At 69.4% G+C, this 54,105-nt stretch carries 61 protein-coding genes and 2 tRNA genes (2 of these 63 cut by a window edge); 27 read left to right on the top strand and 36 right to left on the bottom strand.

Annotation, left to right across the window (positions count from 1 at the left end; genetic code table 11):
• Positions 1–1,675 carry the 5' portion of an N-6 DNA methylase gene (locus ACGFI1_RS39360; protein ID WP_392792788.1) on the bottom strand. Its footprint begins 389 nt before the window's first position, so the window shows 1,675 of its 2,064 coding nt (coding positions 1–1,675); it begins with the start codon at positions 1,673–1,675; its stop codon lies beyond the left edge, outside the window.
• A 130-nt stretch (positions 1,676–1,805) separates the two neighbouring features.
• Between ACGFI1_RS39360 and ACGFI1_RS39355 the strand changes: the two genes are divergently transcribed.
• The 8 genes from ACGFI1_RS39355 to ACGFI1_RS39320 all read left to right on the top strand — a co-directional run bounded on the left by ACGFI1_RS39355 (position 1,806) and on the right by ACGFI1_RS39320 (position 11,412).
• Positions 1,806–2,738, top strand: coding sequence for an exonuclease domain-containing protein (locus ACGFI1_RS39355; protein ID WP_392792787.1), 933 nt, complete (start codon positions 1,806–1,808; stop codon positions 2,736–2,738).
• A 160-nt stretch (positions 2,739–2,898) separates the two neighbouring features.
• Positions 2,899–3,378, top strand: coding sequence for a DUF4352 domain-containing protein (locus tag ACGFI1_RS39350; RefSeq protein WP_392792786.1), 480 nt, complete (start codon positions 2,899–2,901; stop codon positions 3,376–3,378).
• Between the two features lie 178 nt (positions 3,379–3,556).
• Positions 3,557–4,795 (top strand): metallophosphoesterase family protein, encoded by a 1,239-nt coding sequence (locus ACGFI1_RS39345; RefSeq protein WP_392792784.1) that lies wholly within the window; start codon positions 3,557–3,559, stop codon positions 4,793–4,795.
• Positions 4,796–4,800: 5 nt separating this feature from the next.
• The gene (locus ACGFI1_RS39340; protein ID WP_392792804.1) at positions 4,801–8,235 is read left to right on the top strand and encodes an AAA family ATPase; all 3,435 of its coding nucleotides are present in this window, start codon (positions 4,801–4,803) and stop codon (positions 8,233–8,235) included.
• A 90-nt stretch (positions 8,236–8,325) separates the two neighbouring features.
• Positions 8,326–9,435, top strand: a complete 1,110-nt coding sequence (locus tag ACGFI1_RS39335; RefSeq protein WP_392792783.1) for an EcsC family protein — start codon at positions 8,326–8,328, stop codon at positions 9,433–9,435.
• A gap of 239 nt (positions 9,436–9,674) precedes the next feature.
• Positions 9,675–10,343 (top strand): hypothetical protein, encoded by a 669-nt coding sequence (locus ACGFI1_RS39330; protein WP_392792782.1) that lies wholly within the window; start codon positions 9,675–9,677, stop codon positions 10,341–10,343.
• Positions 10,344–10,642: 299 nt separating this feature from the next.
• Positions 10,643–11,206: a hypothetical protein gene (locus ACGFI1_RS39325; protein WP_392792806.1), complete on the top strand. Its 564-nt coding sequence runs from the start codon at positions 10,643–10,645 to the stop codon at positions 11,204–11,206.
• The gene (locus tag ACGFI1_RS39320; protein WP_392792781.1) at positions 11,113–11,412 is read left to right on the top strand and encodes a tyrosine-type recombinase/integrase; all 300 of its coding nucleotides are present in this window, start codon (positions 11,113–11,115) and stop codon (positions 11,410–11,412) included. Before ACGFI1_RS39325 ends, ACGFI1_RS39320 begins: the two co-directional genes overlap by 94 nt.
• A 163-nt stretch (positions 11,413–11,575) precedes the next feature.
• On the opposite strand, the gene ACGFI1_RS39315 is transcribed toward ACGFI1_RS39320, so the two are convergent.
• Together ACGFI1_RS39315 and ACGFI1_RS39310 are read right to left on the bottom strand one after the other, a co-directional pair.
• Positions 11,576–11,667, bottom strand: a tRNA-Ser gene (locus tag ACGFI1_RS39315).
• Positions 11,668–11,809: 142 nt separating this feature from the next.
• Complete coding sequence (locus tag ACGFI1_RS39310) at positions 11,810–12,241, bottom strand: hypothetical protein (protein WP_392740844.1); 432 nt, start codon at positions 12,239–12,241, stop codon at positions 11,810–11,812.
• A gap of 190 nt (positions 12,242–12,431) precedes the next feature.
• On the opposite strand from ACGFI1_RS39310, the gene ACGFI1_RS39305 reads away from it, so the two are divergent.
• Positions 12,432–12,504 (top strand) — tRNA-Arg (locus ACGFI1_RS39305).
• Positions 12,505–12,601: 97 nt separating this feature from the next.
• Here the strand turns inward: ACGFI1_RS39305 and ACGFI1_RS39300 are convergent.
• The gene (locus ACGFI1_RS39300) at positions 12,602–13,789 is read right to left on the bottom strand and encodes a tyrosine-type recombinase/integrase (RefSeq protein ID WP_392792779.1); all 1,188 of its coding nucleotides are present in this window, start codon (positions 13,787–13,789) and stop codon (positions 12,602–12,604) included.
• Positions 13,790–14,353 (bottom strand): helix-turn-helix domain-containing protein, encoded by a 564-nt coding sequence (locus tag ACGFI1_RS39295; protein WP_392792777.1) that lies wholly within the window; start codon positions 14,351–14,353, stop codon positions 13,790–13,792.
• Positions 14,354–14,477: 124 nt separating this feature from the next.
• Here ACGFI1_RS39295 and ACGFI1_RS39290 point away from each other — a divergent pair, with 124 nt between their 5' ends.
• The 12 genes from ACGFI1_RS39290 to ACGFI1_RS39235 all read left to right on the top strand — a co-directional run bounded on the left by ACGFI1_RS39290 (position 14,478) and on the right by ACGFI1_RS39235 (position 22,723).
• Positions 14,478–14,672, top strand: a complete 195-nt coding sequence (locus ACGFI1_RS39290; RefSeq protein WP_392792775.1) for a helix-turn-helix domain-containing protein — start codon at positions 14,478–14,480, stop codon at positions 14,670–14,672.
• Complete coding sequence (locus tag ACGFI1_RS39285; RefSeq protein ID WP_392792774.1) at positions 14,669–14,947, top strand: hypothetical protein; 279 nt, start codon at positions 14,669–14,671, stop codon at positions 14,945–14,947. Before ACGFI1_RS39290 ends, ACGFI1_RS39285 begins: the two co-directional genes overlap by 4 nt.
• Positions 14,948–15,181: 234 nt before the next feature.
• Positions 15,182–15,496, top strand: coding sequence for a hypothetical protein (locus ACGFI1_RS39280; RefSeq protein ID WP_392792773.1), 315 nt, complete (start codon positions 15,182–15,184; stop codon positions 15,494–15,496).
• The gene (locus tag ACGFI1_RS39275) at positions 15,493–15,855 is read left to right on the top strand and encodes a hypothetical protein (protein WP_392792772.1); all 363 of its coding nucleotides are present in this window, start codon (positions 15,493–15,495) and stop codon (positions 15,853–15,855) included. The genes ACGFI1_RS39280 and ACGFI1_RS39275 overlap by 4 nt, the downstream gene beginning before the upstream one ends.
• A gap of 2 nt (positions 15,856–15,857) precedes the next feature.
• Positions 15,858–16,961, top strand: a complete 1,104-nt coding sequence (locus ACGFI1_RS39270; RefSeq protein ID WP_392792803.1) for an AAA family ATPase — start codon at positions 15,858–15,860, stop codon at positions 16,959–16,961.
• A gap of 307 nt (positions 16,962–17,268) precedes the next feature.
• On the top strand, positions 17,269–17,916 hold the full coding sequence (locus ACGFI1_RS39265; RefSeq protein ID WP_392792771.1) for a helix-turn-helix domain-containing protein: 648 nt from the start codon (positions 17,269–17,271) through the stop codon (positions 17,914–17,916).
• Positions 17,917–17,922: 6 nt separating this feature from the next.
• The gene (locus ACGFI1_RS39260) at positions 17,923–18,384 is read left to right on the top strand and encodes a helix-turn-helix domain-containing protein (protein ID WP_392792769.1); all 462 of its coding nucleotides are present in this window, start codon (positions 17,923–17,925) and stop codon (positions 18,382–18,384) included.
• 46 nt (positions 18,385–18,430) lie between these two features.
• Entirely contained in the window at positions 18,431–19,192 is a 762-nt protein-coding gene (locus tag ACGFI1_RS39255) for a hypothetical protein (RefSeq protein ID WP_392792767.1), read from the top strand.
• 31 nt (positions 19,193–19,223) lie between these two features.
• Complete coding sequence (locus tag ACGFI1_RS39250; RefSeq protein WP_392792766.1) at positions 19,224–19,409, top strand: hypothetical protein; 186 nt, start codon at positions 19,224–19,226, stop codon at positions 19,407–19,409.
• A 2-nt stretch (positions 19,410–19,411) separates the two neighbouring features.
• Positions 19,412–19,840, top strand: a complete 429-nt coding sequence (locus ACGFI1_RS39245; RefSeq protein ID WP_392792765.1) for a hypothetical protein — start codon at positions 19,412–19,414, stop codon at positions 19,838–19,840.
• Positions 19,830–22,073, top strand: a complete 2,244-nt coding sequence (locus ACGFI1_RS39240; RefSeq protein WP_392792764.1) for a hypothetical protein — start codon at positions 19,830–19,832, stop codon at positions 22,071–22,073. Before ACGFI1_RS39245 ends, ACGFI1_RS39240 begins: the two co-directional genes overlap by 11 nt.
• Positions 22,074–22,261: 188 nt before the next feature.
• Positions 22,262–22,723 (top strand): hypothetical protein, encoded by a 462-nt coding sequence (locus ACGFI1_RS39235; RefSeq protein WP_392792762.1) that lies wholly within the window; start codon positions 22,262–22,264, stop codon positions 22,721–22,723.
• 111 nt (positions 22,724–22,834) lie between these two features.
• On the opposite strand, the gene ACGFI1_RS39230 is transcribed toward ACGFI1_RS39235, so the two are convergent.
• The 3 genes from ACGFI1_RS39230 to ACGFI1_RS39220 are packed head-to-tail and all read right to left on the bottom strand — an operon-like array spanning position 22,835 to position 23,639.
• Complete coding sequence (locus tag ACGFI1_RS39230) at positions 22,835–23,083, bottom strand: hypothetical protein (protein WP_392792760.1); 249 nt, start codon at positions 23,081–23,083, stop codon at positions 22,835–22,837.
• Positions 23,080–23,370, bottom strand: a complete 291-nt coding sequence (locus tag ACGFI1_RS39225; RefSeq protein ID WP_392792759.1) for a hypothetical protein — start codon at positions 23,368–23,370, stop codon at positions 23,080–23,082. The genes ACGFI1_RS39230 and ACGFI1_RS39225 overlap by 4 nt, the downstream gene beginning before the upstream one ends.
• The gene (locus ACGFI1_RS39220) at positions 23,367–23,639 is read right to left on the bottom strand and encodes a hypothetical protein (RefSeq protein WP_392792757.1); all 273 of its coding nucleotides are present in this window, start codon (positions 23,637–23,639) and stop codon (positions 23,367–23,369) included. Before ACGFI1_RS39220 ends, ACGFI1_RS39225 begins: the two co-directional genes overlap by 4 nt.
• Before the next feature lie 83 nt (positions 23,640–23,722).
• Between ACGFI1_RS39220 and ACGFI1_RS39215 the strand changes: the two genes are divergently transcribed.
• On the top strand, positions 23,723–23,995 hold the full coding sequence (locus tag ACGFI1_RS39215) for a GntR family transcriptional regulator (protein WP_392792756.1): 273 nt from the start codon (positions 23,723–23,725) through the stop codon (positions 23,993–23,995).
• Between the two features lie 77 nt (positions 23,996–24,072).
• On the opposite strand, the gene ACGFI1_RS39210 is transcribed toward ACGFI1_RS39215, so the two are convergent.
• A complete protein-coding gene (locus ACGFI1_RS39210; protein WP_392792754.1) occupies positions 24,073–24,333 on the bottom strand; it encodes a hypothetical protein in 261 nt (86 codons plus the stop codon).
• A gap of 178 nt (positions 24,334–24,511) precedes the next feature.
• Between ACGFI1_RS39210 and ACGFI1_RS39205 the strand changes: the two genes are divergently transcribed.
• A complete protein-coding gene (locus ACGFI1_RS39205) occupies positions 24,512–24,754 on the top strand; it encodes a hypothetical protein (protein ID WP_392792753.1) in 243 nt (80 codons plus the stop codon).
• A gap of 65 nt (positions 24,755–24,819) precedes the next feature.
• Here ACGFI1_RS39205 and ACGFI1_RS39200 read toward each other — a convergent pair whose 3' ends face one another.
• The 11 genes from ACGFI1_RS39200 to ACGFI1_RS39150 form a co-directional block, all read right to left on the bottom strand.
• Positions 24,820–25,494, bottom strand: a complete 675-nt coding sequence (locus tag ACGFI1_RS39200) for a DUF2637 domain-containing protein (RefSeq protein WP_392792752.1) — start codon at positions 25,492–25,494, stop codon at positions 24,820–24,822.
• Positions 25,491–25,847 (bottom strand): hypothetical protein, encoded by a 357-nt coding sequence (locus ACGFI1_RS39195; protein WP_392792750.1) that lies wholly within the window; start codon positions 25,845–25,847, stop codon positions 25,491–25,493. The genes ACGFI1_RS39200 and ACGFI1_RS39195 overlap by 4 nt, the downstream gene beginning before the upstream one ends.
• 304 nt (positions 25,848–26,151) lie before the next feature.
• On the bottom strand, positions 26,152–27,429 hold the full coding sequence (locus tag ACGFI1_RS39190) for a tyrosine-type recombinase/integrase (RefSeq protein WP_392792749.1): 1,278 nt from the start codon (positions 27,427–27,429) through the stop codon (positions 26,152–26,154).
• Positions 27,429–27,608 carry a helix-turn-helix domain-containing protein gene (locus tag ACGFI1_RS39185; RefSeq protein WP_138633223.1) on the bottom strand — a complete coding sequence of 60 codons (180 nt, stop codon included), beginning with the start codon at positions 27,606–27,608 and terminating at the stop codon, positions 27,429–27,431. The genes ACGFI1_RS39190 and ACGFI1_RS39185 overlap by 1 nt, the downstream gene beginning before the upstream one ends.
• Entirely contained in the window at positions 27,590–29,011 is a 1,422-nt protein-coding gene (locus ACGFI1_RS39180) for a replication initiator (RefSeq protein ID WP_392792748.1), read from the bottom strand. Before ACGFI1_RS39180 ends, ACGFI1_RS39185 begins: the two co-directional genes overlap by 19 nt.
• A gap of 99 nt (positions 29,012–29,110) precedes the next feature.
• Complete coding sequence (locus tag ACGFI1_RS39175; protein ID WP_386876570.1) at positions 29,111–29,266, bottom strand: hypothetical protein; 156 nt, start codon at positions 29,264–29,266, stop codon at positions 29,111–29,113.
• A 17-nt stretch (positions 29,267–29,283) separates the two neighbouring features.
• Positions 29,284–29,496, bottom strand: coding sequence for a hypothetical protein (locus ACGFI1_RS39170; protein ID WP_392792746.1), 213 nt, complete (start codon positions 29,494–29,496; stop codon positions 29,284–29,286).
• 18 nt (positions 29,497–29,514) lie between these two features.
• Positions 29,515–30,366: a DUF2637 domain-containing protein gene (locus tag ACGFI1_RS39165; protein ID WP_392792745.1), complete on the bottom strand. Its 852-nt coding sequence runs from the start codon at positions 30,364–30,366 to the stop codon at positions 29,515–29,517.
• Positions 30,363–30,674: a hypothetical protein gene (locus tag ACGFI1_RS39160; RefSeq protein ID WP_392792743.1), complete on the bottom strand. Its 312-nt coding sequence runs from the start codon at positions 30,672–30,674 to the stop codon at positions 30,363–30,365. The genes ACGFI1_RS39165 and ACGFI1_RS39160 overlap by 4 nt, the downstream gene beginning before the upstream one ends.
• 106 nt (positions 30,675–30,780) lie before the next feature.
• Positions 30,781–32,121 (bottom strand): FtsK/SpoIIIE domain-containing protein, encoded by a 1,341-nt coding sequence (locus ACGFI1_RS39155; protein WP_392792741.1) that lies wholly within the window; start codon positions 32,119–32,121, stop codon positions 30,781–30,783.
• A 14-nt stretch (positions 32,122–32,135) separates the two neighbouring features.
• Entirely contained in the window at positions 32,136–32,531 is a 396-nt protein-coding gene (locus ACGFI1_RS39150) for an SCO3933 family regulatory protein (RefSeq protein ID WP_392792740.1), read from the bottom strand.
• 127 nt (positions 32,532–32,658) lie between these two features.
• On the opposite strand from ACGFI1_RS39150, the gene ACGFI1_RS39145 reads away from it, so the two are divergent.
• Entirely contained in the window at positions 32,659–33,039 is a 381-nt protein-coding gene (locus ACGFI1_RS39145) for a GntR family transcriptional regulator (RefSeq protein ID WP_387076600.1), read from the top strand.
• Positions 33,040–33,452: 413 nt separating this feature from the next.
• On the opposite strand, the gene ACGFI1_RS39140 is transcribed toward ACGFI1_RS39145, so the two are convergent.
• The 5 genes from ACGFI1_RS39140 to ACGFI1_RS39120 form a co-directional block, all read right to left on the bottom strand.
• Positions 33,453–33,791 carry a hypothetical protein gene (locus ACGFI1_RS39140; RefSeq protein WP_392792739.1) on the bottom strand — a complete coding sequence of 113 codons (339 nt, stop codon included), beginning with the start codon at positions 33,789–33,791 and terminating at the stop codon, positions 33,453–33,455.
• A gap of 89 nt (positions 33,792–33,880) precedes the next feature.
• Positions 33,881–34,123, bottom strand: coding sequence for a hypothetical protein (locus ACGFI1_RS39135; RefSeq protein ID WP_392792738.1), 243 nt, complete (start codon positions 34,121–34,123; stop codon positions 33,881–33,883).
• Positions 34,124–34,153: 30 nt separating this feature from the next.
• Complete coding sequence (locus ACGFI1_RS39130) at positions 34,154–34,381, bottom strand: hypothetical protein (protein ID WP_387076605.1); 228 nt, start codon at positions 34,379–34,381, stop codon at positions 34,154–34,156.
• Complete coding sequence (locus ACGFI1_RS39125; RefSeq protein WP_387076607.1) at positions 34,378–34,587, bottom strand: hypothetical protein; 210 nt, start codon at positions 34,585–34,587, stop codon at positions 34,378–34,380. The genes ACGFI1_RS39130 and ACGFI1_RS39125 overlap by 4 nt, the downstream gene beginning before the upstream one ends.
• Positions 34,584–34,862, bottom strand: a complete 279-nt coding sequence (locus ACGFI1_RS39120; protein WP_392792736.1) for a hypothetical protein — start codon at positions 34,860–34,862, stop codon at positions 34,584–34,586. Before ACGFI1_RS39120 ends, ACGFI1_RS39125 begins: the two co-directional genes overlap by 4 nt.
• A 127-nt stretch (positions 34,863–34,989) precedes the next feature.
• On the opposite strand from ACGFI1_RS39120, the gene ACGFI1_RS39115 reads away from it, so the two are divergent.
• Both ACGFI1_RS39115 and ACGFI1_RS39110 read left to right on the top strand, forming a co-directional pair.
• Complete coding sequence (locus ACGFI1_RS39115; RefSeq protein WP_138639419.1) at positions 34,990–36,087, top strand: hypothetical protein; 1,098 nt, start codon at positions 34,990–34,992, stop codon at positions 36,085–36,087.
• Positions 36,074–37,237, top strand: a complete 1,164-nt coding sequence (locus tag ACGFI1_RS39110; protein ID WP_392792735.1) for a hypothetical protein — start codon at positions 36,074–36,076, stop codon at positions 37,235–37,237. Before ACGFI1_RS39115 ends, ACGFI1_RS39110 begins: the two co-directional genes overlap by 14 nt.
• A 1,514-nt stretch (positions 37,238–38,751) precedes the next feature.
• On the opposite strand, the gene ACGFI1_RS39105 is transcribed toward ACGFI1_RS39110, so the two are convergent.
• From ACGFI1_RS39105 to ACGFI1_RS39060, 10 genes are all read right to left on the bottom strand, one after another.
• Positions 38,752–41,298, bottom strand: coding sequence for a DEAD/DEAH box helicase (locus ACGFI1_RS39105; protein WP_392792733.1), 2,547 nt, complete (start codon positions 41,296–41,298; stop codon positions 38,752–38,754).
• A complete protein-coding gene (locus tag ACGFI1_RS39100) occupies positions 41,295–43,310 on the bottom strand; it encodes a site-specific DNA-methyltransferase (RefSeq protein WP_392792731.1) in 2,016 nt (671 codons plus the stop codon). Before ACGFI1_RS39100 ends, ACGFI1_RS39105 begins: the two co-directional genes overlap by 4 nt.
• 897 nt (positions 43,311–44,207) lie before the next feature.
• Positions 44,208–45,845: an FAD-dependent oxidoreductase gene (locus ACGFI1_RS39095; RefSeq protein ID WP_392792730.1), complete on the bottom strand. Its 1,638-nt coding sequence runs from the start codon at positions 45,843–45,845 to the stop codon at positions 44,208–44,210.
• Positions 45,846–45,954: 109 nt separating this feature from the next.
• Entirely contained in the window at positions 45,955–46,590 is a 636-nt protein-coding gene (locus ACGFI1_RS39090; RefSeq protein ID WP_392740892.1) for an acetate uptake transporter, read from the bottom strand.
• 476 nt (positions 46,591–47,066) lie between these two features.
• Complete coding sequence (locus tag ACGFI1_RS39085) at positions 47,067–47,924, bottom strand: SDR family NAD(P)-dependent oxidoreductase (RefSeq protein ID WP_392792729.1); 858 nt, start codon at positions 47,922–47,924, stop codon at positions 47,067–47,069.
• A complete protein-coding gene (locus ACGFI1_RS39080; RefSeq protein ID WP_392792727.1) occupies positions 47,915–48,898 on the bottom strand; it encodes an alpha/beta hydrolase in 984 nt (327 codons plus the stop codon). Before ACGFI1_RS39080 ends, ACGFI1_RS39085 begins: the two co-directional genes overlap by 10 nt.
• 80 nt (positions 48,899–48,978) lie before the next feature.
• Entirely contained in the window at positions 48,979–50,331 is a 1,353-nt protein-coding gene (locus ACGFI1_RS39075) for a sensor histidine kinase (protein ID WP_392792726.1), read from the bottom strand.
• On the bottom strand, positions 50,328–51,017 hold the full coding sequence (locus ACGFI1_RS39070; RefSeq protein ID WP_386874317.1) for a response regulator transcription factor: 690 nt from the start codon (positions 51,015–51,017) through the stop codon (positions 50,328–50,330). Before ACGFI1_RS39070 ends, ACGFI1_RS39075 begins: the two co-directional genes overlap by 4 nt.
• A gap of 65 nt (positions 51,018–51,082) precedes the next feature.
• Positions 51,083–51,556, bottom strand: coding sequence for a DUF5666 domain-containing protein (locus tag ACGFI1_RS39065; protein WP_392792724.1), 474 nt, complete (start codon positions 51,554–51,556; stop codon positions 51,083–51,085).
• 64 nt (positions 51,557–51,620) lie between these two features.
• A complete protein-coding gene (locus ACGFI1_RS39060; protein ID WP_392792722.1) occupies positions 51,621–52,211 on the bottom strand; it encodes a TetR/AcrR family transcriptional regulator in 591 nt (196 codons plus the stop codon).
• Positions 52,212–52,268: 57 nt separating this feature from the next.
• On the opposite strand from ACGFI1_RS39060, the gene ACGFI1_RS39055 reads away from it, so the two are divergent.
• Positions 52,269–53,606, top strand: a complete 1,338-nt coding sequence (locus ACGFI1_RS39055; protein WP_392792720.1) for a flavin monoamine oxidase family protein — start codon at positions 52,269–52,271, stop codon at positions 53,604–53,606.
• Between the two features lie 180 nt (positions 53,607–53,786).
• Here ACGFI1_RS39055 and recQ read toward each other — a convergent pair whose 3' ends face one another.
• Positions 53,787–54,105, bottom strand: partial view of a DNA helicase RecQ gene (gene recQ / locus ACGFI1_RS39050; RefSeq protein WP_387076637.1) — the 3' portion only. Its footprint extends 1,511 nt past the window's final position; the window shows 319 of its 1,830 coding nt (coding positions 1,512–1,830); its start codon lies off the right edge, out of view — the gene reads right to left on this strand; the stop codon is at positions 53,787–53,789.

The raw sequence follows: 54,105 nt of genomic DNA, 5'->3' as shown, positions 1-54,105 counted from the left end.
GGACGTCTCCCGCCTCGAGGGCGACCGGATCGGCCAGGTGCACTTCGCGCGCGTCGCCACTGGCGCGCGTCCCGCCGATCAGGTCGCGCGCCCGCAGGACGGGACGGTCCGCGAGGTCGGCGGCCACGAAGTCGGCCGACGCGGCTCGCGTTCCCCTGTGGACGGCGAGGGCGCCGCCGCGGGCCAGGTCGGCGATGGTGGCGGTGCGCCAGGTGCGGCTCGTCTCGCCGGCCGAGGAGAGCGGTCCGATCTCGGTGGCGCCGGTGAGTGCTGCGATGTCTGCTTTGAGGCGCTCGATGAGCTGTGCGACGTCGCGCAGGGCCGCGTCCGGGGTGATCACCGGTGCCGTGCGGACGTGCCGTGCGGGTGAGAGGTCGACGAGGTCGTCCAGGAGGTCGATCGCGGGGACGGCGCGCGCGGTTCCCGGGATCTCGGTGAACTCGGCGGGGTCGGCCGGCTCGGTGAACGCCTGCCAGGTGCCGACGATCGTCTCGTGGAGGCCGGTGGAGGCGGACTCGTCGGAGGCGTCCATCAGCAGGACCAGGTCGCGGCCGGGGCGGTCGGGCTCGGGGCCGCGGAGTATCCACAGGTGAAGCCCGATGTGGTGCGGTACGGCGAGGCCGGCCGGGAGGGCGATGACCCCGTACAGCGCCCCCTGCCGGAGCAGTTCGGCCCGGATGCGGCGGCCGGACGGTCGTGACGCGGTCGCCGGCGGCAGCAGGAGCACGGCGTGGCCGCCCTCGGCCAGATGCGCCAGAGCGTGCTGGACCCAGGCGAGTTCCGGCTCAGAGCGCGGCGGTACGCCGTACGCCCACCGGACGTCGAGTGCCAGGTCGTCGTGCCCCCACTCGCGGTCGCCGTAGGGCGGGTTGCTCACCACGGCGTCCACATGCAGGCCGGGGAAGGCGTCGTCGCGGAGGCTATCGCCGGTCCGTACGTCCGCTGAGGTCTTGGGGGCCGCTTCCGCCAGCCGGGCCCTGGCCTGGGATGCGGTGATGGGACGGTACTCCTGGCCGTGCACGGCCGCGCCGGGCTCAAGCGCGGCGGCGACCGCGGCGAGCAGGCGTCCGCCGCCGCAGGCCGGGTCGAGGACGCTGCGGACACGCGGGCCCCCGGTCGTCACCAGCGCGGCCATCAGGTCGGCGAGTACGTCTGGTGTTGGATGCGTCCCGCGGATGCCGATTGGCGCCTCGGTGTGCTCGTCAAGGACGTCGAAGACGGCGAGCGGGCCTTCCTGCTGCGTGACCTGTGCTGCCGCACGGAGGAGTGTCGCGGGGACGTCGGTGTGGGCTGGCTCGCCGACCCCGGCCGACGCGACCGCTTCCGCGTACAACGCCGTCAGCTCGCCGTCGTTCAACGCTGCGATTGCGGCGCGCTTCCCGGCGTCCAGCCCGGCCAGGTGCGCCGTGAACAGCGCGACGCCTTCGGCTTCGCGCGGCGCGCGGCCGCGCAGGTGGGCCCGCAGGTCGTCGCTGGACGAGCGCGCGGGGAGGCGGCCCCGCGCGTCGAGCCATGCCTCGATCTGCCGCCGGTCGTAGCTCGGGCTCGCCTCCGTCCCGCCGCTGGGCTGCGGAAAGTCGGGGTGGCGCCGGCGCCAGTTGCTCACGGTCGCCCGCGTGACGCCGGCGAGCCGAGAGATCTCGGCGGCGGTCAGCTGTTCGCTCTGCGATGCCATCGGATCATCCTCATCAGCTTTCGGGAGCATCGCCACTGTACATCATCCAAAGCGCTAAAGCTGTTTGACAGTGCTTTCACGTCATGCTCTCATGGTGATGCTTTCAACGGCTCGGCGTGAGGAGCGACGGATGACCGGGTGGGTGGCGATCGACTTCGAGACGGCGAACTCCCTGCGGGGAAGCGCGTGCTCGGTAGGGCTCGTCAAGGTGAAGGGAGGGCGGATCGTCGAGGAGTGGTCATCGTTCATCAAGCCCCCCGACGGCTACGACCACTTCGAAGCGCGCAACATCGGAATCCACGGCATCACGGCGGACGACGTCAGGGGCGCCCCCGGCTGGCCGGAGACACTGGAGGGGATCGTCCAGTTCGCCGACGGCACCCCGCTCGTGGCGCACAACGCGGCCTTCGACATCGGGGTGCTCGCCGACGCGAGCCGGGCGAGCGGCCTGGCCGTCCCGGACCTCCGCTTCGCCTGCACGCTCGTCCTCGCGAGGCGGGCCTGGAACGGCCTGCTGTCGTACAAGCTCCCGGTGCTCGCCGGCGCGCTGGGCATCGAACTGGCCCGCCACCACGACGCCGGCGCCGACGCGCGAGCCGCGGCCCAGGTGATGCTCGCCGCGCTGAGGCGGCAGGGGACGGACTCGCTCGACCGCCTCCTCGCCGTCCACAGGATCCGGATGGGCTCCTACCGCGGCGGCGTCCGCCAGGGGTGCGCCTACCGGGGAGGCGCGCCGCCCGAGCCGTCCCCGGACGCCGCCCCCGACGCCGACCCGGACAACCCGTTCTACGGGCTCACCGTCTGCTTCACCGGGTCACTGCCCGGCATGACGAGAGCGGAGGCCGCCAAGCGGATCGCGGCCCTCGGAGCCCGGACGGTCCGTGACGTCACCGGGTCCGTCGACCTGCTGGTGCTCGGCGGCGTCAAGCCCCACCAGCTCGCCCCCGGGGCGACCAAGACCGGCAAGCACGCCAAGGCGCAGAAGCTCCGCGACGCCGGTCGCGACATCACCGTCATCGACCACGAGGAGTTCCACGAACTGCTCGCGGCGGCCGACGGCTGACCAATCCGGGCAGAGGCTCCCCGGCCTCCGCTTCCACCCTCGATATGCGCCGCCGCCCGCTGTTCCAGCCCGGCACCGGCGGGCGGCGGCACTTCCCTAGCGCCCCCATCTGGTGATGCGTCCGTGAAGGACGCGTCCGAACAGCATCAAGGAGCACACCATGCGCAAGATCATCATCGGCCTCGTCGCGGTCGCCGTCCTGACCGCCGGCTGCGAGCTGGAGGAGGATCCGGTCGCCGTCCAGTCCGCCGACCCGGGCACGTCCGCGGAGAAGAGCGGCGCCGCGACCAAGGGCAAGAAGACCTTCCCGATCAAGCTCACCGCCAAGCGGGCGCGCGCGAGCAAGAGCATCCTGAGCGACGGTGGCGCCCTGTCCTGCGTCAAGGTCACCGTCACCAACCAGACCAAGAAGCAGCTCGACGTCAACCCGCTCTACTTCTCCATCACCGACACCGGCGGCACCAAGCACGACACCAGCGACGCCCTCGGCGATTACGAGGGGCAGATCGCCACCACGGAGCTCGCCCCCGGTGAGAAGGCGACGGGCCTGGTCTGCGCGAAGGGCAGCTTCCGCCCCAAGATCGTCGCGATGACCAACCCCCTGTTCGACGAGGCCGCCCGCGCCGAGGTCGCCTCCTGAACAGGAAAAGGGCGGGTGGTGGGCCGAGAGCCGCTGCATATTCGGCCCCTGCCGCCACAAGACAACTGTTTCGTCACTTTGTGTGGATAGGCCACAACGCCGGGCTAGCGTTCCTTTCGTCCCCTCGCCACAGGACCACTGGACGCTGCGCTCCGGGTGCAACGCGAACGAGGAGACCATGAAGATCCTGCATGCCGCCGATCTTCACATCGACAGCCCGTTACGGGGACTCTCCGCCTACGAGGGCGCGCCTGAAGAAGACCTGCGCCTGGCCACTCGACGAGCCCTGGAGAACCTCGTCCGGCTCGCGATCGAGTTGCCCGTGGACGCCGTCCTCCTGGCCGGCGACGTCTACGACGGGGACTGGAAGGACTACCAGACCGGGCTCTACTTCAGCGGACAGATGGCGCGCCTCGGACGTGCCGGCATCCGCGTGTACATGGTCTCGGGGAATCACGACGCGCAGAACCGCACGATGCGCTCGCTCAGGCTTCCCGACAACGTGCACGTCTTCGCGACGAACAGGCCCGAGACCGTCCGGGACGAGAACGTCGGACTCGCCGTCCACGGCCAGGGGTTCGCCCAATGGGACCTCACCGACAACCTCGCCGCCGGGTACCCGCCGCCGGACGGCGGCCTGTTCAACCTCGGGCTGCTGCACACGGGTCTGGACGGCGGCTACCGCGAGCACAAGCGGTACGCGCCCTGCACCGTCGCGGACCTGGAAGCTCGGGACTACGACTACTGGGCGCTCGGCCACGTCCACACGCAGCAGATCGTCCGGGACGAGCCGTGGATCGTCTACCCCGGCAACATTCAGGGACGGCACGCCCGCGAGACCGGTCCGAAGGGCTGCATCGTCGTCACCGTCGACGGCGACCTCCGCGTCGAATCGGTCGAACACCACGACCTGGACACCGCCCGCTGGGAGCGGCTCGACATCGACGTCACGGGACGCGACGACATCGACCAGGTGCTCGGCCTCGCCGCCGAGTGCTTCCAGAAGATTCCGGAGGAGAGGCTGACCGCCGTCCGCGTCACCCTCACCGGCACGACGTCCGCGCACACCGCACTGTGGCGAGACCGCGAACGGATCCTCAACGAGCTGCGGGCGGCGGCCGGCCACCACCCGAACCTGTGGCTGGAGAAGGTCAAGGTCCGCACGTCCAGCGAGGACGGCGGCGACCCCGGCGAAGGCACCTCCGGACACCTGACCGATCTTCGCCGTACCCTCTCCGTGCTCGGCGCCGACCCGGACGGCCTCATGGCCAAGCTCTCCGCCCACCCGCTCATCGGACGCATCCCGCGCGAGATCAAAGGGCCGGAGGGCATCGCCTCGACGGACCCGGCGTGGCTCAGGAGCCTGGCCGACGACGCCTACCAGCTCGTGGAGTCCCTGCTGCAGGAAGCGCGGTGACCGGAATGCGCATCGAACGCCTCGACCTCATCGCCTACGGCGCCTTCGACGGCCACACCCTGGACGGGCTGGGCCGGGCCGGCGTCCACCTGGTCCACGGCCCCAACGAAGCCGGCAAGTCCACCGCGCTCAGCGCCCTGGACCAACTGCTGTACGGCATCGACCACGCCACCCCGTACGCCTTCCTGCACGGCACCCGGACCCGGCTCGGCGCCCGCCTCTCGGCGGCCGGTGGGGTGGCCCTGGAGATCGTCCGCCGGAAGAAGCGCAAGGACGCACTCGTGGACGGCGACGGAACGCCGATCGGCCAGGACGCGCTCGCCCCGTTCCTCGGCGGTGTCGACCGCGACACCTTCACCACCGAGTTCGCCCTGAACAGCGACGAACTGCGCAGAGGTGGGAAACTGCTCGCATCAGGCGAAGGCGACATGGCCCAGCTGCTTGCCGCCGCCAGGTCGGGGATGCGCTTGAAGGCCGTCCTCGAGACGATCGAGAGCCGGCAAGGCCGCCTGTTCCTGGTTCGCGGAAGGACGACTCCCAGGATCAACGTCGCGCTTGGACGCCTGAAAGAGCTCCGGCTGACCGTCCGCCACACGACGCTGCAGCCCGATCAGTATCGGGACGCCGAACAGGCCGCGGCCGAGGCCGCGAACAACCTCGTGGCGGCCGAGAAGGAACTGAAGCGAGGGCAAGCGCTCCGGGAGGCCAAGCAGCGGCTCCTCGGGATACTCCCCCTCCTGGACGAGCAGCGCGACCTGGAGGAGCAGATCGCGAAGATCACCGCACGAGGACCGTCCGCCCCTGACGACATCCGCGAGCAACTCGGCGACCTACTGAGGGAGCGGAGCAACTATCACGCGGTGCGCTCGCAGAACGCCCCGCTCGTTGAGGACATCGATCAGCGGCTCGTCACGATGGGCGACGACACCTCCCTCCTCCCGAACGCCGACGCGATCGAGCGGCTCTCCAAGAATGTCACCGCGATCCTCGAAGCCATGAGGCAGCAGGACGAGTCGTCCGGGAAGGCCGCGCGCACACGCACCGAAGCCGGATCGCGGCTGCGCAGCGTCCATCCGCGTGCGACCCTGGCCGACGAGAACCTCTACCGGCTCCCCGCCGCTCTCCGCACGACGGGCCAGAACCTGAGGGACGAGGGCCGCAAGCGCCGCGACGCCCTCGACCGCGCCCGGAACACGGCCAAGCGACACCGGGAGAAAAGCGAGCGGCTCGGTAAGCAGCTCAGCTCCCTCCCGGCGAGCGAGGACGTCACGCAGCTGAAGAACGCGTACACCGCGGCCCCGCACGACCTGCCGGGCAAGCTGGCGAGCACCCGAGCCACGGAGAAGAAGCTCGCGCGGCGGTTCCGGCAGACGCTGAACCGGCTCGAGCTTCCCGAGCTGTCACCCGCAGACGTCCTGGACCTCCGGATCCCCGAGCTGGAACGAGTCACCGAAGCCGAGGCCGGCCACCGCGAACTCGACAAGGGGCATCGCGAACGCGCCGCAGAACTCGACCAGGCTCAACGGCAGCTCGCGACGTACCGGAGGAAACTCGACCGGCTCGTCAGCGGCGACGCCCCACCGACCCGCGACGACCTCCGCACTCAGCGCGCCCTGCGAGACGAACTCATCACCCGGTTCCGGGACGACCCGGGCGTCGAAGCCTCCCTCCAGGAGGCCGTGCGGCGAGCCGACACCACCATCGACCTGATGCTGCAGCACGCGGAGGAGGTGAACAAGCGCACCGAGACCGAGCGCGAGATCGCCGAGCTGGAACCGGCCGTCCCCGAGATCCAGGCGGCGGTGGAGGAAGCGTACGCCGACCTGGTCCAGGCCCGGCAGTCCTGGGACGCACTGTGGGAGGGCCTTCCCGCGGTGCCGCCCGAACCCGGCAGGGGAGCGGGCGTCCTCGACGCCTTCGACAGGCTCAAGACCGAAGCCCAGGACCTCCAGGACGTTCGCATCGACCTCCGCGAACAGCGCGACCGCCTCCACGCGCACACGGCCCGGCTCAAGGACCTGCTGCGCCTCGGCGACGCCCCGCCGTCCACCGACGCCGCCGTGCTGTTCACCGAAGTCCTGAGCACGGCCGGTACCCGCCTCGACGAGAATGACGCAGCCGCCGTGAAACGCGCCGTGGCACAGCGCGACCTCGACAACGCCGAAGCCGAACTCGCCGACGCGGAGGCCGCCGAGACCGCCGCGGAGAAGGACGTGGACGAGCACGGGAAGCTGTGGCGACAGTTCCTCGGCAACGTCGGCCTGACTGCGGACCGTGACTTCGACACCGCTCTGGCCGAGTTGGACATCCTGTTCCAGGTGGCGGATGAAGTCGACGCCGTGACCGCGATCGAGGACGCACTCCGGCAGGCCGAGAAGCGGATCTCCGACTTCGAGGGGCTGGTGCGGGAGACGATGCGTTCTTGCGGTCGGAGCGTTCCGGCGTCCACCATCGGCTGGCACCAGGCAATCGAAACCCTGGCGCGGGACCTGCAGAAGCAACGGGACGACGACCGCGAGCGTCAGAGCCTACTCGACCAGAAGTCGAAGCTCGGCAAGCAGATCGAGGAAGCTTCGCTCGGGCTGAGGGGAATCGAGAGCCGCCTCCAGGACTTCCGCGCACGCCTCGGCGTATCCACGATCGCCGAGATGGAGGACGCGGTGACCCGCGCCCGCGACCTGAGGGAGAAGTCCACCGCCCTGGCGAAGATCCAGCGGGCTCTTCCGTCCGGGGCAGAGCTCACCTGGCTGAGCGGGCATGGGGCGTCCGTCGGTGAACTGACGGCTGAGCTGGCCGAACTCGACCAGCGGATCAGCGAACTCGAGGGGACCAGGGACGGCTGGCTGGAACAGCGGACCACACGGAGGGAGGCGCTCGGCCGGCTCAACGGCGGCGAGGACGCCGCCCGCGCCGCCGCCGACATCGCCGCGATCTGCGCCGAGCTGGCGGAAGACGCCGAGGAATTCCTGCGCCTGGAGGCCGCGAGGGTCGCCCTCCTGGCGTGCATGGAGGAATACCGGAACAGTGACCAGGAACCTGTCCTGGCGCAGGCTTCGAAAATGTTCGCCAAGCTGAGCCTGGGACGCTACACCGGGCTCGAACTGTCCGACGAGGAACGTCCGAGTATTCGCGCCAAGTCGTCCACGGGAACGCTGGCTCCCACCGCACTCAGCGAGGGCGCACGCGACCAGCTTTACCTTGCGCTACGCCTGGCCACCCTCGAACGCCATGCCGCGGCCGGCAACGCCCTCCCGATCGCCGTCGACGACATTTTCATGACGTTCGACGAGCGGCGCACGGAGGCGGCCCTGCACGTCCTCGACACCATGGCCGACCGATTCCAGGTCATCGTCTTCACACACCACGAACACGTGATCCGCAGTGCCGCCAAGGAACTGCCCGAGGGGCGGTGCCACGTACACCAACTGTCTAGTAGTTAGCCCGAATGACGGGAGATAGACGGCACGCTGTGCCGTCGTCTTCCGCCGCCGAACGCCGCCCTTATCCCACACTCCCGCAAGGAGAAACGCATGCATGAAACTTCGGATTCGATTGAGTCCTTCGAACCAGAGACGAACGGCCACAGCAAGGGCGCTGAATCTCCCGTCGCGGACGATCCGACGCCCGACTCGGACGACGACTCGGCGACGGCATCGGCGAGTTTGGGAATGTCCCCGTATGAAGCGCGCACCTGGACGGCGCTGGAGGCTCACTGGCAGCGCAAGGCTGACCGGCGACGGTTGATGCCGGCGAAGGCTCGAGCCGCCGTCGAGGCCGCTGGGGCGAAGACGAAAGATGTCTTGGGGCGCGCGGGAACCGCAGTCGTGGAAGCTACCCCCGACTCCGTCAAAGCCATCGGCGAGCGGGCGGCCGACACGGTGCTCGCTCCAGCCGTGGAGGGTGCTGTTCGCTTGGTCAATCTGGCCAACGACTGGGCGGTGGAGCTCACGGATCCGCAGAAGGTCATCGACTTCCATCGGAACCGCGGTCGCGATGTTTCGTCATTGGAAGACCTCCGTGAACTGGACCTCGCCGAGCTCGATGAGGTCGTCCGGAACCTAGTACTGAAATGGCGCTCCCTCGGAGCGGCCGAGGGGGCCGCGCTCGGCGCCCTCGCCCTGGTTCCGGTCGCAGGTGGCGCGGCGGCGATCACCGCGGACATCGCCGTCATGCAGGTGCTGACGACGGCGATCGCAACCCGCGTTTGCTATGCATACGGATTCGATGCAGCCGACCCGGAACTTCGGCACGTCGTGGAGCGGATGGTGGCTCGATCCTTTGGCGAGCAGATCCCAAAGGCGTCTACAAACCGCAGTGCGAATCTAGCCGCGGCGGCTGTCAAGGGACGCAAGAACTGGAGCAAAAAACTCCGTGACGACCATAAGCTTCTTGCGGCTCTTGAGAAGCTAATGAAGCAGTGGAGCGGCAGTTCTCGCATTCCTGTCGGCAAAGTGGCGAAGGGGATTCCGGTGGTGTCAATCGTGACATCGGCGGGCACCAACGGTTGGGTCATCGGGGATGTCGCGAAGCAAGCTCGTCGCTACGCTCAGACGCTTTTCCTTGCCGAGAAGTACGACCTGCCCCTGCCCGCACAGTTGGCGACCTTCGCCGGCGAGGCGGATGACGAGGATCCGGCGTAGGATGCCCGCGCTATCCGTCCGCCAGTCCCCGGGGTGATGTCCCGCCGGTCGTATGCGCACACGCGAATCGCCAGATCCGGATCGCTGCCTTCGGACTCTACGATGGTTCCTCGAGGACCGGAGATCCGCCGTGTCCTCGGTACTGTCGGTGCGACCTCCGGGGGACGACGGAGAAGGTGGCGGCGGCGACCGATGCGAACAGGTGCCCGGAATACCGGCTACCGAGTAACGTCCCACTGGTGAATGTTCACCTCATCAACGACGTACCCGCCGGGCTGACTCGACGAGCCCGGTACTTCGTCGGTGTGCATGGCGTCAAGGTCGACGTTCGCTCCGTCGAGGAGCACAGGCAGTGGTGGCATGAGCGAGACATCCCCGGAGCAGTGATCGACCGAATGGCGGCCTACCAGAAACGATGGGGTGGTCTCCTGCTGCCACCCGCATCGCAGTATGACGGCGGCCCCAAGTACCTCGATCCGGACTCACCCGAATTGGACTCCGCGGGGTGGTGGTTCGAAGCAGGGATGCAGCGGACCGCGGTCCCCTACTCATTCATGATCAGTCCATCCGGTGAGTTCGGCATCCACGCAGACCGGTGGGCGCCTCTACATGCGACTGTCAAGGGCTGGGTGGAATCGCTCGCACTGGCCCACCACGCTTCCACGTGGGCAAAACAGATCACCAAGCTCGTAGGCGATGACGTCGATGGCATCGAGTTGGACGGCTACGAGCCGGTGCGCGAGGTGATGGGCCTGGCGGACACCTGGTGGAGAGGGCCCGACTCGCTGGTGGCGCTCTATACGGGAGAGGCCACGTCACTCGGCTTTCCCGAAGGGCGCACCGCGTTGATCTACTCCGGCCTTGATAATTGGGGACTTCGAGGAGGCGTCGAGCCCGGCGATGGCTGAACTCGTCGGGGTACGAGTGCACGTCCTGGATGCCGTCCTGGGCAGGTCCGTCGAGCGACACGAGCCAGGTCGCCCAGGCCGCCGTTGAGAGAGGCCGAGGAGCCCGACAGCGTGGCTGGGCAGCTTCTATGCCGAAGCGACTCCGGACCCCGGGACCTCTACGCTGATGCTTATAAAAGATGTTACGCCACGCCGTGAGCTTAAAGTAGCCAGCTGTCGTGTCATGAGAGAAGCTGGGCGTAGACGGTCGAACTTGGTGCTGGCGAATCTTGGCGGGCCTTGGCGGAGTGGACTCCTGCATGATCCCGATTTGGGTTGACCAGGAGAGCGCCTCACACGGACGTACTCGAGTTCATAGTGACGAGGCCGAGCGGCTCACTGTCGAACTGGACGGGTGGCTCTGTCTAACCGTGGCTGGGGGCGTCCGCGAGACGAGCCCTGATTTCGAGATCCAGGCCGACGAGTACGACGACACAAAATCCGAGGCCGGCGAGCGCACCGTGGCGCTGGACGAGGCGACCATCTCGGTTCTGCTGGACTGGAGGACCCGCCAGGAACGTGAGAGGTCCGTTGCCGGTCCTGAAGTATGGGTGGACTCCGGACGGGTCTTCACCCGTGAGGACGGCACCCGGCTGCGTCCCCAGTGGATCTCCACACGGTTCGAGGATCTGATCAGGAAGTACGGACTCGTCCAGCACAGACACTCCGAAGAGCGCTGGTCCATCGACAGGATCTCCCGTCACCACCGGATCTCCGTCGCGCCGTCCAGGTGGCGATCGGAGGTGAGCCTCTGCCGCCGATCCGCTTCCACGGTCTACGGCACGGGGCGGCGACACTCGCCCTGCTGGGCAACGTCAATATGAAAGTGATCAGCGAGGCGCTCGGCCATGCCCGCCACTCGTTCACCGCCGACACCTACACCTCGGTGCTTCCAGAGGTGTCCCGAGCGGCAGCAGCGGCCGTGGCTGCGGTCGCGCCGCGCCGACCCCAGCTGGAAGCGCCTGTTGCAGCCGCCAACGTGATCTCATTCGCGGACCGCCGCAACAGGCGCGGCAAACACGCAGGGTAAACCAAGCCCGAGAGCGGTGGCACCCGGCCTCAGCTCGGCACGAGTGCACTCCGCCGACGTCCCGTGCACACCATGTGCACACCACGCACGGAAAAACGGACATCCCGGAAAGCGACAGGGACTTCGTCCAGATCGAGATCTTGGACGAAGTCCCTGGTCAGAGTGGCGGAGGATCGGGGATTTGAACCCCGGATGGGCGTGAACCCAAACCGCATTAGCAGTGCGGCGCCATAGACCGGACTAGGCGAATCCTCCAGGAGCCATCGGGCTCAGCACAGGCTACCGGTTCGGCGAGCCAACCGGCAAAGCCTGCGTCCCGTGGCTCCAGCAGCATAGTGCGTAACGGCTGTGGACGTGCCGCTCCCGGGGCCGCGGGAGCGAGGCGTCTGTGAGGGGGTTAGCCCAGGCGGAACCCGTTGAAGCCGCAGGCCTCGGCCAGGTCGTTGCCGTGGCGCTGCATGGCGGCGGTGTCGGGCCGGCCGATGGCCGAGGTGTTGCCGGAGCTCAGGTTCCGCAGCATCTCGGCCGTCTTGTCGAGGTCGCCCGCGAACGCGGTCGCGGCGGTCTCGACGTCGCCGCCGGCGCTCTGGCCCTCAGAGCGGACCTTGGCGGCCGTGTCCGAGAACTTCTGGGCAGTCGAGGACGCGCCGCTCGGCGAGGTCATGGTCATGCCACCGGTGGAGAAGCTCCGCAGCTCCGTCTCGATGTTCTTGCAGGCGGTGGTCTTCTTCCCGCCGGCGATGGCGTCGATGGCGCCACATCCCGTAGAGCCGAGCATCAGGCCACCGACGGCGAGGACGCCGACCAGCTTGGTGGCGGACATGCGCATGGGGTTTCTCCTTCAGGGGGTTGGGCTTCGGACGGGAACAGGGACATCCAGGTCACTCCCGCCTCGATCACCCCTTTGGCGTATCACTGCCACGAGGGGTTCCGTGACTCAAGTCACACATCCGTGACCTCCCATCCGCCAACCGATTCGCGGACAGGTCCGTGGAGCCGGTACAGTTGGCATGCGTCAGGCACCCGTAGCTCAACGGATAGAGCATCTGACTACGGATCAGAAGGTTAGGGGTTCGAATCCCTTCGGGTGCGCACAGAGTAAGCGCAGGTCAGGGCCCGGTTTCTCGCTAGAGAGGCAGGGCCCTGAATCGTCTCTGAGGGCCTCGCGTCTCACAATCTCTCACACGCGCTAAGCGATCTTGTGAATCTTGGCGAGCGCCTCGGACCCCGTCTTGAGGTCCTCGCCGGTCGCATGGACGTAGGTTTTCTGGGTGAATGCGGAGTCATAGTGCCCCGCCCACTTGCTGATCACGGAGATGGGCACGCCGGCCTTCTCCATGAGGCTGAGTGTCGTGTGCCGCGAGTCGTGCAGGGTGATCCTGCGCAGGCCGGCCGCGCGCAGGATGCGCCCGAACTCGTCGGAGTACCACTCCGGGTGAACCGGCATCCCCAGCTCATCCGTGACGAGATATTCGCCGCCGTCGTACCACTCGACTTCGCCCAGGCCGCCCCGGTACGCCTCGCCCGCCTGCTCGCTCTCGGCCATCTGCCGCTTGCGCAGGGCCTCCAGCGCCGTGACGAGTTGCTCGTCAAGCGGCAGCTCACGGAACCCGTTGCGGGACTTCGGCGGCTCGACCCTCACCCGGTAGTCGCATAGCACGCGCGTCTGCACGACCTTCAGCACGCCGGCCTTCAGGTCGATGTCCTCCCACCGCAGGCCGAGCACCTCGCCGCGGCGCAGGCCGTAGAGGCTGAGGCGCCATGCGACCTCGAGCCGCTCACCCTCGATCTTGCGGAGGAACTTGCGGACCTCGGCCTTGGACCACGTCTCCCGCTCGGCCTGCTGATGGCTCACCGGTTTGACCAGTGCGGCCACGTTCCGGACAAGCCTGCCCTCGGCGACCGCGAGATCGAACGCGGCCTTCAGACGGCCCAGTGTGAGGTTCACCGTTCTGCCCGACAGTCCGGTTCCCGGCTTCCCGCCGCGCTTGCGGCCGGACGTGCGCATGTAGGTCACCAGGTCGACCACGTCCTTAACCGTGATGGACTGGGCGGGCCGCTCGCCGAGCTGCTCGCGCACGCACCGGAACGCGTCGTGATAGTTCCGCGTGGTGTTGGCGCGCGTCTCGATCGTTGCGGCGGCGAGGAAGTCGTCAAGGATCTCGTTTACCGTGACCTTGGACGGTGCCACGTAGGTGCCCTGGCTGGTCTGGTGGCGAATCCGGTCGTACTCCTTGCGTGCCTCTCCCTTCTTGTCGTAGGTGTGGGTCTTCTGCCGGCGCTTCCCCGTCTTCGGGTCCGGGCCGATGTCGACCACGAAGCGGTACCGCTTCCGGCCGTCCTTCAGGACGACCGTCTTGATCGGGTCTCCTGCCACCTACTCCTCTCCCTCCTCTATCTGTGCCCTGAGCTGTGCCCTGATCTCGTTCCTGGTCCTCTCTGGAAGGTCCGCTGGGAGGCGCTCCATCAAGTCGTCCTGAATGCGCATCGAGATCGACTCAGCGGCATGGCCAAGAGCGCCGTGGGCGAGGCCGAGATGCCGCGTGCCGGTCACGGCGGCCTCACCGATGGCCTGGAGTGCCTGCGAGATCGCCCGGAGGTTCTCGTCCACCTGGTCGAACGCCTTCTCTGTGGAGGCGCGCGGGAGCGTGGAGCGGGTGACCTCCTGGCGCTTGATCTCCACCCCGCCCGGTAGCTCGATCGCCCGGACCTCGACGGCCGGCGTCATCAGGCGCGGCACGGTCGTACCGAGGGCATGAGCGATTGCGACGAGCTCGGCCGCCGTAAAGGCCCGGCCGCCCTTCTCCGCCGTCGATACGGCCTGCCGAGACCACTCCCTGCCGAGCAGCTCGCCTAGGCGCTCGCCGAGCTGCCCCTGGGTCACGTCGTTGATCTCGCGGACCTCTCTGATCCGCTGCCCGATGACGTCTTCAATGCGCACAACTGGCCTCCCCTGGCATCTGATGTTCTGCCACAGCATGACAGGACAGGCCAGGATTGACAAGTACCTCTCGGGGGTGTAACTCTGTGGCGTGACAGTCATGCTGAGCAATGACGGAGCGCGAATGGGTGCCACTGACCAGGAAGACCTGCTCGACGTCGAGGGCACGGCCCGCCTGCTGAAGATTTCCGTGCGAGGCGTCTACCGGCTCGCGGCCGAGGGCGAACTCCCGTGCTTCCGCGTCGGCCGACAGTTGCGGTTCGACCGGGGCGAGGTTCTCGACGCCGTGCGCACGCCGGCCGCTGGGCGGTCCGCGTGAACGGCCCGACGATCGACGACATTCGCACCTGGCCCGCCACGGTGGACGTGGCGACCGCCTCGCGCGCGATCGGCATCAGCCGGTCCTACGGCTACGAGCTGGCCAAGCGCGGCGAGTTCCCTGTCCGGTCGCTGGCGGTCGGCGGGAAGACCCGCGTGCTGACCGCCGACCTGATGCGCGTGCTCGGCATCGCTCCGGACGACCGCGAGGCCGAGCCGGACGCCGAGACGCCCCCTCAGCCCCTGCGCGCGGTCGGGGGTACCGGTGCCGCCTGAAAAGCGAAGCGGCCCGCGGAGGGTTCCACGCCTCCGCAGGGCCGCCCATTCGCCTTCGACGCGACTCGATGACCCCTACAGCGTACGCCGTACGTCGCCGAACGTCATCGACCTGCGCGACATCCAGCCCCGGCAGCTCGCCGCGTGGCGGGCCGCACGCGCGCACCTGCTCGCCCGCGGGCTCTGGCCCGTCGTGCCCGGTCACGTCGAGCAGGCGCTGAAGAAGCGGGGGGAGTGGACGCGGTGACCGCCAAGCAGCTCACCCACGTGCCGTGCCCCGATTGCGTCGCCCCCTTCGGCGAGCACGCCCCGACGTGCCCCATGCGGCGGGCCCTCGAAGAACGCACCGACGACGACCGCGCATGGTTCGACGCCCACCCGAACGCCCCCTACCGGTTCCGCCGTCTCCACCGCGCCGAGGTCCAGCTCCTGCGCTGCTCGGGAGACGTCGCGTCCGACGCCGACCTGTCCCGCTGGCGGGTCCGCGTCTCCCTGGCCGACGCCTTCACATGGCGCCGCGCCTTCATATCCCCGCGAGGTGACGCATGACCCCCCGTTCCGGCTTCGAGGAATTCCTGCGCGTCATGCTCACCGCCGCCGAAATGGTCGACGACCTCGACGGGCAGCGCGCCCGCGAGGCCGCCGCGTTCCGCGAGGGCTACCGCCTCGGCTTCGGCGGCGGCCGGGAGGTCGGAGAGCGCCGTGTGGTGTCCGCCGCGATGCTGGCGCATGACGACGTGGTGGCCGACCTCGCGGGCCGCCGACCCTCGCGCAGCTATTCCGAGCTGGAACTGATCCGGTGGGACGGGCCCCGCCGGGACTTCGGCAAGCCGCGCCCCGGCGACTACATGGGCGGCCCCGTGGACTGGGAGACCGGACGCCCGGCCGGACGGGGGACGGCCGCGTGACCATGCTCGATGCGGCCCGGTACTGCGCCCTGTGCGACAACATGGCCGACCACCCCGCACACCGGCCGGACGGTGACCACGCCTTCGTGGCCGCATACGACTCTCCGACCGAGGGTGACCACGGCCGCCCGGCCGAGGACGACGACGAAGCGATGAGCCTCTTGGACAGGCTCCGCGCCGCTCTGGTCGACTCCAAGGGCCTGGACGGCATCCCGGACCCCATCCCGCTGATCGACGGCCTGCTGTTCCGCGACTCGCTCGCATGGCTGCACGGCAAGCCGGGCCACGGCAAGAGCTTCGTGGCGCTCGACTGGGCCGGCTGCATCGCGGGCGGCATCCCCTGGCAGGCCCACGACATCGCCACCGGCCCCGTGGTCTACCTCGTCGCCGAAGGGGTTATCGGCGTCCGGCAGCGCGTCCGGGCCTGGGAGGAACGCACCACCGTCGAGATGGCGGGCGTCATGTTCCTGCCCGTCGCCGTCCAACTGCTCAACGCGGCGCAACTCGCCGCGTTCGTTGACCTGCTCGCCGAGATCGGTCCCGTGTTCGTCGTCGTGGACACTCAGGCCCGCGTGACGGTCGGCGCAGACGAGAACTCGGCCAAGGACATGGGCGAACTCGTCCACGCCCTGGAGCGCATCCGGGCGGCCACCGGCGCCTGCGTGCTGCTCATCCACCACGAGTCGCGGTCCGGGGACAACATGCGCGGCTCGACGGCCCTGGAAGGCGCGGCCGAGACGATGATCCGCGTCACCAAGGACGGCCCGCACATCCGTTTGGACAACACCAAGCAGAAGAACGCGCCCGAACACTCGCCCATCCTGATGCGCCTCGCCCCCTGCGGACCGAGCGCCGTTCTGGAGTCCCAAACGGGCATGGGACTCGCCGAAGAACTGTCCAACTCCGAGGCCGCGATCTTGGAGGCTATGCGGGACTCGTTTGGGACTACCGGCGCAAGCGGCGCGACCCTCCGAGACGTCACCGACATCCCGAAGACGAGCTTCTACCGGGCACTAAATCTGCTGGTCAAGAAGGGGATGCTCGAAAACACGGGCACCGACAAACGCCCCTTCTACGTCTTGGACCCTTCGGACGGTCAGCTATGAGTCCCAACCAGTCCCAACCCGTCCCGTGGGACGGCCAGAGTCCTAGTCCCAAGTCCCACACCCCTTTAGGGGTGGGACTAGTGGGACTGGGACCCGGGACGAACCTCGAAACCGGTCGAGCCACGCCCCTCGATGACGACATGCGCGCCGCCGTAGACGAGCGCCTCGCCGCCCGCATCGAGCAGGCCCGACAACGACGTGCCGCACGGGAGCAGGCACGCCGAGAGAAGACCGCCCGACGCGACGCCGGCCTACGCAAGCGGCACGCGGCCAAGCTCGCCCGGACCGCAACACGTGGCGAGGCAACATGAGCGGCCCCGTGCGAACGTTCGCGGGCACGTCTCGCGCGCGCGTGTTGGGCGACCGCGACCAGACCGCGACCGGTCGCGGGATGGACAACCGGCCGGGCGCGGCCGAGCGCGAGCAGCTCGCCCGGACGCTCGGCGCGACGCTACGGACGCTGCGCGAGGCGCATGGGATGGGCACGCGTCGTCTCGCTGTCCGGGCCGCGTGCGCCCGTTCGACCGTGACCCGCCTGGAGCGGGGGGAGCGCCGGCCGCGCGCGTCCCTGCTGGCGCACCTGGCGTACGCAATGAACCCGGATGACCCGGAGCCGCTCCGGGACGTGCTGATCGCGGCGGCCGGGCCCTCGCTCGTCCCGGAGTCGGAGTGGTCCGAGCGGCGGCGCCTGCGCGCGATCAATGCCGGGGTGTTCGCCGGCCGGGTGCCGCTCCCTGGAGACCTCGCAGACCGCCTGGCGATGCATCGCCGTGCGGACATGGCCCGTCAGCAGGCGTTCGCGCTCATGGATGATCCGGCCGCGTGGGATGACGCCGAGGCGCTGGAGTTGGCCTCGCGGCTACTGGACGAGTCCACGGCGCTGCGCGAGCAGGCGGGCCCGCCGATCATCGTGTATCTCGGTGGCCACGAGATCCGCGCCGGGTTCGGGGTGTGAGACGCCGTGACATCGCCGGACGTTCCCGCAGGTGACACCGGGTGTGATCATGGCGCATCGGATGCGATGTCAGATGCCGAACGGCTCGTGACGGTCCCTCCGGCGCTCGCCCGCCCGCTACGCGACCTGCTCTCCGATCACGTCGTCTACCGGGCCCGAGTGAACGGCGTGACGGTCTCCCCGGTGCTGCTGGGCTTCCTCGCTGACCTCGACGCCGTGGTCGAGCCGCCCGCGCCCGGTTCCGCTGCCGGAACTAGTTCGGCGCCGTCCGCCACGGTGGAAGCGGTGATGACGGTCACGGAAGTGGCTGGCCTGATGGGCGCGAGCCCGGAGTACGTACGGCGTCTATGCCGCCGGGGGCGGCTCCGGGCTCGGCGACCCGGCCGCGAGTGGCTGATTGACCCCGAGAGCCTGAAGGAACCCCATGCCGATCAAGTACAGCAAGACCCAGCTCAACGCGCACCGTAGAGCGCGAGGGCCCCTCACGCGACAGAGCAGGCCGGCCGAGCCGTCGATGACCCTCGACGGGGCGCTGCAGATCCTCCGGGGCGCGCCCGCCGACGTCCGGGCGATCCTGGAGAACCACCGCGCCGTGATGCTCGCCGGCCGCGAGGAGATCCGGCGGGACGAGACGCTCAACCCCACGGGCCGCGAGGTCCGTACCCGCGAGCTGCGCGAGCGGGTCAACGCCACCACGGCGCAGGCCGCCGCCGTCCTCCGCGACGCGATCACCGAGGCACGGGAGTCCGTCGCCGCGCACGCCCGCGCGAAGCGGCCCGCGCCGGCGACCGGGCTGGAGGCCCTGACCGGGCGGCAGATCCGTTGGCACCGGGTGCGGGAGATGCTCAAGGCCGACGTTCCCCTTGACGAGATCATCGCCACCACGACCGACCCGGAGACGCTGCACGCGCTGGCCGAGGAACTGCCGAGCTACCTGCGCATCAAGGGCGTCAACGCGCAGGCGGCGGCCGATATCGCGCGCGACGTGGACGACCAGCTCGCGCACGCGGTCGGCGGGAAGACCCTCGCGGCGCACGTCGCCGCCCGCGAGGCCGAGACCCTCGCTGCGCAGGTGGCGCCGCTGCTCGACCAGGTGACCGCCGTAGGGGAGGGCGCCCCCGTGGGCGGCGCGATCGTCGGCGCGATCCGGGCCGAGGCCGCCGCCCCGCTCGCCGAGCGCGTGGCGGTCGAGTCCGTGACCATTCGGGCGGCCGAGCCGGACGAGCACCCCGCCGACGACCCCGGCGAGGACGAGACCGAGGACGACGCGGCGTAGCCGCACCCCTTCGAACAAGAGGAGCCCCGACATGGGATGCACCCAGACCACCGACTGCAACGAGCCCGACGCGACGCTCACCGTGACCGTCCCGGCCGGGGTGAAGGCCGCCCTGCAGGCGGACGCCGCCGCGCGCGGCATCACCGTGGACGAGATCGTCACCGCGGCGTTCTCCGGCTACGGCGGCCGCGTCTGCCCGTCGATCGCGATCAAGTAGCCGTGAGCGCCCGCGCCCGCCGGCGGCCGAAGCACCGCCCCTCGATCAAGGTCAAGGCCAAGCCGCCGCTCACCCCCGTGCAGCAGTACCGCGAGGGCCTCGCCGCGCTGCTGCCCCGTGAAGCGGAGTTCGCCGAGCAGATCACGCGCAACGTGGGGACCCTGGTCACGATGGCGCGCACCCTCACGGGCAAGATGGGCGCCCTGCAGCAGATGCGCACCACCTCGACCGACTTCGCCGCCATGCTGACGGCCGAAGACCCGGCCCGGCCGCTGGAGGTGCCGCCGTCCCCGCTCGGCATCAGCGACGCCGACCCCGACGGCGCGCTGTACGCCGCGCTGACGGCCGGGGACGCGCAGGCGGTGGCCGAGGTGCTCGGCAAGCTCGCGGGCGCCGCGCTGGCACGTGAGGGGGCGCCCCGTGGCTGCTGACCTCCCGGACGTCGTTGAGCGGTTCGTCGCCGACGTCTCCGCCTACGTCCGCGACCTGGAACGCGCCGCGCGGGAGGCCGACCACTTCGGTGAGCAGCAGGACGAAGCGCGCGAACGCGTCCGCAGGTTCGGCCACCAGGCGGAGGAGGCCGCCGAGCGTGCGGCCCGTGCGCAGGCCGAGGCGGCGAGGGAGGCTGAGCGCCTCGCCGAGGGCACTGGGGACATGGAGCGTGCGGCGCGGGCCGCCGCGCGGGCCCAGCGGGAGCTGGAGCGCGCGCAGATGGCGCAGAGCCGCGCCGCGCGGGCTGCCGCGCAGCAGGTCGATAACGAGGCCGAGCAGTACCGCGAACTGGCGAGGCAGGCCGCCCGCGCCGCCGCTGAGCAGCAGCTCATGCGCTTCCGGGCGGCCGGGCAGTTCCGCGAGCACAACCAGCTGCTGCGCCGCCTGCGCGAGGCGTACGGCGACTTCGGGGACGAGTTCAACCGGACCTTCCAACTCATGGAGTCGCGCAGTCGCCGCACCGCGTCCCGCGTCTCCGACACCCTGGGCAAGATCCCGCTGAAGTTCCAGGCTGGCCTCCTCGCGCTGCCGCTCCTCGCCTCCGTCGCCGGAGGCGCCATCACCCTCGCCGTGGGCGGTGCCCTGTCGGCCGTCGCGATCATGGCCGCCGCGAAGAACGCCGAGGTCAAGGCCGAGTTCAGCGACCTGAAAGACCATGTGGTCGATGAGGTGCAGTCCTGGGCGAAGCCCTGGGAGAGCACGCTCATCGACATGGCGGGCTTCGCGCGCAGCACCTTCGACGCCCTCGGCCCCGACCTGGAGCAGGTGTTCGCGGACCTCGCGCCCGCTGTGCGGGACTTCGTGGGCGACGTCGCGGACGGACTCGTCTCCTTCGGCCCCATGATCCGCCGGTTCGGCGATGCGTTCCGGGCCGTCCTGGCCACCCTCGGCCCCGAGATGGACGACATCCTGGGCGACCTCTCGGCCGGCCTCACCGACGTGGCCGAGGCGGTCGAGGCGAACCCGAAGGCGTTCGGCGAGTTCGCCCGCAACCTCGCGACCGTGGTCCGGGCGGCGGCCTCGCTGATCGGCATCCTGACCCGCTTGGAGGCCGTGAACCGTGCGCTGCCGTCCGGGCTGAGCATCTGGAACACCCTGGGGGACCAGTGGGACGGCTTGATCGCGAAGGCGCAGGGGTTCAGCGACCGGACGCTGGTCATGAACGGCGCTCTGCGCGGTGTGGCCATGGCCACCGATCAGGCAAACACGGCGCAATCGCGTTCGCAGGTGCTCATGCAGCTCGCGAGCCAGAGCGCGCAGCAGCTCAAGCAGTCGCTCGATGCGCTGTCCGGCAAGACCCTGTCCGCGCGCGAGGCTGCGGCGAACTATGCCCAGACGGTGCTTCAGGTCACGGAAACGATCAAGCGCAACGGGAAGGCGCACGGGCTCTCGACGCAAAAGGGCATCGAGAACGAGCAGATGCTCACCCGGCTTGCCCGGCAAGCGCAGGACACCGCCGTTGCGATGCGCGACAACGGCGCGTCCGCTCGCGAGGTCGCCAAGTACATGGAGGGCGCGCGGCGCACCTTCATCAAGCAGGCTGAGGCCGCGGGGTACAGCCGGAGCGAAGCGGTGAAGCTCGCGGACAAGCTGTACGGGGTGAAGCGCGCCGCCAACAGCATTCCGAAGCGCAAGCACACCGAGGTCACGGCGGACACCAAGGAGGCCAAATCGACCGTCGAGCGGTTCAAGGACTGGGTCGGCAGGCAGGTCGCCCGGATCAACATCTCCAGCATCTGGCCGTTCGCCGAGGGCGGTCCGGTTCCGGCGTTCGCCGTCGGCGGCCCGGTCGGCATCCCCGGGTACCCGACAGGCGGCCCGGTGCGCGGCCCAGGTACGGGCACGTCGGACTCGATCCTCGCCCGCCTGTCGAACGGCGAGTTCGTGATGACCGCGAAGGCCGCGCAGATGTTCGGCCCCATGCTCGCGATGATGAACCGCGTTGCGGCCGGCGGTAGCGCGCCCTCGATGTCCACCGCCGCGCCTGCGGTCGCGGCGGTGTCGCGCGGCGGGGGCGGCCCTGTCGTGCACGTCACGAACGTGAACGTCCACGTCGCGGGGAGCGTCCTGTCCGAGCGGGAATTGTGGGAGGTCGTCCAGCGGCAGGGCGGCAGATACAACGTATTCAACCCGGGCACGAACCCCTTCGCGCGCGGCGGCGGGGCGTTCTAGGCATCTGACCATTGATCCGATGCGGCCCCGGTACACCGCTCCGACCTGCGGAGTTCCGGGGCCGTCTCACGTCATCTCACAGCCCGTGTCCGCTCCCGGCCGCCCTCCCGAATGGGCTTCTGTCGCGCCTGCGCGCGTCTCATCATGGCGACGTCCCCCGCACTGTCCCCTACCGCAGGAGCCCTGCCGTGGCCTACCCCTCGCCGCGCCGCCGTTCACCCGTCCCGCTCATCCTCGCCCTGCTCGCGCTCGTCCTGGTGCTGGCCGTCTGCGCGGTGCTCGCCGCCGTCCTGCTGACGCGCTCGGACGACGACCCGCCGCCGACCGCCACGGCCGGGCGCCTCAGCGCTACGGGGATCGTCTCGATACTCGACCGGCAGCGCCTGGTCTCCGCCGACACGTGCCGCGCGGAGACGGGCGCACCCCCGGCGACCAGTCAGTCTCGGTGCGACCTCGGCGACGGCGCCGAGCTGATCGCGATGGGCTTCCAGGACGGCGCCGGGGTCCGCGCCCGGCTTGGCGGGTGGCTCGGTGAGGGCACGCTCGTCCGGGGCCCGAACTGGCTGGTGAACGTCGCCGACCTGGACGACGAGTCGCAGGAGGCGGTGCGGGCCGCTCTCGGCGGGACGCTGGTCAAGCTGCCCGCCTGACCGGCCGGGCGTGCCGGCCGCGACGTGACCTGTTTGGGGACAGCACATCCACGACCGGCACGCGTCCAAGCCGCGCCCGCCGACAACCGCGCTCGTCGGCGGGCGCGGGATCTAGGTGAGGAGCGTCCGCTCGATCCGCTCGGCCGCCCGAACGGCGTCGGCGCCGACACGGGCGCCCGCATCGGGGCCGTCTACCCACTGGTAGCACTGGCCCTCATAGCTCCACCTGATGTGCACGGACGGGCGCCCGCGCCGGTGGACGGCCAGCAGCTTCGCGTCAGGCGCGAGGAACACCGCCAGCTCGGGAACGCGCCGCTCGATGTGCGCACGCAGCAGGTCGAGGTGCTCGAAGGCCGTCATGGCTTCGGCGGCATGTGGGCTGCCAGCGCGAGCGCCGAGTCCTGGATACGGTCCGCCTCGCCGAGCGGCCGACGAGCGGACGTCCAGAACCACAGCCGGTCGCCGTCGCTGGGCCGCGGGGCGCAGGTGACGGTCTCGGTGCGCGGGGTCGCCCCGTACCGGGTCACCCGCAACTCGCGATCGACGATCGAGCAGGTGAAGCCGTCGAAGAGGTTCAGCGCCCGCAGGAGGGCGTGCAGCTGTGCGTCGGCGCGCTGCAGGTAGTCGCCGGTCGCGGGCGCGGTCATTGGCTCACCTCCGCGCCGGCGCGCTCGCTGTCCAACTGGGTGATCTCGGCGAGCAGCTCGCGGAGCAGGTCCGCCGTGTCGGCGCGCAGCCATCCGACGCCGCCGCCGGGCGGGAACTTGGAGGGGTGGCGCTTGGCCTCCCACGGCAGATCCGTCGCGTTCCGAACGTGGTGGTGGACGGCCCAAGCGGGGAAGTCGGCGCGTAGCTGCTTGGCCTCCTGCGCCCATAGGGCGAGGTCATCGGGGGTGGGGTCGCGTCTGGAACTCATGTCGTCACCGTACGACGCTGTGTATGGCCATGTATAGCCTTCCATGGGTTTGCGCAGGTAGGCGTAGCCGTACGTTCCCCGGTATGAGCGAGGTCCCGCCGTTCGAACCGGTCCAGGACGGCCCGGAGTACATGTACGTCCAGGTGGCGAATCACATCGCGGCGCGCATCGAGGCGGGCGAGCTGCCACCGGGCGCGAGGCTGCCGGCGGAACGAGACCTCGCCGTTGAGTACGGCGTCGCGTACCTGACCGTCCGGCGTGCGGCGCAGGAGCTGCGCGACCGCGGGCTGATCGTCACGGTGATGGGGCGCGGGACGTTCGTCGCCGAGCAGGCCGGGGGTGACGCGGGCGAGTAGTACGCCCGTCCCCGCACGCGGAAGCGCCCCGCCGCCCTCAGAGAGGGGACGGGGCGCCCGTGGTCGAGCAGGAGGCGCTACGCGTTCCGCGCGGCGTAGACGGCCGTCAGGCGCTCGTAGGCGCGCGTGCAGTCCACCATGGCGGCCCCGGCGTCGCCGCCGTCCTCGATCGCGTCGGCGAGCGCGGCCGGTCCGGCGGCGGCGGCGTCCAGCGCGTCGGCGAGCTCGGCGTCCCCGCGGTTCCGTCGCTCCGCGGCCTGCTCGGCGAACCGGTTGCCCTGGGCGCGCAGCTCGGCGAGACCTTCGGCGAGCGTGGCGGCGTCGATAGTGTTCGACATGGGTTCGACCTCCTGGGGTCGGATCAAGGGGCCTGGGCGGCGCTGTGATCGCCGTTCCGGGCCCCGCTCGGAGGCGGGGGGCTCTGGTGTCAGCCGATTGCGCAAGTGACTTGCGCTATGGCTAGTTAAGCATCACTGATCCGGATTGCGCAAGCGGCTTGCGGTAGTCTCTTGCGCTATGGACGCGAACGAAGCACTGGAGGCGCTCGACGCCAGCACGCGCCGCTACAGAGAGACAGAGCGGGCGCATGTTGAGGCGCGAGAGGAGACGGTGGCGGCCGTCGTCGCCGCCCTGAAGGCCGGCGCCCGCCCCACGGACGTCGCCATGCATTCCCCGTTCACGGGCTCGCACGTGCGGACGATCGCCCGTGAGCACGGCATTGAGCCGCGCAGGAAGGGCAGCGGGAAGGGCGCGCCGTAGCCGACCCCCGGACAGCCTGAAGGGCCGCCACCAGCACCCGGTGACGGCCCTTCCTCGCGCCCGGCCTACGCGCCCTCGGCGAGCGCCTCACGCACCCGGACGGCGCGCGGGTGCCCGATCCGCAGCTCCCGGCGCAGCGCCCGCAGGGACGGCACGGAACCGGCCGCGAGCACCTCGCCGAACCGGTCGCGGGCGGTCGCGATCAGCGGGTCTGCGGGCGGCCCGGACAGCGCCATTTCGTCGCGCAATTCGTCCCGCTCGGCCGCCTCGGCCTCGCCGTCCGGGACCACGGTCGCGACCGGAGGGGCCGCAGGTGACGGCACCGCCACGGGCGCGGCCTCAGCGTGCGCCTGACGGCCGATCGCGAGCAGCGCGAACGACGCCACGACCATGAGCCCGTCCACCGCGAGAGGCCCAATCCGGGCCGTCAAGGCGTCCTCGCCGTACGCGGTCAGCAGCGCCGCCATGTGCCGGTACGACACCACCGCCGCGACCCCCGCGACCACCGAGGTACCGCCGTACCGGGCCGCCGTCCACGCGAGGCCGCCCGGCCACGGGACGCGCGCGAGGATCTCGACCACGAGCAGCAGGGCGAGGGGGTAGAACGCGGCGGCGAGCTGCGCGCCGACCGGGGGACGGCCGGCGCCGGGGATGTAGTACGTGTGGGCGACGTTCGCCGCCACCGACACGGCGACGCCGAGCCCGAACGCCACCGATGCCCAGCCCTTCCCGCCGCTCACCGGGCCGCCTGGACGGCCGGGCCGTCGTAGTCGAGGCGAACGGCGTCCATCCAGCCGGCGCCCGCGTCGCACCGGGCCCGCGCCTGCTCGGGCGTGACGTACCCGGCGGCCGGGTTCTCGTCGAGGCTCTCCCGCAGCCACTTCAGGCTGTCGGCGAGGTGGTCGGCGTCGTCCCGTTCGGCGATGAGCTGGAACGCCACCGTGACGCGCATGACCCGGTCGGCGAGGATCTTCGTGCGGGTCTCCTCGTGCGCGGCGGTCGCCGCGTACGGGATGTCGAGCGCTTCGAGGACGACGCCGATGATGGCGCGCGTCTCGGCGCTCAGGCCGGTCGTCGTGGGAGTGTTGCTCATGGGTCCGGGTCTCCTCCGGGCTCAGGCCCCGGGCGGTGATGGGCTCACCGTGTCCGGGGCCGCCCCGTCTCACATCCGTCTCACGGAAGGTGCGGACGGTCGCGGATCGGGGCGTCTGAACTGGACTTTTGCCGGACCCTGACTTGCGCCTACGGACTGTGCGGACTGTCCCGGACGGGTTCCACTCCCCTACGGATCAGAAGGTTAGGGGTTCGAATCCCTTCGGGTGCGCCCAGGTGAAAGCCCCCTTGCGATCTTCCGCAAGGGGGCTTTTGCTAACGGTCTTGCTAACAGGGCATCTGATCTAGGCGGCGTCCTCCACTCGCTTGGCGAAGATCTCGGCTGCCTCCACGAGCTGCTGATTGACGACGTGTGCGTAGACCCGAAGCGTGATGGACGGGTCAGCGTGGCCGAGTCGAGCGGCCACGACGTGGACGGGGACGCCCGCCAGGAGGAGGGTCGTCGCGTGGATGTGGCGGAGGTCGTGAAGCCGCGCGTGTGGGAGCGGCTCAGCCGGTGACGTCCCGTCCGTGGGTGTGTTGTGGAGCTTGATCAGGGACGTCATGAGGGATGAGACGGTGTCGGGGTGGACGGGTTCGCCCCATCCGGTGGCGAAGACGTAGCCGTCCGCCTCCTTGTCGGCGCCCTTCCAGGACTTGCCGAGCTTAAGCTTGTCGGCGAGCTGGCGCTTGCGATGGGCCTTGAGGGCGTCGACCGTCCCGGCGTCGAGGCTGACCGTGCGGGACCGGCCGCTCTTGGTCGTGCCCTCGATACGCTCGCCGGCGATGAACGACGCCGAGCCCTTGATCTGCATGGACGCGCCGTCCAGGTCGACATCACGCCACCGCAGGTGGAGCAGCTCCCCACGCCGGGCACCGGTGTACGCCGCCAAGTGGAAGAAGGCGGAGAGCCGGTGTGTTTCGGCGACCTTGAGGAAGGCCCGCAGCATCGCAGGCGTCCAGACCTCGCCGGGCTCGGCAGAACGCATCCGGGGCCGTTTAGCGCGCTCGACCGGGTTGGACGGGATGACCTGGTCGACCAGGACGGCGTCGCCAAACGCCTTACGAAGCACGGCGTGAACGTAGGCGACAGTCCGAGGCGAGAGCCCCGTGCCGTGCCGTCCGCCGGTGGTGACGAGGTCGCGGTAGAGCTTGGTGATCTGGCCGGGGCGGACGGCTTGGAGCCGCAGGCCGCCGATGTTCGGCTTGACGTGTCGGTCGATCAGGTGCCGGTAGTCGGCGAGGGTCTTGGGCTTGATCTCGACGGCGTGAGCGTCGAGCCATTCGTCCAGGTACTCGGCCACGGTGATGGCGTTGCGGTCGATGTACTCGCCGCGCCGCGCTTTGACCCGTGCTTCGTCGCGCGCCTCCTTCGCAGCGTCCTCGGTGACGAACCCGCCGACCCACTTGGGTTTTGAGACGCCAGTTTCGGGGTCGGTCACCCGGATGACATAGGACCAAGTATTGCCGCGCCTCATCACTCCATCGCGCAGCTTGGGCCGGCTCTTGCTCGTCTTGCCTCTACTACTCGGCATGGCTTTGGAAGGCAGGCGTGGCTTGCCGCTGTCGGCGGAGTCGATCATCAGGCGGCCTCTTCCATGAGGGTGTTGATGTAGTCGTTGAGGGCGTTGAGCGGGATGCGGCGAGAGCCATCGATGCGGACTGAGCGCAGCGAGCCGGAGGCGAGAAGCTCGTAGAGCTTGCTGCGCGAGATGGCCAAGGCTTTGGCTGCTTCGGGAACGGTCAGCAGGAGCTTGGGCACGCGGTACTCCGTTCATCGGTGGTGGTAAGTGGGGGCAGCGGTTTGCCGGTCAGGGCAGCGGTGAGCAGTGCTTCGCCAGGCGTCATGCCTTGGCCGAGGTAGCGCCAGTGCGCAATCACGAGGACCTGGTCGTCATCGAAGGGCAGGCGACCGGTCGTGATGTCGTCGTGTTCGCGCTGGTTGTGCTCGATACGCGCCGCACGCAGCGCGCCGAGGGTGGTGGAGTAGCGGCGGGACTTGGTAGAGAAGTGGCCGCGGAAGCCGAGCATGTGAGCCCACTCGGTCAGCCGCAGCCCGGCGTATTCCTCGATCGCGCCCAGGCGCAGGCATTCGGCGATGAGCCGCCGCGCGTGGCCGCTCACGGGGAGGTTGGCCAGGTCGTCGGTGGGGCGTATGCGGCGGTCGAGGGTGCCGACGCATTCGGCGGCTTTGGTGGCGTACTTGGCGATGTAGCCCGCGACCGCGCTATCGGTCAGTTCCCCCGTGGTGGTGATCGGACGAACGTCGATCTGCGATCCCCACACGTGCTCTGTCGCCGGGATGTCGCCCGCAGCAGGTGACGAGACGGTGACCGCGCCCGCCGCGTGATCCACGGCCGCCTTGAGCAGGTCAAGGGAAGCCCAGGCGGGAGGAGGGTTGTCGGGGCCGCCGGGTCCGTCGAGGCGTATGACGGCGTGGAAGTGGACCAGGCCGCGCCGCTGGTACTCGGCGACCTTGGCGAACGACACCGTGAGCACGTCCCGCAGGTCGGAGACCCGCAGCCCGGCCGACCGCGCGACGTAGCGCCGGAAGGCCAGGGTGAACCGCCGCCACAGTTCCGGGGCGTGCGCGTTCCACAGCACCGCCCCCGTGTAGTCGAAGCAGTCGCCGCAGATCGGTTGCCCGAGTCGCGGGTCCCCGTCAGCGTGGCGGACGGTGCAGGAGACCGGCCGCCCGTGCGGGCACGTCCCGCCCTCCCGCCGGGGACGGCAGGCCACCACGCCTCCGCCCTTGCCGGTACGGCGGGAGTGGACGGGACCGAACGAGGGCGCGGTGAGCGTGACGAACGCCGCCGGATGCGTCGTGACGGTGTCCGGGACGCCTTTCCCGCCGACGAGTCCGGCGCGGACGAGTTGGTAGGTGTCGGCCCGGTAGACCTCTGCACACGCCGGACAGCGCGAGGCCCGCCGGGTCTTGCAGGCCACCCGCAGCACCCCGCCCGGCTCACGGGCAGTGGAGTAGTGGCGCAGGATCTCGCCGGTCAGCGGGTCGAGGTGGGTGACGCGGCCGCGTAGGTGGACTGGTTGGGCACAGCCTCCGGTGGCGTGTGCGCGGCGTGCCCAGGCGCGGAAGTCGGCGCGGTTGTAGCGGTTGGCCATGTCGCGTGCGGCAAGTGGGCTGATGGCGGGTGCCGGGTCGGGCATGATGGGGCGGTCTCCTCGCCTGTGCGGGTGGTTGCGGGTGGTGGGGCGACCCCGGCGTGGCCGCGGATGCTTGCCGGCGACAGCGGCCACGCCGGGGATCTAGAAGGCGGTGGTGAACCGCGCGAGGGCATCGGCGACCAGCGCCAGGCCGCCGACGATCGCGCGGACGGCGTGTGCGGCGTTCTCGGGCTGGCGGACCAGGAACAGGCCCAGGACGAGCCAGAAGGCGGCGAAGGCGCAGCGGCGCAGGAACATGGCGGGTGCCTCTCGTGTCAGTGGGTGTGGCCGTGGCCGTTGCAGTCGGGGCAGGTGGAGCCGTCGGAGGCGACCCCGCCCCCGCCGCACGTCCCGCACACCCACCCGACGACGAGCACCAGGAGCACGGGCAGCGGTCGCGGGTGACGGGCGAACAGGTGGCCGGGCACGATCGGGGTCGGCTGGCCGGACGAGGTGGTGGGGTTGGCGTGATCCGTGCGAGTGGTCATTGCGGTTTCCTCCAGCGGTCAGGCGAGCGATGCGGTTTCGGTGCGGAGCTGGCGGAGCAGGTCTGAGGCGAGCTGGTTGGAGACGCCGAGGCGTGCGCGGAGCGCGTCACGGGTGATGGGCCGCCCGTGCTCGGTTTCGTGTTCGGCAGCGACGCGGCGGGCGAAGTCGACCAGCGGACCGGCCGGAGCCGACGAGCCCGACGAGGGCGACGCGGCCGAGGACGACGCGGACGGCGTCGAGGCGGAGCGTTCGGCGGGGATGGGGATGGAGGTCTGGCCGTCCTGCTCGTCCTCGCCCCGCTCGGTGGTGTGGTGCTTGACGGCCGGGACGGCGGCGGTGACCGTGGGCCGCTCGTCCTCCCACACCACCCACGGCGACGCGGACGAGGATGGGACGGACGAGCCCGCCGAGGACGGAGTCGGCGTCGAGGACGGGGACGGGCGGCCGAAGGAGTCCGGGACCGGTGAAGGACGGGCCGCCGAACCAGGGCCGGCCTTGCGGCGTTCCAGCATCGACACCGCGACCAGGAACGCGCCCGCCGGGGTGCCCGCGGTGATCCAGCCCCAGACCGATGGGTCGGCCTGTGCGAGGTTGGCGGCCAGTGACAGCAGGATCCCGCCGACCAGGACGACGGTCGGCCACGACAGCCGCCCGGTGTCGCGTCCGGTGCTCTTGTCGCGCTGCCGCTCTCCGGCTGCCATGACGCAGGTGAGGTCGATGCAGACGGCGATGGCCCAGGCCATCCAGCCGGTTTGGCCGTGTTCGGTGGCGGTGTCGCGGATGTGGGTGAACGACCCGGCGGCCGCGATCCCCGCGAGTACCACCACCGGCCCGGAGTCGGCGACCGTGCCGAGGATGCGCCGGGTCATGCCGCCCGCCGGGAGGTGACGAGCGCCAGGAGCGCGGCCAGTTCCGGGTCACAGCGGTGGGTGTCGGCCCAGCCGTCGACCTCCCCGGAGCGGGAGGAGGCGAAGGAGTCGGCGCAGCGCTGGCAGCGGGCGAGGTGCAGGGAGCGGAACTCGTCCCACTCGACGCCGACCGGCCAGACGTCCCAGGACGACACCACCGACGACCGGGACGAGCCCGAGGACGACGAGCCGGACGGCGAGGACGGGGACGGGACGACGCTGAACCGGGGACGAGGACGGGGACGAAGGGCGCGGACGCGGGCGACCATCGGGCAGCCTCCAGGACGGGTTTCGGGCATGGGTCGGGTAGGGACGTGGCGCGATCAGGGCTCACACCGAGCCAGAGGAGAAGAAGGAGAGAGGGAGCCGGGCCGGTTACGCGGCCGGGTCGACGGCCGGGACCGAGCCGACGAGGGCGTCCCAGTCCGGGGTCAGGTGCGCCCAGTCGCGGGCCGCCTGCTCGGCTTCACGCTCGGGGACGAACACCGAGCGGGCGCGGTGCCAGGCGCCGTCTTGGCCGGCGACGATGCAGACGCCGGGTGTCTCGGCGGGGATGGTGCGGGCGGCGTCCAGGGCGGCCGGGTCCAGGTCGCCGAGCGTCATGTTCGCGGTTTCCGGGTCGTTGACCCGGTGGCACACCCGCCCGGAGAGCTGGGCGCGTAGTGCGGTGACGCCGGGTCCGAGGTCGGAGCCGATGCGCTGCCCGCACACGATCAGGTGGACGGCGAACGCCCGGCCGAGCTGGGCGACCCGCAGCAGCGCGGTAGCCGTCCGCGACACCTCCTCTTTCTCGGACTTGTCGGCCATCAGGAACAGCTCGGCGACCTCGTCCACCAGGACCACGACAGGGACGGGCCGCAGGTGTTCGGGGAGCGTCCAGACGTTGCGGGCACCGTGCGCGCGGCACGTGGCCATGCGGTTCTCGACCTCGCCGACCAGATCGGCCAGCAGGTCGACCGACTCTTTGCGGGTGGTGGCCAGCGCCGACAACCGAGGCGCGTAGGGGGTGAACTCGACCCCGCCCTTGAGGTCGAAGCCGACCAGGGCGACCGGTTGCGGGGCCAGGCCCTTGATGAGCGCGTTGGCCAGGTTGGACTTGCCCGACTGTGTCGCCCCGGCGTTGAGCCAGTGCGGGACCGTGCGCAAGTCGATCAGCCAGTCACGGCCGTTCTCCAGCTTGCCCGGCCGCACGGTCAGCAGTTCGCCGGTTTCGGGTTCGGTGACGACGTCGACCAGCGGGTCACGCATGGTGGCCCACAGCGTCACGTATCCGGGCCGCACATCGACTACCCGAACCGAGTGGACGCGCCAGGCGTGCGCGATCCCCTCCGCCGCCTTCTCGTAGTCCGCCGGTACCTGCCCATCGTGCAGGCGCAGCCGCATGCGCCAGCCGAGCCGGGTCGGCCGGAGGACGCCGAGGCGGGGAGCGCGTTCGACGTCGACGCGCCGCACCCGCCGCTTCTGCTCGACCACCGTTGCGGCGGACCGTGAGGCGGGACCGACTACGGGGATGGCGTCGAGGGTGAGCCGGAACCGCCGCCGGTTACGGGTGAGCTTGCAGCCCGAGGCGACGTGATGCCACGTCAGATACACCAGCACGGCCCGCAGCGGGAAGGCGACGCCGTACCAGAACGAGGCCGGGTGAAAGCGGCGCCAGGCCCAGAGCCCGGCCGCCGCAGCGGCCAGGACCCCGAGCACCCAGAGCAGGTCAGTCATGACCGGGCCGCCGTTCAGGCCACGCCCGCCGAAGCGGACGCATCCGACGACCCCGACGAGAAGGCCGACGAGGGCGACGACGGCGCGGCCGAGGAGACGGGCGCGATCCGGTCGGCGCGGTAGGCCACGCCCCACCGCTTCTCACCCCCGAGCACCGCCTCCCACGGGAACGCGACGAGGCCGACCGGCGTCACGACCTCTCCGATCGTCACCGACTGGTCCCCGACCACCGCCACGTTCAGCAGGTCCACCCGCCCCGACGCGTCCGCGGCCGACAGACCCACCGTGAACACCGTCTGACCGTTGCGGTCGGTCTTCACCTCCCCCGTCTCCTGATTGACCAGCTTGGGACGCGGCGGCGACACACACACGAACGTCAGCGCCGACACGTCCACCGGGATGTTGCGCATGAAGCCCCTCCAGGCTTGAAGTGAACTACCTAGATACCAAGGTACCTAGGTAAGTGATGAAGTCAAGCGTTAGACCGAAATTTTCTGCAGGTACCTAGAGACCTAGTCCAGGCGTAGACTGCCTGACATGGCAAAAGGCCCGGTAGACCGACGCAAACCGTACGTGCGCATCGCTGACGACCTGCGCCGCGACATCGCGTCCGGCGTCTACCCGGTGGGGGAGACCCTGCCGCCAGGTGCCAGACTCGCCGACCAGTACGGCGTCTCAGGGATGACCGTCAGCAACGCGATTGCCGTCCTGCGCGAAGAGGGATTGGTCACCACTCGGCAGGGTGCTCGTGGCGCAACCGTCATCGCGACCCCGGACGCCCAAGAGGCCGGCGACGCCCCGCCGGAGCGAAGCGAGGAGTTCCGACTCCTCTTCACTCAACTTCAGGACATCCGGGGCCAACTACGCCGCCTGAGCGCCAGGCTTGACGACTTGGACGAGCGAACGAGGGACAGCTAATCCAAGTCACGTTGCCGTCCACAGGGCAGCAGCCCGAGGGTAGGACCACGCCCCAAACGAAGCACATCCGCAATCAGCACCGCTGACTCGCGACGCCAACGCAGGGATTCAGACCACCCTGTTGCCCTTCAGCGCACCGCGCACCCTGGGCCCTTCCCTCCGAGCTTGATTGGCGACGGCCGCGCGGCAAGGCCCAAGGTGCCCCACCGACTGCCTACCGCGCGGCCGTCAAGGCCATGGCCACCCGTCGGGATGCGTAATGGCCATGGCCAGCTCCCGTACCGACACCGCTTCAACCAGGCGCCATCCGTCCCTACTGCGGACCAGCGCCCAATACGTCCGGGTGTACGGCCCCAGCCAGCACGGGACGCCGAAGTCTTCGGCGATCTCCTCCAGGGCCGCGCCGGCGTCCATCAGGACCCGTCCGTCTCCCCGGACGAGCCCGCGGCCGAGATCCAACGGTCCAGGGCTGTCGTCACGCGCGCCACGGCCAGGTCGATATCCGCGCACGGTGCGAGCAGTTCGCCGGTGCTGGACCGGTACCACCAGCCGCCGTCCCCGGCCGCAACGGTGATGCTGTCGCCCAGGCACGGCGCGTCGGGGAAGAAGACCCGCAGTATGGGCCGGGTCTCGGCGTACCGGCGGTCCACCGTCCAGGCCCGTCGCCGCAGTGTCCGCGCGAGCCGGTTGAGGTGCCGCCGTGCGGTGAACGGCCGAGGCAGCGCGACGAGTGCATCCGGGGGGATAAGCACCCGCCGCGCCGCCTCAGCCTCCCCCAGGGCCGTCCCACCCAGCGCAGGGACGACCCCATCCGGTGATGGCGGCGGGGTCCACGCCACCATCACCAGGCCCTTTTCATCACCGGACGGCCCGCGCGCTGCCGCTCCTGCTTCAGCGCCTCCCGCAGCGACGCCGCGTCCGACCGGATCACGGTCGGCTCGACGCCGGCGGCCGGGTCGCGCAGGGTGGCGACCCAGTCGCCCAAACGCCCGTCCCAGCGCCGCGCCCGCCAGATCCGGTGACCGGTGAACTCTTCCCGGAGTTGCCGGAGCGCCGGGTCCTCGCTCTGCGCATGCGTTTCCATCGCGGGGTTCCTCACTCTGAGTCCTTCATCTCAGGCCGCCCCGCTCTCACGGGCCGGACAGGTCGATTCAGTCCCGTGAACCCGAGCCGTGATCTGCCGCGTCCGTGCGTGGAGTTCATCGAGTTCCGCAGTGATCTCGGCGAGTTCCGCGAGCAGGAGCTGACGCTCTTCCTCGGTCAGTCCGACCGCCTTCTTCCTGGTCCTCGATTGCCGTGCAGGGGGAATGCGGACGACGGCGGCCCGCCGGTTGCCAGTCATCGCGCGTCCTCCGATCCGGTGAACTGGTCGAGCCGGTTGCGCAGCTCAGCCGCGCTCTGCCCGTACAAGGCACCCCACCCGCGCCGCTTGGCGACCCAGCGGCCCGAGCACTCGCGCGCGATCGACCAGCCGGGGAAGTCGGCTTGCAAGCCGTCCAGCAGTCGCTTGATCAGCGTCGACGTTCCGCTACCGGCGAGGCCGTTCACGACGTCACCACCTCGGCGCCGCCCGGACGGACCTGCTCGGCGATCCGCCGAGCCGCTCCCGGCATGTCGTTGACCAGGTGCTGGCACCCGTCCTGGTCCCAGGAGAAGTACCGCCCGGAGTACCCGACGAAGACCCAGACGATGACCCCGCCCCCGTCGGTGAAGACGGCCAGGCCGGCAACGTCGTCACGGACCTCGGATCGAACCTCGTATTCGGTCAACTCGGCCCGCAGCCCCGCCAACAACTCGATCTCAGGAGTGGTGTCGGTGTTCACGCTTCTAAGGTGGCCGGGAGACACGTCACGTCGCATTACCGCCTGTATCGCATCCAGGACGGATCGTTCTCGTCTTGTCTCGTCTGATGCTCGTCTGTGTTACGTTCCTGCCGTCGGAAGGTTGGTGATGGCGAATCCCCCCGTACGGCTGAAAGTGCTACTTCGAGAGAAGCACTGGCAGACGCACCAGACGTTTTGCGGCGAATACGACAAAGCGGCAAAGGGCATTGACCCCGGCCTTGTCGGGAGTTGGCCCAGCCGAGCACAGTTCCACCGCTGGCTCAGCGGTGAACTCAAGGGGCTTCCGTACCCGCATCACTGCCGCGTGCTGGAGAAGATGCTCCCCGGCTGGACGGCTGAACAACTCTTCGAGCCGTGCCCGCCGAAGGAGTCCAACCAGCCGCAGAGCGACCCGGACGAGCCCATGGCCCCCGACGTCGCCGAGCTGCTCACCACCCTTGAACACCACATCGACACCCCCCAGACCGGCGAGATCAGTTGGGGCACCACCACCCGCACGATCCCCGCCGCCAAGGCCCGGCTCGCAGCCGCCAGAGCAGCCACCAGCGACCACGCCCAGGACCTCGGCCGCAGACTCCTCCAACTCCAGCGCGACCGCCGCCTGAACGATGCCGACATCACCGAACTAGCCGGCCTTTCCGGCCACGTCGTCGAGCTGGCGAAGACCATCGGTCTAGAGATTGCCGAGGACGGCGCCGCGCGCCTGGAATACCGCTTCGACCTGCTGAACCTCAGTGATACGCCTCAGGCGCGCATGTCGCGTGAAGTGTGGTTCGAGCACACCACCGGCCCACTGTCCATCAAGCCGGTCCCCGACATTGACCGGCGCATCGCCATCCAGCGCATCCACGACACGACCAACCTCGCCAAGTTCGCCTTTCAGATCTCCCCGCCGCTACGGCCTGGGGAGTGGGCCCGCGTGGGCTATGTCTGCGAGGGCGGCAAGTTCGACCTGAACCACTACTGGCGCGAGGCGATGCCCCGCTACTGCCGCCGCTACGAGATCAGCGTCCGGCAACGCCGTGTCGACCTCGGCGGGTGCACCGCGACCGAGGAGCACCCGGACGGTTCGGAGAATTCCGCCACGGATAGCCTCGTTTGGGACGTCGAGGGTCAGGACGCCGTCATGTCGTTGACCCGTGACCACCTGCGTCCGAACCAGTACGTGACGCTGCGCTGGGAGCCGATTCGTGAACCTGCGTGACGAGATCGAGGCGACCCTACGAGCCTGGCACGCCTACGAGACCGGCCGCGGATCAGCCGCCGTCATCGACTTCGATTGCGCCCCCACCACCGCAGTCCCCGAACCGGCCAGCAGCCGCCTGGCCGTCCACCAGCGCCTCGCCGGCCTCCACGCCCGCACCATCGAGACCGGAGCCGCCCGCCTTACCGCCCGTCTCACTGCCGATCTGGCATACCTCGGCGCTCTCCTCGGCGAACACGCCCCGCTCAATGACTACGTCCGGGCGACCCAGGGATGTCCGGCCGCCGGATGGCAGGACGGCTACATCACCCACCGAGGCGACCAGGCCCGCCAAGCCTTGACCGCCCTCGGCATCCAGTGGGGCCCCGACACCGCACGCGACCTCAACGCCATCGAAGGCCCCATCGAGACCGACGACGCCCCCGACGCGATCCGCCAGGCCGCCACCGACTACGAACAAGCCGTCCGCCAGGCCACCGGCAGCACGGCCCCGTTCAACCTCACCATCGAGACCACCGAGGTAGACGCCTACTGGGCGTACTGGCTGGATGGCGCCGGCGACAAGGTCCGCCTACGCCTCAACCTCCGCCGCGCCAGCTTCACCAAGGTCGCCGCCCGCCAATTCGCCCTACACGAGGTACTCGGCCACGGCCTCCAGGGTGCGAGCTGGTCAGCCCGAGCAGCAGCCGAAGACGTCCCCTGGGTACGCCTGATGTCGGTACACGCCCCCCAACAAGTCCTCCTCGAAGGACTCGCCCAAGCCCTACCCCTCTTCATCACCCCAGACGACGAGCTACTCGTCACCCGCACCAGGTTCGACCACTACAACCAACTAGTGCGCGCCGAACTGCACATCGCGCTCAACCAGGGCGCGAGCATCACCGAGCTGGCCGACCACGCCCGCTTCCGCATGCCCTGGATCAAGGACGCTGCCATAGCCGACCTCCTCACCGACCGAGGAGCCAACCCACAACTACGCTCCTACCTCTGGGCCTACCCCGCAGGCATTGACTGGTTCGCCAACCTCGCCGACGCCGACAAGCCCACGCGGAGCACCGTCCTACAGGCCGCCTACCGAGACCCACTCACCCCGACCGACCTAGAGACCCTCTGGCCAGCAGGCCCCGCAATCGGCGGCCAGGACAGCTAAAACCGCAGGTCAGCTAGGCAACCCGCCGACCGGATGAGAACTTTCTATACGTCTTCAAGGGCGCCCGCTCCGCGGTCGCCGGCGGCCGACCGCCCCGGCGCGCCGGGCGTGCGGCCTGTCCCGTCCGGTCCCGCCGCGCCACGTCGCCCGCCCGCGAGGACATGACGGCGTCCTCAATCCACGACCTCGTCGTTCTCGGGTTTTCGATGTTCGGGATGTTCCTGGTTTCCGGTTTCCTGAATGTTTCGGGTTCTCGGGTTTTCGATGTTCGGGATGTTCCTGGTTTCCGGTTTCCTGAATGTTTCGGGTTCTCGGGTTTTCGATGTTCGGGAAGTTTCTGGTTTCCGATTCCCTGAATTCTTGCTCGTTCCTAAAGTTTCGATATGCTGAAAAGTTCCTTGGTTTGCATGTTCCAGAAAGTTCGACTTCTGGTATACGAATTCTCTCGAAGTACTTTTACTCTCTCCGGCGATGTTCGGCAAGGAAGGTTCTAGAAGAAAATATCTGAGCGGTATGGTTTTCGGGCTCTCCGCGGTGGCTGCTGTGATGTGACCCCCTGACCAGGGGCTTAGTCAGGTACGGTAGCAAAATGTGATGTAGGTCATACCCTTCTGGGTGGGCGGCCACTGAACTGCGTGTTCGCACGAAAACTGTCCGCCTCGGGCGAGACGGAGGTATCTCGGTGGCTGACCTACCGACGAGTAGGGGCGTCGCGCCAGAATGGCAACGATATGGTTCGGAGTGAGTGAAGGGCCGCGCACGTGAGCCCATTGTCCTGGCCGGAGATGCCTCACGTGCGCGGCTGAAGACCCCAAGAAGGAGGCCTCATGGCCAGAGTACCGAACAGGCCGAGCCCTGTCCCGATCGCGATCGTCATCAGTGTCTTGACGGTGGCGCTTGTCGCCCTCGACATGGATCCTGATGACGTGCGCGGGATCGTGACGGAGATGGTCTGCCTGGTAACGGGCTTTCTCGCCGGACGCTCAGGGCAGCCCCGTGCTCCGGGGGAGTAAGTACGGCTACTCGTAGCCACAGGCGCTGCGATCAACGAGATCGGCTGATCGTGCGCGAAGCGGGGGGCTCGCGGCCCCCAGCCCCCCGCGAGCGTGGGCACTCGTTCGCGCGAGACGGTCTGTTGTAGCGTCTCACCGTTCGCGCGAACGAGCGCACCGGCCGGCGCAGACTGCTTCGGCCTGCGAACGCGGGTGCTAACAACTCCGACTGCCCAACCAGCAAGCAGACACCATGGCGCAACCAAGCACTCGGGTGGATGCGAAGGGATGCTGCTCCGGGCAGACGCGCCGCTGCTCGGTGGGCACTGACGGAACGTAGCCGCGGGCCAGCGTCGGGATGTCGAGCCCAAGCGAGCGGCGCCCCGGCAGCCGTGCATTGCTGGCGAGATCGTCCGCCATCCGGGTGCGGTGTGAGTCCACGTGCAGGGCTCGACGCGAATCCCGGTTGACTCCCTCCCCTGTCTGAAGGAGGGGAGGGAGTGCGTCGACCAGCGGCGCAGTCTATGGGTAGTTAATGCCGTCACGCTCGAAGATGTCCTCGATCAGGGCTTTGTTGGTGGCAGTGGAAAGCTTGGCGCCGATGCCTTCGGCCGTAAGATCGAGTGCCCGCAGGCTCTTGCCGACTCTGATGACCGCCAGGCATCGGCGGACCCATTCAGGGTGGTCCTGCACGTACTTGGCCAGCGCGGTCCATTTGGCCGAGGTGTCAGCCAGGTCCTGCCGGTGCGGGTCGACGATATCCAGCACGTAGTTCTCGTCGCCGTCGTCATGCCAGAACAGGAAGTCCGGGTGCATCAGTAGGTACTTGTTGCCGAACTCGTACGGCACAGCGAGCGCGTGGCGCCCGGAAGACGGGTTGCGGTACCAGCCGACGAGGGTCTCGGCCGCCAGTTCTGCGTCGAGCACTTCTTTCTCCCAAGACGATCGGGAGGTATCGACCGGGAACCCGCCCGCCTTGGGCCTGCCTTCACCGATGACGTACAGGTGGTGCGCATACGTTGGGATCGGCTCGGTCCTGCTGCCTTTGACGATCCTCTCGGTCGCCGCCGAGTAGACGTCGCGGGCTTGGACCGTGGTCGGGTGCATCGGTGAGGCACCGAGGTAGAAGAGCGGCTCGATGAGATCACGCACATGGCGCGGCTTAACGGCGACCTTGGCCTGGTGTTGTTTGCGCCAGGCGCCGATCAACTCGGTTGCCTGCTCCTCGATGAGGTTCTTGAAACCGAGTCCGGCCATCGCGGCGACCCGGGCGGCGGCGTCGATTTCGTCGTAGTCGCGATCGCACAGGTCGTTGTAGTACCAGGCAGCCGATCCGTCAGGAAGCAGCCGTACCGCGCGGTTGTAGTAGGCGTCCAGGTCACGTTCAGACGTCGCCGCCTTGTTGACCCCGGTGGTCAGCATGATCGCGGCGTCGTAGTTGACCACGGTGGTGTTCACCGTCAGAGCGAGGATGTCGTCCACCTTGGCGTCGATCTCGTCCTTACGCTGCCCGTCGGCCGCCTTCATCTGGTCGACGATCCAGGCTCGTGCCCTGGCCGAGGCGCTTTTGACCAGGCCGTGTTCGTTGAGCGCGGCGGCCAAGCGCATCAGCTGCGCCGTCCGCGTGGGGAAGGTGACCTTCGGCCGCGTGTACGACGGCAGAGTGTCGAGCAGTTCGAACAGCTTCGCTGGGACTGTGGTCGACCGGCCACAGGCCTCCGGCGTGATCATCACGTCGACTTGCACCGTCTCGTCCTCGGTCAGTGCGTTGACGACGCGGGTGACGTGTTCGGTGCGGAATCCCGGCAGGTAGGCCACCACTTCGTTGAGCCGGTCGTCGCCAGAGTCGACACGCTTGGCCAGCGGCGTGCGGACGAGCCGCCCGATCAACTGGGCGATCTCTGTATAGGAGTCTTTGCCCTGGAACGAGACCAGCACCTCGGCACGAGGGCAGTCCCAGCCAGTGGTCAGAGCAGACTTGAACAGAACTACGCGGGCCTGGTCGTCGCCAGAGATCGCCTCCGGAGGCAGGTAGCGGATGATCTTGTCACCGACCTTCAACGGTCCATGCGGGTCACCGAACGCGTGGGCCACGGCGTAGTCGCTCAGCTTCGGCCACGCCGACTCCATGACAGCGAGGATCTCGGCCAGCCGCTTATCGGTGACCTTCGGTTCGACCTGCACCACAAGCAACGGCTCCACCAACCGGTCGCCAGTGTTGTCGTGATGCGTGCGCCAGGATTGACTGGCGGCCTTGAGGTCGTCGACGGCCAAGGCCAGCATCGTGTTGTCCGCCGACTGAGCTTCGGCGATGTTGCGCAGCAGAATGCGGTCTTTGAGCAGGCCTGATTCGCGCACGTCACCGGGCGGGATGTTGACAGGTCGCATCGTGCGGTTCGCTGCTTCCATCGCTGCGTGGAACCGATCGGGCGTCGCCGAGATGCCCAGCACGACCGGCGCGGCCGGCTGGACGGTACCGACGTTGGTCAGGCCTCCATTGACGATGGTGCCCGCGATCGTCTTGCGCTCGGTCTTGGTCGTGCCCGTACCCCGATGCGCCTCATCCCAGATGACGACGAAGTCCTGGCCGCGTTGCTTGACCGTGTTCGCAATCATGTCCCAGGCGCCGTGAGTGCGCTTGTCGTTCTTAGACCCGTCAGGTCTCGTGGCATGCAACGTCGAGTTCTTCTGCAACGCCTGGATGTGGACGAAGTAGATGTAGCCGGCCTCTAGCGTGGGTTCGTCGGTGTCGAAGAGAAACCTGACCCGGTTCGCATCGATCTCGCCGCCGGAGGCTTGAAGGATCTTGTTGATCGTCTGTCTGTTCAGGGACCGGTCGTCGGTCAGCCACAGCACCGTCAGGTCTGGATTGGGTTCCCGTGTCGGCGTGCCCAGGTACAGACCCTCCAGAACGGCGGTGGCGATCACCGTCTTACCTGCCCCAGTCGGGGCCGTGAGGCCGACGGCGGTGAGTTCGCCATCGTCGATGTACCCCGCGCGAGCCTTGGCGAGGTTCGTCAGGACATCCTCGACTGCCTTGGTTTGGTAGTCCTCCAGCGTGAACTTCACCGAGCACCACCAGGGATGTTGATCGTGTAATTCGACAGGTAGTCCTCGTACAAGCGAACCGTCTCGATGCCGGTCGGAAGTCGCTCGACCGCCGTCTGATACTCCGTCGGCGAATCGGTGATGATGAACAGCACCTGCGGTGGCGCGTCTCCGGCTGCTGCCTTGGCCACGGCATTTGCGAACGGCGTCAGTGCATCGATCGAGAACAGCACGCCGTAGGACTCCGTCAATGCCCACCCGTCGTCAGGGATTTCGTCGACCCGCTCACCACGAGCGCCACCTTCCATCCACATCAACGGCGCGACCGGACCGTACTCGCGACCACGCCGCACGCGACCGGGATCGAGATACGTCAGGCGGAAAAACTCGACGTTCGCAGCCAACCCGTCTGAGTACTTGGAGCCATCCGGCCGCGTGCCCGTCACCACGGTCGAGATGCGCGGTCGGCAGACGTACTCGAACACGCCTTTGGACTCCCACTCCGGATCGCCAGGATGGAAATCTTCGTTGCGGAGACGCTTTGCCTCACGTGCACCGAGCTCGTTATTCGTGACCAAAATACTCTGTCGAGTGCCGCCGTCCTCGACGTTCAGGCGCATTACCGCCTCGGTGGTCGTTCCTGACCCACCGAAGAAGTCGACTATAACCGCGTCCCCTGGAGCGGCGAGTCTGATCCAACGCATCAGAACTTCATGGTCTTTTGGGTTGGGGAAACGTCGATCACCAAGCACCGCAGTGAGGTGTTTGCCCGAGGAATTGCGGTCGCGCACGAACACCGACTCTGGGACGTGGGTGTCCATGGTGTCGAGATAGGAAATGCCCCCGGCGCCGGTCGTGTGGTCAGGGCCGAAATAGATCAATCCCCGGGAGATCATCTCACTCATGGTCTCGCGGGAGTATCGCCATCCGTTGGGATGCATCCGCACGGGCTTTCCGGTTACCGGGTGGGGAAGGTCGTACTGGAGGTTTGGTCGCGGATTCGGCGACCGAAGATCGGCGTCCGTTCTGATTGGGCGACCAGACCCGTCGAGAGTAACGAAACGTGTCACGGCGTCGGAAGACGTTCCTTGCTTCTTGAACTCTTTCAACCACTTGCGCCACCGCTTGGTCGCTTCCGTGTGATCACCGCTGGTTTCTTTCCAGATCTCGCTGGCCTTAGCGAGTGCTTCCTCGGCACCCGGCTTCTTCTCTCGCCACCGGATGCCCTGCTCGGCAAGAGTCGACTCATTTTTTGTGTAGATGAGCATGTAGTCGGCGCCGTTGGAGACATAGCGGGAGTCGTTCTTTCGTCCGCCCTGCCACACGACGTCTGACAAAAAATTTTCGGCGCCAAAGGTCTGGTCCAGCAACATCCGAAATCGGTGGTGTTCCTCGTCGCCGATCGCCGCGATGATGACGCCGGTTGGCTTCAGGAGATCCCGTGCGATCAGCAGCCGCCGCTCCAGAAAGGACAACCACTTTGAGGACTTGGCTCGGTCGTTGTTGTCGACGTAGCGGTCATTGTAGATCCAGCCATCGTTGCCGGTATTGTAGGGCGGATCGATGTAGATCAAATCCACCTTGTTTCGGTGTGTCCAGCGAAGCGCCTGTAGGGCATGGAAGTTCTCGCCATTTATGACGGTGTGCCATGGGGCGGTCGCCGGACCATTCTGAATGCGTTCGATCGACTGAAGGCCCGGGTAGATCGGCTCGCCGAACTCGCGGACCACCACCAGGTTGGAGACAGCCTGCTCGCCGCCGTCGCCGTCGAGCACCGCGACTGTGCGGGTCGTGTCAGTGAAGCCGACCACTCGCCAAGTTGCGACGGCTGACTCGTCACGAAGCGACACCCGGACACCTTTGCGGATGGGATGGTCGGTGAGCTTCACGGACTCGGGTAGATGACGGTCGAACACGAGACCGAACCGGCGCGAGCCCCGGAGTAGCTCCACCTCGCGCGCCAGCCGGCTGCGCAGAGCCTCGTCGCCGACTCGACTGATCAGCTGATCAAGGACGTTGGTTTCGTCGTCCACGTAGCCCACCCTCGCAGTGTTCTCGGACCGTCCCGGAAACACTATCTGCCGGGCCGTCTGCCCCGGTTAGGTCTGTGTGGCTGTGCCGGAACCGGACTGATCGGGAGCGTGTTCAGTGTGTATCTGGTACAGGCACGGACGTCGGGACTGTCCTCCGGGCCACGCCCACTTGCCCTCGATCGGTCATCGGAGGCGATGCGCCGAATGCGGGCCGAATCTGACCGTATGGTGGAGAACGTGCAGGCCAGCGCGGTTCGGCGGTGGGACTGTAAATCCGCCGTCCGGATGTCGAAGGCATGTGCTGGTATGCGAAGCTGGGCAGGGCGACTGCGCCGGCTGAGCGGGCGTGAAGCGGGGGCCTCGCGGCCCCCAGCCCCCCGCGGGCCGGAGGGCACGCCCGCGCGAATCCGTCTGTCACACCGTCTCGCCGTTCGCGCGGGCGCACCCTCCGGGACGGGTGTGGGTGCTAACGGCGGTGCTAACAACGGGGTTGGATGAGCTTGGACGGGTGTGGACGTGCGGGAGGGCGCGGCGCTGGTCAGGGGATGTGCGGGGACATGCCTGGACGGTGCTGATCTTGCTACGGATCAGAAGGTTAGGGGTTCGAATCCCTTCGGGTGCGCACCAGGTCAAAGCCCCCTTGCAATCCTCGCGAGGGGGCTTTGTGCTACCAGACTGACGTCCTGCCGGGCCGCGGACGGAGTGCGCCTCCCGTGCCGAGGTCGGAGGGAAATGCGAGCCGCGAATGAGAGATGGGACATCTCTGCCGGCTCGGCTGGTGGGGCTGCCGCGCGAGCGCACACCGATGAGGGGCGTCGTCGCCGGAGATGGTCGCATCTCCCGGATCGACCTCGACGACCCACGAAGAACGTCTGGGGCGAGCCGATCGGCACTCGGTCAGGTGGAGAGGTACTCGTGGATGGAGCGGACGGCGGTGGCGCCCTCGCCCACCGCTGAGGCGACCCGCTTGATCGAGCCCCTCCGGACGTCTCCCGCCGCGAAGACGCCGGGGAGGCTCGTCTCGAGGGGGACGGGGTCGCGGTCGAAGGGCCAGAGTCCGGGGGCCTCCTCGTGGATTTCGCGGCCCGTGAGGACGTAGCCGTGATCGTCGGTGGCGAGGGTGTCCGGGAGCCACTGGGTGTGGGGTTCGCCCCCGATCATGATGAACAGCGCGGACGCCGGGACCTGTTCGGTGGTGCCCGCCGCCCGGTCGGCGAGGGTCAGGCGTTCCAGGCGGCCGTCGCCGCCGCAGCCGACCACCTCGGTGTGGGTGCGGACGATGATGTTCGGGGTCGTTTCGATGGCGCGCAGCAGGTAGGCCGACGCCGACTTCGCCAGGCTGTCGCCCCGGACGACCAGGGTGACCGTGCGGGCGTGCTGGGCGAGGTGCAGTGCGCCCTGGCCCGCGGAGTTGCCGGCGCCCACGATGAAGACGTCCTGGTCCCGCATCGCGCGGCTCTCGCCCACGGCCATGCCGTAGAAGACACCGGCACCGGCGAGGTCCTCCAGGCTGGGGACGTTCAGCCGCCGCCAGTCGACGCCGGTGCTGATCAGCACGGCTCGAGCACGGACTTCGGAGCCGTCCACCAGGCGAACCACCTGGTGGTCGCCGCGGTGTTCGAGGCCGACGGCCTGCTGGGCGAAGACGATGTGCGCGCCCATCAGCCATGCCTGCTCGCAGGTCCGCTCCATCAGGTGCCGGCCGGCGATGCCGTGCGGGAAGCCCGGATAGTTCCGGATCATGGGGCTGGTCCCGGCCTGCCCGCCGGAAAAGGCCCGTTCCAGCAGGACGGTGTCGAGGCCCTCGGACGCCGCGTACACCGCCGCCGTCAGGCCCGCCGCGCCGGCCCCCACTATGGCGACATCGCAGACTTCCAGGTCGTTGGTGACGTTGACTCCGATCGCGGACGCAAGGTCGGGGAGTTGCGGGTCCACGAGGGCCTTACCGTCGTAGCGGATCACCACGGGCAGCCGGGACGCGTCCAGTCCCGCCTCACGCAGCAGGCGCCGGCCGCGTTCCTCATCGGGCGGATAGACCAGGAACGGCAGGCCAAAGCGCACCATCAGGTCGCGAAGACGGTGGACGCGGGGGTCGTCCATCCGGGCGACGACGCGAAAGAGTTCGAAGGCCGGCTCCTGTTCCTCCGTCCACGCGGACAGGAACTCGCTCACCGCGCGATGCATCGATTCGTCGTTCGTCCACGGCCGTACGAGGTGGAAGTCGGCGTGGCCGAGCGCGATCGCCTGGACGGCCGGGCTGGTCGAGGAGTAGTCGCGGTCCACCATGAGGACGCGTTTGGCAGTGGGGTACAACTCATGGGCCCGGGACAGGACGTCGGCGCAGGCGTCGTCCACCAGAAGGAGGGCGACCTTGTGCTCCTCCTGCGCAGCCTCCTGCAGCGCGGTGCGTGCCTCCTCGGCCGAGCCCGCGCCCTTCAGGGTGAACACCCCGCCCAGCCGGCGCGTCAGGTCGGTGAGCAACACGCGCCGTGAGCCCGGGTCGTGGTCCACCACGAGGATGACCGGTGCCGTCACCTCTACCAGCGTAATGCCTGGTGCAGAGCCGGTTCTTGGACGCAGCCGCGGAGCGGCGGCAAACGGGCGCCTTTTGCCGGATCTTGGGCCCGGTGCGGGCCTCCGGTGGTCAGTGGGGGTGGGTGTCGGTGTTTGGGATTAGGTGGGTGAACATTGGGCGGCCTACGCCTAGGAAGGTGCGGCCCAGCATGCCGTTGATGAGGCCGGCGGCGGAGGCGTACCAGGCGCAGATGGCGGTGAGGATGCCGATGTAGCCGCCGATCTTGATGGTGGTCTCGCTGCCGGCGAAGTTGCCGATGAACAGGATGATCTCGGTGGCCTCCAGGGCGACGAACACGGCGAGAACGGCCTGGTTGACCTGGGTGGCCCACAGCATCATGTAGGTGTTGAAGATCGCGAAGGCCAGCAGGATCCAGCCGAGGTCGTTGGCCTCCTGGGCGGGGGTGGTGCCGCCGGCGACGAGGACGACGTACAGGCCGAGGCCGATCCAGAAGCCGCCGTACGAGCCGAAGGCCGTCGCGCCGAAGACGTTCCGGTTGCGGAACTCCCACATGCCCGCGAGGACTTGGACGAGGCCGCCGTAGGCGAGGGCGTAGCCGAGCCAGGCGTCGGTGCCGTCGGTCCAGGCGGCGTTCTTGGCGGACAGGAGGAATGTGGTCAGGGCGAAGGCCGCGAGGCCCAGCGGCGCGGGGTCGGCGACCGCGTGCGGTGTGTGCGGTGTGGACTCTTGCTCGACGTGGGTCATGGTGCCTCCTCGGTGGAGTCCCGTCGCCGTGTCTCGCTCGGTCTCGTACGGGCCGGGCAGGGATGGACGAAGGAATGCGACAGCGGACGTCGGGGAAGGCCGCACCGTCGGTTACGGGACCGGCGCCGCCCCATAGTGATCCGACCTCACCGTCATGCCGGGCATGCGGTGCGGTTCGGACGACGTCAGATGCGTCCTGAACTGCGGGACCGTTATCTGGGAGCGGTCCCCGTTTCGGATGATAACTCCCCTGGGGCGTCCGGTCAGGACCCCGTTCGCGGGATATTCCGGACCAATCACCACAAACTTAGGGCATTGAAGTTGAATTGGCGCGCTCAGATGGCCGGTGTGGTGATCGGGTTTCCCTCTCGGGGGGCTTTGATGGCCTTTGGCGTGGACGTTCTTTGCCCTGCTCGGTCGGTATTGCAGTTAGTAGTGCGAATAATCGACGAGAGGTAGTGAACGCGTGACCGGGGTCAGTCGACTACGGCGTCGCTGAAGGTCGGTGTGTCGCCCAGCATGGCGCGGTGGGAGCGGGGCTGGTTGCCGTCGTTGTCGACGACGCCCAGTTCCGCGCCCAGTTCGGCGCCGATGAGCACCTGGCCGGTCCAGCGCATCCGGTCGGGGTGGCGGGCGAGGGCGTCGATCACCCGGCCGCTGAATTCCGGGGACTCCGCGCCGGCGGCGAACGACTGGTAGCGGTCGGGGACGCCCTCGAAGAGCGCCTTGTTGCGTTCGGTCTTGAGGAGGCCCATCCAGAGGGAGACCGCGGCGACGTTGTAGGGCTTGAAGTCCACGGCCATGTCGTGGGCCATCTTGTCCACGGCGGCCTTTCCGGCGCCGTAGGCGGGTCCGTGCATGTAGCAGCGGCCGCCGAAGGACGAGGTGTTGACGACGAGGCCGGCGTTGTTCTCGATGAGCAGCGGGGCGGCGTAGTAGCTCGCGACGTAGGCCGACCGCATGCCCACGTCGAACATGCTCTGGAGCGCCAGCGGCTTCTCCCAGAAGGGGCCCTTGCGGGCCAGGCCGTCGGGGATCGTGAACGCGTTGTTGACGAGGATGTCCAGGGACCCCGACTCCCGCTCGACCTGCTTGAACAGGGCCTCGACCTGGGCGTCGTCGGAATGGTCGCAGATCACCGGGATCCCGGTGCCGCCGCGCTCGGTGATCTCCTGCGCGGTGGCGAGGACGGTGCCCGGCAGGTCGGACTCGGTGCGCGTGCGTCCGGTCACGTAGACCGTCGCGCCGGTCTCCCCGAGGGCCAGCGCGATTCCCTTTCCGGCGCCGCGGCTCGCCCCGGTGACGACCGCGACGCGGTTCTCGGTCAGGCCCATTCGTTCCTCCCCGCCGCGAGGAATTCGAGCATCGCCGCGGTCGTCTCGCCGGATTTCTCCATCTGCATCATGTGCCCGGCCCGTTTGATCATCCGGACCGCGCGCAGATCGTCGTAGTGGTCGCCGAGGTGGTTCAGCGGGTCGTCGCCGTGCCACGCCTCCAGGTCGACGTCCTGTTCGCTTCCGATGAAGTAGAAGGGGACAGGATTCTTCTTCCGTCCGGCATATGGCTTCCGGTACTCCCAGCAAAGGTCCATGGCCCGGTACCAGTTCAGCCCGCCGGTGAATCCGCTGCGGCTGTAGTCGGCGACGTAGAACTCCAGTTCCGTTTCCGTCAGCCATGTCCAGGGGAGGGGCGGCGTTTCCGGGAGGGCGTCGATATAGGTCGTCCCGGACGGCTTCCGCCAGACGTCGAGGTAGTGGTAGTCGCTGGAGAGCGCGTAGAACAGTTTGCGCAGGAATTCGCGGGGCGCGGCGGCGAGGTCGCGGTCGGCGGCGCCGGGCTCGGCGGTGAAGTAGTGGATGTGGTTGAAGTGCTTGCGGCCCTGCCGGGCGGCGATCGTCAGCGGCGGCTCGGTGGACGGCGTGATGAACGGGTTCTCCAGCCCGATGATCGCCGCGATGCGCTCGGGGTGGTGGTAGGCGAGGTCGTAGGCGGCGAACAGGCCGAAGTCGAGGCCGCTGAAGACCGCCTTCTCCGCGCCCAGGTGGTCCAGTAGGCCGGTCACGTCGGCCACGATGCGGTCCGGGACGTACTCGCGGTGGTCGGACGGTCCGCTGGTCTGCCCCATGCCGCGCATGTCGGGCGCCACGACGCGGAAGCCGGCGTCCGCGATCGGGCCGATCTGGTGCCGCCAGCTGAACCAGGTGTGCGGGAAGCCGTGCAGCAGGACGACGAGCGGTCCGGTGCCCTGTTCGACGTAGTGGACGTCGAGGCCGTTGATCTTCGCGTACCGATGACTCCAGCCGGCCATGCGCGGTTCCTTTGGGGACGGGACCATCCGATCTCCGACTGTGCTGGACGCCGCCGCGCCCCGACACCCGTATGTCCCGCTCAGTGGGAGCGTCGGCCGTCCGGTGCGGGCAGCGTGACGCGGACGGTCGTGCCGGCACCGGGGGCGGAGCGGAGTTCGGCGCGGCCGCCGTGGGCGGCGGCGATCGCGGCGACGATGGGGAGGCCGAGGCCGGTTCCCGCCTGCTCCCGGCCGGCGCGGTGGAAGCGTTCGAAGGCGCGGGCGGCGTCCTCCGCCGACATGCCGGGGCCCTCGTCCGCCACCTCGATCAGACCCGGGGCCAGACGGACGGTCGTAGGCGTCCCGGGGGGTGTGTGGGCGCGGACGTTGGCCAGGAGGTTCGCCAGCACCTGCCGTATGCGCGCCTCGTCGACGTTCGCGACCAGGGTCTCCGGGGCGTCCAGCGTGAGGGGACGGTCGGGTTCGGCGGCGGCCGCGTCGGCCACGGCGTCCCGCGCCAGCGCGGCCAGGTCCGTCGGGACGGGCTGCAGTGATGCCTCGCGGTCCAGCCGGGCGAGCTCCAGCAGGTCGGTGACCAGGTCGTTCATGCGGCGGGCCTCGTCCTCGATGCGGCGCATCGCGTCCGGCAGCTCGTCGGGGCCGAGGGCGCCGTGCCGGTACAGCTCCGCGTAGCCCTGGATGGTCGTCAGCGGGGTGCGGAGCTCGTGGGACGCGTCGGCGGCGAACTCGCGGACGCGGGCCTCGGAGCGGCTGCGCGCCCAGAACGCCTGCTCGATCCGCTCCAGCATGACGTTGATGGCCGCGGCGAGCCGGGCGGTCTCGGTGCGGTCGCCGGGGCCGGGCATGCGGGCGCGCAGGTCGCCGCCGACGGTGATGGCGTGCGCGGTGGCGGCCATCCGGTCGAGCGGCAGCAGGCCGCGGCCGATCAGCCACCGGCCGAGCACGATCAGCGCGGCGAGCAGCAGCGCGGCCGTCGCGACCTCCGACAGCACCAGGTTCCGGACGGCCGAGTGGATCTCCCCGAGCGGCGCCGCGACGACGACGATGCCGTTCCGCCACGGGCGTGCGACGGCCCGCAGGCCCGGCAGCGAGAACGGTTCGAGGCCGCGGGCGCGGGCGGCCAGCTCGTCCGGGCCGAGCCTCTCGATCGCGGTGACGGCGGACGCCGGGTCCGGGGCGTCGCCGCTCAGGACCCGGACCCGCCCGGTCGGTCCGACGGCCAGCACCACGAACTGCGCCGGGGCGGCCCCCTGCTCGGGCAGGCCGGGGCGCAGCAGCCGCGTCACGGCGCGGTCGCGGGTGGCCTGGAGCTGCTCGTCCACCCGGTGCATCAGGTAGCCGTTCAGGACGAGCGCGCTGACCGCGCCCATGATCGCGAGCCCGGCGGTCGTGACGGCGAGGAGGCCGGTGAGCAGCCGGGCGTTGAGCGTCATGGCCGCAGCGAGTAGCCGATGCCGCGGCGGGTGTGGATCAGCGGCTCGCCGAGCGGGTCGAGCTTGCGGCGCAGGTAGCTGATGTAGGTCTCGACGACCTGCGGGTTGCCGTGGTCCCAGCCCCACACGCCGGCGAGCAGCTGCCCGCGCGACAGGACGGCGCCCGCGTTGCGCATCAGGTAGGCGAGCAGGCGGAACTCGGTCGGCGACAGGTCGACGTCGACGCCGCCGCGGCGGACCGTCCAGTGCGCCTCGTCGAGTTCGAGGTCGGCCACGCGCAGGACGGCGCCCGCGTCCGCCGGGGGCGGCGGCGGGGCCGTCCGGCGCAGGACGGCCCGCACCCGCGCGATCAGCGCCTCGATCGAGAACGGCTTGGTGACGTAGTCGTCGCCGCCGAGGGTGAGGCCGGTGACGGTGTCGGACGGCGTGTCCTTCGCGGTCAGGAAGATCACCGGGACCTGGTCGCCGTCCGCGCGGAGCCGCCGGCACACCTCGAAGCCGTCGACACCGGGGAGCATGACGTCCAGCAGGACGAGGTCGGGCCGCTCGCGGCGGGCCGCGCGCAGCGCGTCCTCGCCGGTGGCGGCGGTGACGGTCGTGAAGCCGTGGAAGCGCAGCGCGACCTCGATCAGGTCGCGGATGTTGGCCTCGTCGTCCACGACGAGCACCCGCCGGCTCTCGCTCATCGCCCCCTCTTCGCTTCGCGCGCGGACGAACCCTTCGTCCGAAGGTACCGTCCGCCTCCTCTGCGCTAGCGGTGCTTCGGGACGCGGATGAGGCGGGCGGTGCGGGTGTTCCCGGACCGTTCGCCGGCGACGATCACCTGGTCGCCGTTGGCGAGGGCCTTGAGGGCGGACTTCTCGCCGTCCTTGCGGACGCGGGTGTCGCCGTTGGCCGCCCACGTCCAGGAGACGCCGTCCTCGCTGCGGACGGTGACCCCGCTGGACGACACGGACGTGATCTTGCCGCGCTGCCAGGTCGCGAGGTGGAAGCCGTCCTTGCGCTTGACGGTGGCCTCGCCGTGGACGCCGCGGAAGGCGCGCGCCCCGTGCGCCTGCCGGAACGGGTGGCCCTTGCCCGGATGGCCCTTGTCGGGACGGGCGTGGGGCGCGGTGGGGGAGGCGGAGGGCGCGGGGTCGGCGGCGAAGGCCGGGGCCGCGACGTACAGGCCGAGCCCGAGGAGTCCGGCGGCGCCGGCTCCGGCCACGATGCTCTTGGGATTCATACGGCCATGCAACCGGGGGCGCCTGGCAGTAGACCTCCGGGAAACCTGGGAGAACCCTGGGAATTCACCGAATGCCGTTCAGCATGCCGCCGATCAGCTGGACGGCCTGCTCGCGGGCCTGCTCGGGGTCGTCCGCGTCCGCGATGGAGAGGGCCAGCTCGGTGAGCGCGCCGTAGAAGGCGGCCGAGGCGAGACCGAGCCGCTTGCGGCCCGATTCGCCGAGGAGTGCCGAGAGGCCGTCCGTGAGCAGGGTGCCGAGGTAGCGCTGATCGAGCTCGCGCCACCGCCGCCATCCGAGCGCGATGGGGCCCTGGAGCAGCACGATCTCGCGGTACTCGGGGTCGGAGCAGATCTCCAGGAACGTCCGGATCCCGGCCGAGGCCCGTCCCCACGCGTCGCCCGTGCCGGCGGCCATGGCGGTGGTGATGCGGTCGGCGGCGCGGGCCTCCAGGTCCTCGAAGACGGCCTCGAACAGGCCCTGCTTGCCCGCGAAGTGGTGGTAGAGGGCGCCGCGGGTGAGGCCGGCGGCGCGGACGAGCTCCTCGGCGGAGACGTCGGCGAAGCCGCGCTCGGCGAAGAACCGGCGGCCGGTGTCGAGCAGCGCGGTGCGCGTGCTCTCGACGTACCGCGCGCGCCGGGTCTTGACAGGCTCCATGCGGCATGTATAACACATACAAGATGTATGTCAGATGCGTCGTGCATGGGAGCGGACATGACGGACATCGTGGTCATCGGGGCCGGCGTGGCGGGGCTGGTCGCCGCGCGTGACCTCGTCCGGGACGGGCACGACGTCACCGTCCTGGAGGCCCGCGACCGGGTCGGCGGGCGGCTGCTCAACGGCGAGCTGCCCGGCGGGGAGCCGATCGAGGTCGGCGGCCAATGGGTCGGCCCCGGCCAGGACAGGGTGCTCGCCCTGCTCCGCGAACTCGGCCTGCCGACGTACCGGACGTACGACGAAGGGCGGCACATCGCCGAACTCGGCAGGACGCGCGGCGAGTACACCGGCCGCATCCCCCGCCTCTCGCCCCTGGCGCTCGCCGACATCGCGCAGAGCCAGCTGCAGGTGGCCCGCCTGGTGCGCGGCATCCCCGTGGACGAGCCGTGGGCGGCCCGGCGCGCGGCCGCGCTGGACGGGCAGACCTTCGAGACGTGGATCCGCCGGAACATGCGCACGAGCGCGGGCCGCGCGTTCATGCGGCTGATCACGCAGGCCGTCTTCTCCGCCGAGGCGGGCGACATGTCCGCGCTGTGGGCGGGCTTCTACATGGCGTCCGCCGGCGGGCTCGACCCGCTGATCGACACGACCGGCGGCGCCCAGCAGGACCGCGTCTCCGGCGGCTCCCAGCGGATCGCCCTCGCGCTGGCGGACGAGCTGGGCGACCGCGTCGCGCTGAACTCCCCGGTCACGGACATCGAGTGGACGGACGGCGACGTCCGCGTCCGCGCCGCCGGCCGCGAGGTCCGGGCGCGCCGCGCGATCATCGCCGTCCCGCCGCCGCTCGCCGCCCGCATCCGGTTCGGCCCCGGGCTGCCGGGCGACCGCGACCAGCTCGTCCAGCGCATGCCGATGGGGCGGGTCATCAAGGTGAACGTCGCCTACGACGAGCCGTTCTGGCGCGCGGACGGGTTCAGCGGCCAGGTCACCAGCGACCGCCGCCCGTTCGGCATCACCTTCGACAACACCCCGGAGGGCGGGGCGCCGGGCGTCCTCGTCGGCTTCCTGGAGGGACGGCACGCCGACATCGCCGCCCGCCTGCCCGTCGAGGAGCGCCGCGCCCAGGTCATCGCCGACCTCACCGCCTACTTCGGCCCGCGCGCCCGCGACCCGATCGCCTACATCGAGCGCGACTGGGCGGAGGAGGAGTACTCCCGGGGCTGCTACGGCGCCTTCGCCACCCCCGGCACCCTGACCCGCTACGGCCCGTCCCTGCGTCGCCCCGTCGGCCCCCTGCACTGGGCGGGCACCGAAACGGCCACCCGCTGGGCCGGCTACATCGACGGCGCCGTCGAATCAGGCCACCGCGCCGCCCGCGAAGCCGCCGCCCCCTGACAGCAAGCTCAAGGCGCGGGCGTCAGGGTGCGGATCAGCTTCTTTCGGTGACGGCACTCGTCCGGTGGCGGGTCGAGCAATGCGAGGTGCCGCTGTCGGTCTTGGGTTCGTGACCGGGCGGCCGTAGGGCTTCCGCAACCCGTCCTCTGTGGCTGGGAGGGCGGGGCGTCGGTACGGCGGTTAGTCGGGTGGGGTGAGGGTTTCCAGGACCTGGGTGCCGTACTTGGCGAGTTTGTTCTCGCCGACGCCGTTCACCCGGCCCAGCTCGGTGAGGGTCGTGGGGAGGGCGGTGGCGATCTCGCGCAGGGTGGCGTCGTGGAAGATGACGTAGGCGGGGACGCCCTGCTCCTTGGCGGTCGCGGCGCGCCAGGCGCGCAGTCGCTCGAAGATCGGCATGGCCTCGTCGGGCAGGTCGACCGGGGCCTTCGCGGCCTTGGCCGTCTTCGCCGCCTTCGTGGCGGGGCGTTCGGGTTCGCGGCGCATCAGGACCTTGCGCTCG

This window comes from Actinomadura geliboluensis, from assembly GCF_043197915.1.
In the GTDB taxonomy this organism is placed as follows: domain Bacteria; phylum Actinomycetota; class Actinomycetes; order Streptosporangiales; family Streptosporangiaceae; genus Spirillospora; species Spirillospora geliboluensis.
Note: the sequence above shows the minus strand (reverse complement) of the source record. Positions and strands in the feature narration are given on the sequence as shown.

What these genes read in the sequence shown, in the direction of transcription:
- ACGFI1_RS39355 (WP_392792787.1), top strand. Translation starts at nt 1,806, where the DNA reads ATGACCGGGTGGGTGGCGATCGACTTCGAGACGGCGAACTCCCTGCGG.
- ACGFI1_RS39350 (WP_392792786.1), top strand. Translation starts at nt 2,899, where the DNA reads ATGCGCAAGATCATCATCGGCCTCGTCGCGGTCGCCGTCCTGACCGCC.
- ACGFI1_RS39345 (WP_392792784.1), top strand. Translation starts at nt 3,557, where the DNA reads ATGAAGATCCTGCATGCCGCCGATCTTCACATCGACAGCCCGTTACGG.
- ACGFI1_RS39340 (WP_392792804.1), top strand. Translation starts at nt 4,801, where the DNA reads ATGCGCATCGAACGCCTCGACCTCATCGCCTACGGCGCCTTCGACGGC.
- ACGFI1_RS39335 (WP_392792783.1), top strand. Translation starts at nt 8,326, where the DNA reads ATGCATGAAACTTCGGATTCGATTGAGTCCTTCGAACCAGAGACGAAC.
- ACGFI1_RS39325 (WP_392792806.1), top strand. Translation starts at nt 10,643, where the DNA reads ATGATCCCGATTTGGGTTGACCAGGAGAGCGCCTCACACGGACGTACT.
- ACGFI1_RS39310 (WP_392740844.1), bottom strand. Translation starts at nt 12,241, where the DNA reads ATGCGCATGTCCGCCACCAAGCTGGTCGGCGTCCTCGCCGTCGGTGGC.
- ACGFI1_RS39290 (WP_392792775.1), top strand. Translation starts at nt 14,478, where the DNA reads ATGGGTGCCACTGACCAGGAAGACCTGCTCGACGTCGAGGGCACGGCC.
- ACGFI1_RS39275 (WP_392792772.1), top strand. Translation starts at nt 15,493, where the DNA reads ATGACCCCCCGTTCCGGCTTCGAGGAATTCCTGCGCGTCATGCTCACC.
- ACGFI1_RS39270 (WP_392792803.1), top strand. Translation starts at nt 15,858, where the DNA reads ATGCTCGATGCGGCCCGGTACTGCGCCCTGTGCGACAACATGGCCGAC.
- ACGFI1_RS39265 (WP_392792771.1), top strand. Translation starts at nt 17,269, where the DNA reads ATGAGCGGCCCCGTGCGAACGTTCGCGGGCACGTCTCGCGCGCGCGTG.
- ACGFI1_RS39255 (WP_392792767.1), top strand. Translation starts at nt 18,431, where the DNA reads ATGACCCTCGACGGGGCGCTGCAGATCCTCCGGGGCGCGCCCGCCGAC.
- ACGFI1_RS39250 (WP_392792766.1), top strand. Translation starts at nt 19,224, where the DNA reads ATGGGATGCACCCAGACCACCGACTGCAACGAGCCCGACGCGACGCTC.
- ACGFI1_RS39230 (WP_392792760.1), bottom strand. Translation starts at nt 23,083, where the DNA reads ATGACGGCCTTCGAGCACCTCGACCTGCTGCGTGCGCACATCGAGCGG.
- ACGFI1_RS39225 (WP_392792759.1), bottom strand. Translation starts at nt 23,370, where the DNA reads ATGACCGCGCCCGCGACCGGCGACTACCTGCAGCGCGCCGACGCACAG.
- ACGFI1_RS39220 (WP_392792757.1), bottom strand. Translation starts at nt 23,639, where the DNA reads ATGAGTTCCAGACGCGACCCCACCCCCGATGACCTCGCCCTATGGGCG.
- ACGFI1_RS39215 (WP_392792756.1), top strand. Translation starts at nt 23,723, where the DNA reads ATGAGCGAGGTCCCGCCGTTCGAACCGGTCCAGGACGGCCCGGAGTAC.
- ACGFI1_RS39210 (WP_392792754.1), bottom strand. Translation starts at nt 24,333, where the DNA reads ATGTCGAACACTATCGACGCCGCCACGCTCGCCGAAGGTCTCGCCGAG.
- ACGFI1_RS39205 (WP_392792753.1), top strand. Translation starts at nt 24,512, where the DNA reads ATGGACGCGAACGAAGCACTGGAGGCGCTCGACGCCAGCACGCGCCGC.
- ACGFI1_RS39195 (WP_392792750.1), bottom strand. Translation starts at nt 25,847, where the DNA reads ATGAGCAACACTCCCACGACGACCGGCCTGAGCGCCGAGACGCGCGCC.
- ACGFI1_RS39190 (WP_392792749.1), bottom strand. Translation starts at nt 27,429, where the DNA reads ATGATCGACTCCGCCGACAGCGGCAAGCCACGCCTGCCTTCCAAAGCC.
- ACGFI1_RS39180 (WP_392792748.1), bottom strand. Translation starts at nt 29,011, where the DNA reads ATGCCCGACCCGGCACCCGCCATCAGCCCACTTGCCGCACGCGACATG.
- ACGFI1_RS39175 (WP_386876570.1), bottom strand. Translation starts at nt 29,266, where the DNA reads ATGTTCCTGCGCCGCTGCGCCTTCGCCGCCTTCTGGCTCGTCCTGGGC.
- ACGFI1_RS39170 (WP_392792746.1), bottom strand. Translation starts at nt 29,496, where the DNA reads ATGACCACTCGCACGGATCACGCCAACCCCACCACCTCGTCCGGCCAG.
- ACGFI1_RS39165 (WP_392792745.1), bottom strand. Translation starts at nt 30,366, where the DNA reads ATGACCCGGCGCATCCTCGGCACGGTCGCCGACTCCGGGCCGGTGGTG.
- ACGFI1_RS39160 (WP_392792743.1), bottom strand. Translation starts at nt 30,674, where the DNA reads ATGGTCGCCCGCGTCCGCGCCCTTCGTCCCCGTCCTCGTCCCCGGTTC.
- ACGFI1_RS39155 (WP_392792741.1), bottom strand. Translation starts at nt 32,121, where the DNA reads ATGACTGACCTGCTCTGGGTGCTCGGGGTCCTGGCCGCTGCGGCGGCC.
- ACGFI1_RS39150 (WP_392792740.1), bottom strand. Translation starts at nt 32,531, where the DNA reads ATGCGCAACATCCCGGTGGACGTGTCGGCGCTGACGTTCGTGTGTGTG.
- ACGFI1_RS39145 (WP_387076600.1), top strand. Translation starts at nt 32,659, where the DNA reads ATGGCAAAAGGCCCGGTAGACCGACGCAAACCGTACGTGCGCATCGCT.
- ACGFI1_RS39135 (WP_392792738.1), bottom strand. Translation starts at nt 34,123, where the DNA reads ATGGAAACGCATGCGCAGAGCGAGGACCCGGCGCTCCGGCAACTCCGG.
- ACGFI1_RS39130 (WP_387076605.1), bottom strand. Translation starts at nt 34,381, where the DNA reads ATGACTGGCAACCGGCGGGCCGCCGTCGTCCGCATTCCCCCTGCACGG.
- ACGFI1_RS39115 (WP_138639419.1), top strand. Translation starts at nt 34,990, where the DNA reads ATGGCGAATCCCCCCGTACGGCTGAAAGTGCTACTTCGAGAGAAGCAC.
- ACGFI1_RS39090 (WP_392740892.1), bottom strand. Translation starts at nt 46,590, where the DNA reads ATGACCCACGTCGAGCAAGAGTCCACACCGCACACACCGCACGCGGTC.
- ACGFI1_RS39085 (WP_392792729.1), bottom strand. Translation starts at nt 47,924, where the DNA reads ATGGGCCTGACCGAGAACCGCGTCGCGGTCGTCACCGGGGCGAGCCGC.
- ACGFI1_RS39080 (WP_392792727.1), bottom strand. Translation starts at nt 48,898, where the DNA reads ATGGCCGGCTGGAGTCATCGGTACGCGAAGATCAACGGCCTCGACGTC.
- ACGFI1_RS39075 (WP_392792726.1), bottom strand. Translation starts at nt 50,331, where the DNA reads ATGACGCTCAACGCCCGGCTGCTCACCGGCCTCCTCGCCGTCACGACC.
- ACGFI1_RS39070 (WP_386874317.1), bottom strand. Translation starts at nt 51,017, where the DNA reads ATGAGCGAGAGCCGGCGGGTGCTCGTCGTGGACGACGAGGCCAACATC.
- ACGFI1_RS39065 (WP_392792724.1), bottom strand. Translation starts at nt 51,556, where the DNA reads ATGAATCCCAAGAGCATCGTGGCCGGAGCCGGCGCCGCCGGACTCCTC.
- ACGFI1_RS39060 (WP_392792722.1), bottom strand. Translation starts at nt 52,211, where the DNA reads ATGGAGCCTGTCAAGACCCGGCGCGCGCGGTACGTCGAGAGCACGCGC.
- ACGFI1_RS39055 (WP_392792720.1), top strand. Translation starts at nt 52,269, where the DNA reads ATGACGGACATCGTGGTCATCGGGGCCGGCGTGGCGGGGCTGGTCGCC.